Origin of the sequence: Olsenella uli, from assembly GCF_016900775.1 — a bacterium.
Taxonomy (GTDB): Bacteria; Actinomycetota; Coriobacteriia; order Coriobacteriales; family Atopobiaceae; genus Thermophilibacter; species Thermophilibacter uli_A.
In genome coordinates, this window is record NZ_JACJKN010000014.1 from 1 (window position 1) to 55,406 (window position 55,406).

53 protein-coding genes and 6 tRNA genes are annotated in these 55,406 nt (G+C 66.5%); 47 read left to right on the plus strand and 12 right to left on the minus strand.

Annotated features, from left to right (window positions below):
- Positions 1-267: 267 nt before the first annotated feature.
- The gene (locus H6A23_RS08530; RefSeq protein WP_204831770.1) at positions 268-1,425 is read right to left on the minus strand and encodes an SPFH domain-containing protein; all 1,158 of its coding nucleotides are present in this window, start codon (positions 1,423-1,425) and stop codon (positions 268-270) included.
- 9 nt (positions 1,426-1,434) lie between these two features.
- Positions 1,435-2,028, minus strand: a complete 594-nt coding sequence (locus H6A23_RS08535) for a hypothetical protein (protein ID WP_204831771.1) — start codon at positions 2,026-2,028, stop codon at positions 1,435-1,437.
- Positions 2,029-2,531: 503 nt separating this feature from the next.
- On the opposite strand from H6A23_RS08535, the gene H6A23_RS08540 reads away from it, so the two are divergent.
- Complete coding sequence (locus H6A23_RS08540) at positions 2,532-3,611, plus strand: DUF6591 domain-containing protein (protein ID WP_204831772.1); 1,080 nt, start codon at positions 2,532-2,534, stop codon at positions 3,609-3,611.
- Between the two features lie 14 nt (positions 3,612-3,625).
- On the opposite strand, the gene H6A23_RS08545 is transcribed toward H6A23_RS08540, so the two are convergent.
- On the minus strand, positions 3,626-3,829 hold the full coding sequence (locus H6A23_RS08545; RefSeq protein WP_353653040.1) for a helix-turn-helix domain-containing protein: 204 nt from the start codon (positions 3,827-3,829) through the stop codon (positions 3,626-3,628).
- Positions 3,830-3,896: 67 nt separating this feature from the next.
- Between H6A23_RS08545 and H6A23_RS08550 the strand changes: the two genes are divergently transcribed.
- From H6A23_RS08550 to H6A23_RS08585, 8 genes are all read left to right on the plus strand, one after another.
- Entirely contained in the window at positions 3,897-5,186 is a 1,290-nt protein-coding gene (locus H6A23_RS08550) for a DUF4839 domain-containing protein (protein ID WP_204831774.1), read from the plus strand.
- 10 nt (positions 5,187-5,196) lie between these two features.
- Complete coding sequence (locus tag H6A23_RS08555; protein ID WP_204831775.1) at positions 5,197-5,673, plus strand: zinc-ribbon domain-containing protein; 477 nt, start codon at positions 5,197-5,199, stop codon at positions 5,671-5,673.
- 298 nt (positions 5,674-5,971) lie between these two features.
- Positions 5,972-6,970, plus strand: a complete 999-nt coding sequence (locus H6A23_RS08560) for an SPFH domain-containing protein (RefSeq protein WP_286165919.1) — start codon at positions 5,972-5,974, stop codon at positions 6,968-6,970.
- 27 nt (positions 6,971-6,997) lie between these two features.
- The gene (locus tag H6A23_RS11730; protein ID WP_353653043.1) at positions 6,998-7,276 is read left to right on the plus strand and encodes a DUF4339 domain-containing protein; all 279 of its coding nucleotides are present in this window, start codon (positions 6,998-7,000) and stop codon (positions 7,274-7,276) included.
- Positions 7,277-7,287: 11 nt separating this feature from the next.
- On the plus strand, positions 7,288-7,557 hold the full coding sequence (locus H6A23_RS08570) for a hypothetical protein (RefSeq protein WP_204831778.1): 270 nt from the start codon (positions 7,288-7,290) through the stop codon (positions 7,555-7,557).
- Between the two features lie 253 nt (positions 7,558-7,810).
- The gene (locus H6A23_RS08575) at positions 7,811-8,551 is read left to right on the plus strand and encodes an ATP-binding protein (protein ID WP_204831779.1); all 741 of its coding nucleotides are present in this window, start codon (positions 7,811-7,813) and stop codon (positions 8,549-8,551) included.
- Positions 8,548-8,874 carry a winged helix-turn-helix domain-containing protein gene (locus H6A23_RS08580; protein ID WP_204831780.1) on the plus strand — a complete coding sequence of 109 codons (327 nt, stop codon included), beginning with the start codon at positions 8,548-8,550 and terminating at the stop codon, positions 8,872-8,874. The genes H6A23_RS08575 and H6A23_RS08580 overlap by 4 nt, the downstream gene beginning before the upstream one ends.
- Before the next feature lie 167 nt (positions 8,875-9,041).
- A complete protein-coding gene (locus H6A23_RS08585) occupies positions 9,042-9,842 on the plus strand; it encodes an AIM24 family protein (protein ID WP_204831781.1) in 801 nt (266 codons plus the stop codon).
- A 93-nt stretch (positions 9,843-9,935) separates the two neighbouring features.
- On the opposite strand, the gene H6A23_RS08590 is transcribed toward H6A23_RS08585, so the two are convergent.
- A complete protein-coding gene (locus H6A23_RS08590; protein ID WP_204831782.1) occupies positions 9,936-12,515 on the minus strand; it encodes an FAD-dependent oxidoreductase in 2,580 nt (859 codons plus the stop codon).
- A 144-nt stretch (positions 12,516-12,659) separates the two neighbouring features.
- Here H6A23_RS08590 and H6A23_RS08595 point away from each other — a divergent pair, with 144 nt between their 5' ends.
- The 8 genes from H6A23_RS08595 (at position 12,660) to H6A23_RS08630 (ending at position 19,943) form a co-directional block, all read left to right on the plus strand.
- Positions 12,660-13,457: a Cof-type HAD-IIB family hydrolase gene (locus H6A23_RS08595; RefSeq protein WP_204831783.1), complete on the plus strand. Its 798-nt coding sequence runs from the start codon at positions 12,660-12,662 to the stop codon at positions 13,455-13,457.
- A gap of 60 nt (positions 13,458-13,517) precedes the next feature.
- On the plus strand, positions 13,518-13,880 hold the full coding sequence (locus tag H6A23_RS08600) for a NifB/NifX family molybdenum-iron cluster-binding protein (protein ID WP_204831784.1): 363 nt from the start codon (positions 13,518-13,520) through the stop codon (positions 13,878-13,880).
- Positions 13,881-13,901: 21 nt separating this feature from the next.
- Positions 13,902-14,615 (plus strand): sirohydrochlorin cobaltochelatase, encoded by a 714-nt coding sequence (locus H6A23_RS08605; protein WP_204831785.1) that lies wholly within the window; start codon positions 13,902-13,904, stop codon positions 14,613-14,615.
- 55 nt (positions 14,616-14,670) lie between these two features.
- Positions 14,671-15,219 carry a phosphodiesterase gene (yfcE, locus tag H6A23_RS08610; RefSeq protein WP_204831786.1) on the plus strand — a complete coding sequence of 183 codons (549 nt, stop codon included), beginning with the start codon at positions 14,671-14,673 and terminating at the stop codon, positions 15,217-15,219.
- A 406-nt stretch (positions 15,220-15,625) separates the two neighbouring features.
- The gene (dnaK, locus tag H6A23_RS08615; protein ID WP_204831787.1) at positions 15,626-17,533 is read left to right on the plus strand and encodes a molecular chaperone DnaK; all 1,908 of its coding nucleotides are present in this window, start codon (positions 15,626-15,628) and stop codon (positions 17,531-17,533) included.
- A gap of 75 nt (positions 17,534-17,608) precedes the next feature.
- A complete protein-coding gene (grpE, locus tag H6A23_RS08620; protein ID WP_353653041.1) occupies positions 17,609-18,391 on the plus strand; it encodes a nucleotide exchange factor GrpE in 783 nt (260 codons plus the stop codon).
- Between the two features lie 114 nt (positions 18,392-18,505).
- A complete protein-coding gene (locus tag H6A23_RS08625) occupies positions 18,506-19,471 on the plus strand; it encodes a DnaJ C-terminal domain-containing protein (protein ID WP_204831788.1) in 966 nt (321 codons plus the stop codon).
- A gap of 70 nt (positions 19,472-19,541) precedes the next feature.
- Entirely contained in the window at positions 19,542-19,943 is a 402-nt protein-coding gene (locus H6A23_RS08630) for a heat shock protein transcriptional repressor HspR (RefSeq protein WP_286165922.1), read from the plus strand.
- 54 nt (positions 19,944-19,997) lie between these two features.
- On the opposite strand, the gene H6A23_RS08635 is transcribed toward H6A23_RS08630, so the two are convergent.
- A complete protein-coding gene (locus H6A23_RS08635) occupies positions 19,998-20,618 on the minus strand; it encodes a hypothetical protein (protein ID WP_204831791.1) in 621 nt (206 codons plus the stop codon).
- Between the two features lie 176 nt (positions 20,619-20,794).
- Between H6A23_RS08635 and clpB the strand changes: the two genes are divergently transcribed.
- The 3 genes from clpB to H6A23_RS08650 all read left to right on the plus strand — a co-directional run bounded on the left by clpB (position 20,795) and on the right by H6A23_RS08650 (position 25,345).
- Positions 20,795-23,431, plus strand: coding sequence for an ATP-dependent chaperone ClpB (gene clpB, locus H6A23_RS08640; RefSeq protein ID WP_204831793.1), 2,637 nt, complete (start codon positions 20,795-20,797; stop codon positions 23,429-23,431).
- A gap of 170 nt (positions 23,432-23,601) precedes the next feature.
- Positions 23,602-25,200, plus strand: coding sequence for a PASTA domain-containing protein (locus H6A23_RS08645; protein ID WP_204831794.1), 1,599 nt, complete (start codon positions 23,602-23,604; stop codon positions 25,198-25,200).
- Between the two features lie 4 nt (positions 25,201-25,204).
- Positions 25,205-25,345, plus strand: a complete 141-nt coding sequence (locus tag H6A23_RS08650; RefSeq protein WP_204831833.1) for a hypothetical protein — start codon at positions 25,205-25,207, stop codon at positions 25,343-25,345.
- A 70-nt stretch (positions 25,346-25,415) separates the two neighbouring features.
- Here the strand turns inward: H6A23_RS08650 and H6A23_RS08655 are convergent, their stop codons facing one another.
- The gene (locus H6A23_RS08655) at positions 25,416-25,841 is read right to left on the minus strand and encodes a hypothetical protein (RefSeq protein ID WP_204831795.1); all 426 of its coding nucleotides are present in this window, start codon (positions 25,839-25,841) and stop codon (positions 25,416-25,418) included.
- Between the two features lie 268 nt (positions 25,842-26,109).
- Between H6A23_RS08655 and H6A23_RS08660 the strand changes: the two genes are divergently transcribed.
- On the plus strand, positions 26,110-26,538 hold the full coding sequence (locus tag H6A23_RS08660) for an Hsp20/alpha crystallin family protein (protein ID WP_286165920.1): 429 nt from the start codon (positions 26,110-26,112) through the stop codon (positions 26,536-26,538).
- Positions 26,539-26,697: 159 nt separating this feature from the next.
- Here H6A23_RS08660 and H6A23_RS08665 read toward each other — a convergent pair whose 3' ends face one another.
- On the minus strand, positions 26,698-27,771 hold the full coding sequence (locus H6A23_RS08665) for a M24 family metallopeptidase (RefSeq protein ID WP_204831796.1): 1,074 nt from the start codon (positions 27,769-27,771) through the stop codon (positions 26,698-26,700).
- 158 nt (positions 27,772-27,929) lie between these two features.
- Here H6A23_RS08665 and H6A23_RS08670 point away from each other — a divergent pair, with 158 nt between their 5' ends.
- The 3 genes from H6A23_RS08670 (at position 27,930) to H6A23_RS08680 (ending at position 29,210) form a co-directional block, all read left to right on the plus strand.
- Positions 27,930-28,226, plus strand: a complete 297-nt coding sequence (locus H6A23_RS08670) for a Veg family protein (protein ID WP_204831797.1) — start codon at positions 27,930-27,932, stop codon at positions 28,224-28,226.
- 12 nt (positions 28,227-28,238) lie between these two features.
- A complete protein-coding gene (locus tag H6A23_RS08675; RefSeq protein WP_204831798.1) occupies positions 28,239-29,156 on the plus strand; it encodes a 4-(cytidine 5'-diphospho)-2-C-methyl-D-erythritol kinase in 918 nt (305 codons plus the stop codon).
- Positions 29,134-29,210 (plus strand) — tRNA-Pro (locus H6A23_RS08680). The genes H6A23_RS08675 and H6A23_RS08680 overlap by 23 nt, the downstream gene beginning before the upstream one ends.
- A 267-nt stretch (positions 29,211-29,477) precedes the next feature.
- On the opposite strand, the gene H6A23_RS11735 is transcribed toward H6A23_RS08680, so the two are convergent.
- Both H6A23_RS11735 and H6A23_RS08690 read right to left on the minus strand, forming a co-directional pair.
- Positions 29,478-29,588 (minus strand): LPXTG cell wall anchor domain-containing protein, encoded by a 111-nt coding sequence (locus tag H6A23_RS11735; RefSeq protein WP_204831829.1) that lies wholly within the window; start codon positions 29,586-29,588, stop codon positions 29,478-29,480.
- Positions 29,589-29,729: 141 nt separating this feature from the next.
- A complete protein-coding gene (locus H6A23_RS08690; RefSeq protein WP_204831799.1) occupies positions 29,730-31,478 on the minus strand; it encodes an InlB B-repeat-containing protein in 1,749 nt (582 codons plus the stop codon).
- 326 nt (positions 31,479-31,804) lie between these two features.
- On the opposite strand from H6A23_RS08690, the gene H6A23_RS08695 reads away from it, so the two are divergent.
- The 3 genes from H6A23_RS08695 (at position 31,805) to H6A23_RS08705 (ending at position 35,605) form a co-directional block, all read left to right on the plus strand.
- Positions 31,805-33,274, plus strand: a complete 1,470-nt coding sequence (locus H6A23_RS08695; RefSeq protein WP_204831800.1) for an APC family permease — start codon at positions 31,805-31,807, stop codon at positions 33,272-33,274.
- Positions 33,275-33,337: 63 nt separating this feature from the next.
- Positions 33,338-34,585, plus strand: a complete 1,248-nt coding sequence (locus H6A23_RS08700; RefSeq protein WP_204831801.1) for a metal-dependent hydrolase family protein — start codon at positions 33,338-33,340, stop codon at positions 34,583-34,585.
- 114 nt (positions 34,586-34,699) lie between these two features.
- Positions 34,700-35,605: a LysR family transcriptional regulator gene (locus H6A23_RS08705; RefSeq protein WP_204831802.1), complete on the plus strand. Its 906-nt coding sequence runs from the start codon at positions 34,700-34,702 to the stop codon at positions 35,603-35,605.
- Here H6A23_RS08705 and H6A23_RS08710 read toward each other — a convergent pair.
- Both H6A23_RS08710 and H6A23_RS08715 read right to left on the minus strand, forming a co-directional pair.
- Positions 35,536-36,420 (minus strand): HAD family hydrolase, encoded by an 885-nt coding sequence (locus H6A23_RS08710; RefSeq protein ID WP_353653042.1) that lies wholly within the window; start codon positions 36,418-36,420, stop codon positions 35,536-35,538. The genes H6A23_RS08705 and H6A23_RS08710 overlap by 70 nt on opposite strands.
- A 65-nt stretch (positions 36,421-36,485) precedes the next feature.
- Complete coding sequence (locus tag H6A23_RS08715) at positions 36,486-37,334, minus strand: spermidine synthase (RefSeq protein WP_204831803.1); 849 nt, start codon at positions 37,332-37,334, stop codon at positions 36,486-36,488.
- A 117-nt stretch (positions 37,335-37,451) separates the two neighbouring features.
- Between H6A23_RS08715 and tatA the strand changes: the two genes are divergently transcribed.
- The 3 genes from tatA to lysS all read left to right on the plus strand — a co-directional run bounded on the left by tatA (position 37,452) and on the right by lysS (position 40,591).
- A complete protein-coding gene (tatA, locus tag H6A23_RS08720; protein ID WP_204831804.1) occupies positions 37,452-37,775 on the plus strand; it encodes a twin-arginine translocase TatA/TatE family subunit in 324 nt (107 codons plus the stop codon).
- Positions 37,776-37,802: 27 nt separating this feature from the next.
- Positions 37,803-38,282 carry a transcription elongation factor GreA gene (gene greA, locus H6A23_RS08725; protein WP_204831805.1) on the plus strand — a complete coding sequence of 160 codons (480 nt, stop codon included), beginning with the start codon at positions 37,803-37,805 and terminating at the stop codon, positions 38,280-38,282.
- A gap of 89 nt (positions 38,283-38,371) precedes the next feature.
- A complete protein-coding gene (gene lysS, locus H6A23_RS08730; protein WP_204831806.1) occupies positions 38,372-40,591 on the plus strand; it encodes a lysine--tRNA ligase in 2,220 nt (739 codons plus the stop codon).
- Positions 40,592-40,801: 210 nt separating this feature from the next.
- Here lysS and H6A23_RS08735 read toward each other — a convergent pair whose 3' ends face one another.
- Positions 40,802-41,908 (minus strand): hypothetical protein, encoded by a 1,107-nt coding sequence (locus tag H6A23_RS08735; protein ID WP_204831807.1) that lies wholly within the window; start codon positions 41,906-41,908, stop codon positions 40,802-40,804.
- A gap of 494 nt (positions 41,909-42,402) precedes the next feature.
- On the opposite strand from H6A23_RS08735, the gene H6A23_RS08740 reads away from it, so the two are divergent.
- The 17 genes from H6A23_RS08740 (at position 42,403) to nusG (ending at position 55,385) form a co-directional block, all read left to right on the plus strand.
- Positions 42,403-44,982, plus strand: a complete 2,580-nt coding sequence (locus H6A23_RS08740; RefSeq protein ID WP_204831808.1) for an ATP-dependent Clp protease ATP-binding subunit — start codon at positions 42,403-42,405, stop codon at positions 44,980-44,982.
- A 119-nt stretch (positions 44,983-45,101) separates the two neighbouring features.
- Positions 45,102-46,181, plus strand: coding sequence for a DNA integrity scanning diadenylate cyclase DisA (gene disA, locus H6A23_RS08745; protein ID WP_204831809.1), 1,080 nt, complete (start codon positions 45,102-45,104; stop codon positions 46,179-46,181).
- The gene (ispD, locus tag H6A23_RS08750; protein ID WP_286165921.1) at positions 46,181-46,966 is read left to right on the plus strand and encodes a 2-C-methyl-D-erythritol 4-phosphate cytidylyltransferase; all 786 of its coding nucleotides are present in this window, start codon (positions 46,181-46,183) and stop codon (positions 46,964-46,966) included. Before disA ends, ispD begins: the two co-directional genes overlap by 1 nt.
- Before the next feature lie 99 nt (positions 46,967-47,065).
- The gene (gene ispF / locus H6A23_RS08755; protein WP_204831810.1) at positions 47,066-47,548 is read left to right on the plus strand and encodes a 2-C-methyl-D-erythritol 2,4-cyclodiphosphate synthase; all 483 of its coding nucleotides are present in this window, start codon (positions 47,066-47,068) and stop codon (positions 47,546-47,548) included.
- A 63-nt stretch (positions 47,549-47,611) separates the two neighbouring features.
- Positions 47,612-49,090, plus strand: coding sequence for a cysteine--tRNA ligase (gene cysS, locus H6A23_RS08760; protein ID WP_204831811.1), 1,479 nt, complete (start codon positions 47,612-47,614; stop codon positions 49,088-49,090).
- A 120-nt stretch (positions 49,091-49,210) separates the two neighbouring features.
- Entirely contained in the window at positions 49,211-50,467 is a 1,257-nt protein-coding gene (locus H6A23_RS08765) for an ATP-binding protein (protein WP_204831812.1), read from the plus strand.
- Between the two features lie 44 nt (positions 50,468-50,511).
- Entirely contained in the window at positions 50,512-51,441 is a 930-nt protein-coding gene (rlmB, locus tag H6A23_RS08770) for a 23S rRNA (guanosine(2251)-2'-O)-methyltransferase RlmB (RefSeq protein ID WP_204831813.1), read from the plus strand.
- Positions 51,434-51,973: an NYN domain-containing protein gene (locus H6A23_RS08775; RefSeq protein ID WP_204831814.1), complete on the plus strand. Its 540-nt coding sequence runs from the start codon at positions 51,434-51,436 to the stop codon at positions 51,971-51,973. Before rlmB ends, H6A23_RS08775 begins: the two co-directional genes overlap by 8 nt.
- Before the next feature lie 110 nt (positions 51,974-52,083).
- Positions 52,084-52,158 (plus strand) — tRNA-Thr (locus H6A23_RS08780).
- A gap of 207 nt (positions 52,159-52,365) precedes the next feature.
- A tRNA-Tyr gene (locus H6A23_RS08785) sits at positions 52,366-52,449 on the plus strand.
- Between the two features lie 3 nt (positions 52,450-52,452).
- A tRNA-Thr gene (locus tag H6A23_RS08790) sits at positions 52,453-52,528 on the plus strand.
- A gap of 28 nt (positions 52,529-52,556) precedes the next feature.
- A tRNA-Met gene (locus H6A23_RS08795) sits at positions 52,557-52,633 on the plus strand.
- Between the two features lie 92 nt (positions 52,634-52,725).
- A complete protein-coding gene (gene tuf, locus H6A23_RS08800; RefSeq protein ID WP_075279221.1) occupies positions 52,726-53,931 on the plus strand; it encodes an elongation factor Tu in 1,206 nt (401 codons plus the stop codon).
- Between the two features lie 196 nt (positions 53,932-54,127).
- Entirely contained in the window at positions 54,128-54,277 is a 150-nt protein-coding gene (gene rpmG, locus H6A23_RS08805; RefSeq protein WP_075279222.1) for a 50S ribosomal protein L33, read from the plus strand.
- A gap of 20 nt (positions 54,278-54,297) precedes the next feature.
- Positions 54,298-54,373: transfer RNA gene (locus H6A23_RS08810), tRNA-Trp, on the plus strand.
- Positions 54,374-54,444: 71 nt separating this feature from the next.
- Positions 54,445-54,834 (plus strand): preprotein translocase subunit SecE, encoded by a 390-nt coding sequence (gene secE, locus H6A23_RS08815; RefSeq protein WP_204831815.1) that lies wholly within the window; start codon positions 54,445-54,447, stop codon positions 54,832-54,834.
- A gap of 2 nt (positions 54,835-54,836) precedes the next feature.
- Positions 54,837-55,385, plus strand: coding sequence for a transcription termination/antitermination protein NusG (gene nusG, locus H6A23_RS08820; RefSeq protein WP_204831816.1), 549 nt, complete (start codon positions 54,837-54,839; stop codon positions 55,383-55,385).
- Positions 55,386-55,406: the final 21 nt, after the last annotated feature.

Below are 55,406 nucleotides of genomic sequence, written 5' to 3' on the forward strand. Positions count from 1 at the left end.
TCGCTCGAGAATCGCGGCGCTCTCGGGGATTGACGAGGGGGCGACGGCGGCGTAGGTTCGGCTCATCAGAGATTCCGGGCGGAGGCCCCTACACCACTTTTCGCGACACTACCCAGGTGGAGTGCTACCTTGGGATTATTCGGAGCGGCCGAGATCCCTGGGACCAAGTGGCGCGGAAAACGTTGACCGCGCTCAGGCACGGAGCGAGCGCTACCGCGCGGCGGCGCGGCCGGGCATGAGCCTCGATGCGCTCCTCCAGACGCCTCTCTACAGCCCCAGCACCTCACGCTTCTTCACATCAAACTCCTCTTGGGAGAGAATTCCGGCGTCGAGAAGGTCCTTGAGCTTCCTGAGCGTCTCGATCTGCTCGTCGAGCGATCTGCCCGTATCCGCTTCCGGTGCGGGAGCTGCTGCCGCCGCAGCGGAGGCATTCTGCGGGTTGAGCGCGCTCGCGAGGTTCATGCCAAAGAGCATTCCCCCTCCGTCGCCGAGGCCGTTGTCGCGCACGCCCTCGGCGATCATCTGCTGGGCCGCAACATTGGCCGCCTGCTGGGATACGCCCTCATAGGCGCGCACTCCCATCTTCTTCTCAGAGAACTGCCGGACGAGCTCACGAGACTGCTCCGAGAACTCGATGTTCTCAACCGCAACGGCGACAAGTTTGAGGCCGAAGCGCGTCTCCCACGTGCCTGCGTTGTCGTCTTCCGAGATGATTTGTGCGGCGATTGCGCTTGTCCGTGACGGAAGCTGGGAGATTCGGTAGCTCGCGGAGAGCGCGTTCACAGCGGAGATGAACGAGTGGAGGAACTCAGCAAGTAGCTGCGTTCGCGATTTCGGGTCATCCAGCGAGTAGGAGAACACGTTGGCTGGCAGGAAGTTTCTCACTAGAAGCTCGGGATTGCTCACCTGGACCGAGAACGACCCATACGCATAGATCTCAAGGTCGGTTCCATAGAACAGGTCGTTGTAGGCAAGCGGCCCTCGCGTCCCAAACCTGAGGCCCCGAATCTCATGAAGGTTGACAAAGGCTACGCGCTTCTCATCGGCGGACATGCCCGAGAAGCCGACGCGTTCGGCCGCCTCGTCAAGGAGTATCTTGCCTATTCCCTTTCCGCGGCGATCTTGCTCATCAAATACGCTGGCCTGCCCGTCTCGATACTCAAAGCCTCCGGGCGCCGTGATGACCTGCTCGATTCCCGCCTGGCTGAACACAAATGCGGCCGTGCCCTCGGGGACAAAAATGAGCGATCCGTTTGAGAGGATGTCCTCCGCTCCGCGGTTTGCCCCGCGGCCGTTCTGCGAGTTCTTGCGAGTTCCCGGGGCCACAACGGTGTGCTCGTCAAATGCCGGGGCGGTGACGATGTCTTTCCACTGGTCGGCGAGTACGCCTCCGATGGAGTCAAACGCTGCGTCGAAGATTCCCATTGCAGCCTCCTAGAGCGTCTGGCGCGTATCGCAGTACGAGCAGGTTACGGTTGAGCCTGCGCGCCCGGTAATCGGGGCGTGGCATCCAACGCACTTCTTGGTGACGTTGGCGGGTCGCTCCTTCTGAGAGGCGCCTTTGGGTTGCCGTCCGCCTCCAAAGATGGAGCCAACCAAGTCCCTGGCCCCGTCAACGACGTTGGATATTTCAGGAGGAAGGCTGTCCTCTGCCCCTATGCTGGACAGGTCCCCGTCGGCGGCTTGTGCGATGGCACGTGCCCACCGCTCGGCCAGGCGTCGCGGGTTGGCCTGGAAGCACAGCGTGACAGTCTCGTCCCTAAAGGCTGCCTGCAGACAGTAGCTGGATCGATACTTGGTGGCAAAAACCTGAGGAACGTCGTTCTGCCGCTGGATCTTTGCCAGGGGGCATCGTTTGAGCATGCGCGTCTTCTTGAACAGACCCTGAGAGGCGCTTGCGACGAGAATGAGGTTCTGGTTGGTGAGCACGAGCTCGTCAAGGTCCTCGCCGTCTGTGTCATTCCCCAGCTTGACCGACTGCTCCTGCATGACAACGAGCTCGCCCGGAGCGAGATTGTAGTCCTCCACCTGACCCTCCGTTTCTGGATGCCTCCGTTTCATGCTAGAAGGGAAGCCCTGGCGTTTCCTCAGTTGTTAACTGAAATACGGGACATGGCGAGAGGTGAGACGCGGCGACGAGGATGCCGTTATACGGCTTGCGCCACATCCGCGAGAGCGATGACGTTGCCCGCTGAGGTGGCTAATGGCTCGCATCCCGCGTACACCACGGGGTGATGCGCGGCAGACGCTCCCATCAGCTCTCCAAGCTCGCTCAGGCTCTTGAAGAGGCGCGGGATATAGGTTGCCGACGAGTTGACTTCCATGACTTCAGCGGGGGCGGCGCCTCGCTTGCGCCCATCATGAGCTGATCTACCTGCTGATACGGATTATATCGCCGGGTTTTTATCCCTAGAGAACTGAGCTCAAGCGTATGCGTCTTTCTCAGTTGCCAACTGAGGAAACCAGCTATCAGGCAAATCACAATGACCTACAGATTGGATTTCATTCAGGTTCGTTGGATGGAGGGCTGTATGGACTGGGAGCCTGCGGGCAAGAGCGCCGACAAGCCAAGGGGCAAGAAGCGGCGTGGGTGCCTCGCTGTAGTCGTCGTGATCGTGCTGATTGCCATCGTGGGGGGCATTATCTCGAGTTGCGGCAGGGGCGACGACAGCCTCGACTGGCCGTCGAGCGGGTTGGCGACAATGCTCCCGAAGCCGGACTCGAGCACGGGCAACGTTGTCGTTAACAGCGACGATTCCTTCTCCGCGAGCGTTGATGGCTACACGCAGGAAAAGTACGACTCCTATGTGGCCCAGTGCCAGGAGATGGGCTTCTCTGTTGAGGCCGAGAACGGCACGGGGACGTACGCCGCGTATTCGGAAGAGGGATATCACTTGAGCCTCTCGTTCTTTGGCTCTTCGGACGGAAGCATGAACGTGACGCTGGATGCTCCCGTTGAGATGGGCGCGATCTCCTGGCCCACTGAGGGCGCGGGCTCTCTGGTTCCCGCTCCGACCTCAACGACAGGCAAAATCGATTCCGACAGCTCGACCTTCTTCTTCGCCTACGTGGGCGAGACAAACGAGGAGGCATTTGCCGCCTACGTCGACGCGTGCTCGTCTGCGGGCTTCAACGTTGACTATGACCGTGGCGACACGTGGTATGGCGCCGACAACGCGGAGGGTGTCTCGCTGAGGGTTGAGTATCGCGGCTTCAATACCATGGTGGTTCGGGTCGACGCGCCGGATGACGCGGAGGCGGCTCCCGAGCCGGAGTCGACAGCACCAGATGCCGAGGCCCCGACAACGCCGGAGGCCGAGGCTCCGGCAACGCCCGAGAGCTCTGCCGGCGGATCGTCCGATTTCCGCGCCACGATGGACGCCTACGAGGCATTCATGAACGAGTACTGCGACTTCATGGAGACGTACAGCAGCGACTCGAGCAACGTCGTGAGCATGGCTCTCGACTACGCGGACATGATGAGCCGCTACTCCGACATGACGGAGCAGATTGACGCCATCGACGAGAACTCCCTCTCCGCGGATGACCTGGCCTACTACACGGAGGTCATGGGTCGGGTGAACGCTCGTTTGCTGGAGATTGGGCAGTAGCCGAATAGTACGCGCTAGAACTCGATCAGGTCCCGTACGCGTACGTCGAGCGCGCGGGCAATGCGGATAAGCACGTCGATGCCAACATCAGCCGCTCTTGTCTCAATCTTCCAGAGATAGGAGCGGCTCGTGCCCGTCATGAGCGCGAGCTTGCGTTGCGATATGCCACATCGGGTGCGCTCGGCCCGTATTCGGGAGCCGATGGCCCGTTTCTCCACCTCATTGTCCATGCGGGCAAGAATATGCGCGCTATAGTCGAGATATGCTTTCTATAGAGAGCCATAGATGACCAAGAGCTCGGGGGAGGAAATGAGGGTATCGGGGCGGCAGTATGTAAATAGAGCTTTGGCCACGCTTTGTGCACTAGCTCTGACGCTTGGCCTTGGAGGTTGTGGAGGCGATGGGACGTCGGAGGAGCCGACCCAATCAGGAGGCAGCGCCGTCTCCATCACGATTGAGTGTGAGTCCAATCTCATGCTAAGCAGGTATGACTTGGACGTGTACGTTGATGACGCCCAGCAGGGCTCGCTTGACCATGGGACAACCAAGACCTTTGATCTCGTTTTAAATGACGGGACCCATGCGCTGCGAATTACCGAGAAGGGCGACAGCAGTGTTGACGGCAGCGTTGACTTCTCCGTAAGTGGGGAGACATCTCTGAAATATGTTGCCCACTGTACGAATTCACAGGTAGAGGTCGAAGCTGTCAACGCACTTAATCCACCCATTTCATCAAGCGAGGCATCGTCCAAGTATCACGATGAGGCGCGCCGGGCGTTCGAGGAAGCTGGCTTCACAAACATCAGGGAGGAAGAGCTGCGCGATTTGATGCCCGGTCAGCAAAGCAGCAACTGGTACACGGATAACATCACTATTGGGGGAAGGGATGAGTTCAGCGAGGAAGACTCTTTTCCTGCTGACGATGAGGTGGTCATCACCTATCACGTTCTCGCAGACCTCAATGCCCCCGCATCATCTTCAGAGCTTGAGGGAAGAAACTACGAGGATGTTGTGAGTATGTTTGAAGATGCCGGCTTCATCAATGTGACGACAAGAACGACGGGTGCGTCAGGAGCGGCGGGCACAGTATCTGAAGTCTGCATTGGTGGACTCTTTGGCTCATCAGACTTTGCCGCCGAGGACACGTTTGCCTTCGATTCTGGGGTTGAGATTACGTATTTCGAGGGCAGCGGGAGTTCGGATGAGAGCTCGGGGCCAGCGCCTGTGCCTGAGGGTGATTTGAACAGGCTTCTTGAGCAAAGCGAAGCGGATGCGAGCTGGTTTAGCTCTGCGTATAAGGGAAGCACGATTACTTTCGACGGGTGGGTTGCCCATCTCGTGCACCATGACAATTTCGATACAAGATGGGATGTGCTTATTCTTCCAGGTGACAGCGGGGATTCATCAACTGATTTAAGCCTTCGGCTCACAGATGTCAGCATGTCAGACATGAATGTCGTAAACAGCGACACGCTGCGCATGGGTGACAACATAACAATTACTGCGGTTGTGGGCGATTATAACGAGACAGCCGCATGGCTTGAGCTCGATCCCGTGTCTATAACGATTCGATAGGTACGCGAGCATGGCGTATTGCGATAAATGCGGCAAGAAGCTCTCTGAAGGAGCAGCGTTTTGTTCCAAGTGTGGGGCACCAGTTACGCACTTGAAAGACGGCACCAATGACGAGAGGCGGGCAGAGCGCTATGACGGAGTCGTTCACAAATGCCCGAACTGTGGCGAGCAATTGGCTGCGTTCGTTTCCAAGTGCCCTGCCTGTGGGTTTGAGCTGCGTAACGTAAGTGCTCCCAGCACGGTAAATGACTTGGCTATGAAGCTCGAGCGGGTGAAGAGCCTCGATCAGAGAAATGAGCTCATTAAGAATTTCTATATCCCTAACACAAGCGAGGATATATATAAATTCTTTATTCTTGCAACATCTAATATCGAAGCCGGTGGCGAGAGCGTTGACGCTTGGCACGCGAAACTCAGTCAAGCATACAAAAAGGCCGAGCCTGTTTTTGGCGAAGGGGGGGCTCGACCGAATAAAGCGAATGTGTGATAGGTTGAGCAGGAAACGTGTCGTCGGCATCACTATGTCTGCGGTAAGGACAAGCGGGGGCGTGCGATGCTTCTTGCTGTTTCTTTTTGGTCTCATTCTCACATTTTCCGGATATTATCTGGGATCGCAGTCTGGTGACCCGGATTCGACGTTTTATATGCTTGGACTGTTGGGCATGTTTCCGCTTATGGGGGCAGCGTTCCTGTTTATAACGATGATAGGACGCGAGCGCAATGAGAAATAGCGGCGGATTCATGGACGAGATTCGCTGCGACGAACCAAATTATCTCATCTGGAAATGGCATCCCGCCGGTTCCCAGAAGGGCGCCAACCGCCGCGGGAATGCCATCCGCTGGGGGGGTTGTCCCTCTGCGTGCGCGATGGCTCCGTCGCCGCGTTCGTATACCATCAGAAGGACGGCACCTACGAGGACTTCATCGAGGGCCCCTACGACCAGATTCTCAAGACCGCCAACCTTCCCGTTCTCGCAAGTATCGTTGGGCTCGCCTACGACGGCGGCACGCCCTTCCAGGCGGAGGTCTATTTCATCAACCTTGCCCAGGTTGTGCAGGTTCGCTTTGGTGTGCCTTTCTTCGACGTCTACGACCCGCGTTTTCTGGACTTCGGAGTGCGTGTCGCCGTTCGCGGAACCATCACGTTCGCAATCAAGGACTATCACCAGTTCGTGAGGCTGCACCGTCTTGACGAGCTCGATCTGGGCACGATTCAGAGGCAGGCCAGGGACGCCGTCACCCGCTACGTCAAGGCTGCCGTAGCTAATGCGCCCGCCAACCTCGGAATTCCGGTTGTGCAGATTGAGCGCGGCATCGCCAAGATTCGCGACGTCGTTGAGTCCCAGGTCACCGAACGCCTCTCGAGGGATTTCGGCGTCGCCGTCTCCGGGGTGGACATCTCTGTGATCGAGCTCGACAAGACCAGCGACGGCTACCGCCAGCTCATGTCCGTAACGCGCGATGTGGAGCAGGCTACCGTTCGGGCCCAGACCGAGATCAACATCAAGAACCTCCATGACCAGCAGCGAATCAACGCCGTGAACCTCGAGGAGACCCTGCGCGTCCAGCGCGAGGAGGCTCAGAGGGCGCAGCGCATGGCAGCGGAGACCGCCAACATCGGTGCTTTCCAGCTCGAGAAGCAAGCGGAGGCGGGTGTCGCAGGCGCGAGCGCCCTCGGACAGATGGGTGCGAACGGAGCGACCGAGATGGGCAGCGGCTTTGGTGGCGGGTTCGACCCAGCTGCGATGATGGCCGGCATGATCGTCGGCGGTGCCGTGGGCTAGAACGTCACAGGCATGATGAACGGCATGATGGGCGGGCTCGGCGGCCAAGCGGCGCAGTCCGGTGCCCAGACTCCGCCACCGGTCCCGCAGGCTGGGTATCACGTAGCCGTGAACGGAGTTGCGACTGGGCTCTTCTCGCCGGCTACGCTTTCTCAGATGGAGACGACGAGGTCGTTTACGAGTGAAAGCCTCGTCTGGAAGCATGGCATGGTGGAGCGGCGCCGCGCCGGAGACGTAGACGAGCCCGTGTCCGTATTCGGTGGCACAGCTCCGTCCAACATACCACCCATCCCGCCGATCGCGTAAGGAGGGGAATTGTGAACGAGAGCGGCTTCTACTCGGTAGACCGTCTTGTTGAGTTTGGCCTCACGCTCGGGGTTGCCACGCAGATGGCCAATTCCATGAACGCGATCCTTCAGAACATGCAGATTCCCGGGGTGGGAAATCCCATGATGCCCAACGCGCTCGCGGAGGACCAGTCGCTATTCTACGTGGTTCTCGATGGCACGTCCGTGGGTCCGCTCGCCACCTCCGAGCTCTCCCGCCTCATCGCTGAGGGGCGTGTGACCAAGGAGACCTACGATTGACGGGCGGAGGCTCCCTGAGTACCGCTGCCGAGAACGTTCAACCTGTCCACTTGCTTTTCGTCACGCCCTGTTCGCACGTGATGCCCGCGATGCCTTGAGAGCGCTTACCGCCGATTCTATCAAGCTTGTCAACGACTATAAAAGCTATCAACGGGTATAAAAGAAATCAAGCGGCTGTCTGGAGGTGTAGCATGGTCTATGCAAACGTTGAAGACAGCCGTTTACCCCGAGCTTTGGCGAGGTCCCTCTCGTAATGGCGGGGCGTGGGCAGCTCCTTTCAGAGTTTGACCGGGCATTTACCTCTCAGGCACGCCGGCCCAGTCTTACGTCGCTCATCTCAGGGGCCCGCGGCACGGGAAAAACTGCACTTCTCACGCTTGTTGAGGAGCGCGCGCAGCAGCGGGGCTGGATTGCCGTCGACCTCGTCTCGCTTCCCGGAATGTTAGAAGACGCGCTCGAGCAGACTTGCTCGCGCGCCGCCCATCTTCTAAAGGGTGCAGATGACGTGCGGCTCACCAGTCTCGGTGTTGGGCCACTGAGTGTTGGCGTGAGCCACTCCAACCAGGGCCGGGGGAATTGGCGCACACAACTGACGAGCCTGCTCGATGAGCTCGAAAAGCATGACGTGGGCCTTCTGATTACCGTTGATGAGATAATCCCCGGGCTTGACGAACTCATCCAGCTGGTCTCCACCTATCAGCTCTTAGTGCGAGAGGGGAGGAAGGTTGCTCTGCTGATGGCGGGCCTTCCCCACAGCACCTCGATGCTCTTGCGGGACCAGTCCGTGTCGTTTCTTCGCCGCGCCCAGCAGGTCCGTTTGGGGAGAATTCCCGACTTTGAGATTGAGAAGGCACTGAGGGACACCTTTGCCCACTCCTGCAAGTCCGTGAGCGAGGAGATTCTTGCGGAGGCGGTGCAGGTCATAGAGGGCCTTCCCTTTATGATGCAGCTCGTTGGTTTCCGGATGTGGGAGGAGGGCACGGGAGGGGCTTGATTGACGACGATACGGCGAGGGAGGGCATCCGCTTGGCCAAGGAGGAGATGAAGTTCCGCGTTCTTCTCGCCAGCTATCAGGACCTGTCGCCCATGGACCGTCGGTTTCTGTACGCAATGACGGAAGACCCCGTAGACAGCTCGGTGCCTGATGTGGCGCGGCGTATGGGCAAGTCAAACTCCTACGCCACGCAATACAAGAATCGGCTCCTTGAACAGGGAGTTATCGGTCTCTGCGGCAATGGTCGAGTGCGCTTTGAGCTTCCGGTCATGCGAGAGTTTCTTGCCGAGACGGACGAGGGCCAGGGTTGGAGCCAATCATGAAAATGAGCCACCCCGGGGTACTTTGAGAAGAACGAGCTGGGCGGGTGCAGCGGTGCTATAGCCCGCCCCGCGCAGCCCGCCTTGCCCTCGCCACCCGCCGAAAAGACGCCCGCCATCCCGTGCGCCTGCCGCACGCTTGCCTCACCCAACCCGACCAAGGAGGCTCCATGCACATCTACAACTTCCTCGACAACGACGACGCCAAGACCATCGCCGAGAAGGGCCCCTTCAAGGTGATTGAGTGGCAGCGCGACCTCTCGGTGCCGTATCTCGGCGCGCAGGCCGCTTATTTTGCCGCCAAGATGGACGTGCGCCGTCGGCAGCTTGTCTGCCAGATTGATGGTCGTACGGGCGTGACGCTGCAGGCGGGTGCCATGCAGTGGACGGCCGGCAGCATCCAGGCAACCACCGGCGTCAAGGGCGTGGGCGACTTCTTTGGCAAGGCGCTGCGCGGCTCCGTCACCGGCGAGTCCGCCATCAAGCCGGAGTACGTGGGTACGGGAACCATCGTGTGCGAGCCCACGTATCGCCACATCCTGCTCATGAGCCCGCAGGCCGAGATGGGCGGCACCATGGTGGTCAACGACGGCCTTTTCATGGCCTGCACCTCGGACATCAAGCACCGCGCCATCATGGTCAAGCGCCCAAGCGCCATGGTTGCGGGCAACGAGGGCCTGTTCAACCTCGGCCTTGAGGGCGCGGGCGTGGTGGCGCTGGAGTCTCCGGTCCCCGCGAGCGAGCTCGTGGTGGTGGACCTGGACGGCGACGAGCTCAAGGTTGACGGCGACTTCGCCATTGCCTGGTCAGAGGCCCTGAGCTTTACGGTGGAGCGCAGCGGCAAGTCCCTCGTTGGCTCGGCTGTCTCCGGGGAGGGCCTGGTCAACGTCTATCGTGGTCATGGGCGCGTGCTCCTTTCGCCCGTGGCGTCGCTCACGCCCAATCCCAACGCTGGCACCGGCGAGGTGTAGGCCCGCGCAAAAGACCGGCGAGAAGAACGGGCGGGCCCGGACACTCACGTCCGAGTCCGCCCGATGTGCAAAAGTGCCCGTTCCCTTTGCGCGCTAGCAGGTCGCCCCGCCCACGACGGTCTTGCCCAGGATGGCGTCCTTGTCGATGGGCGCGGTCAGCAGCTTCTCCTGCACGTAGTCAAAGCCGAGGCGCGCCACGGTGTCGGCGAAGCGCTCGCCGCTCTCGCCTTCGTCGCGGAAGAAGAGGATCGCGCGCTCCACGAGGTCCATGACCTCGTCCTCGCTGGTGAAGATCTTGTCCAGCGCCTGGCCGTGCGCGGTCTTCTTGCCCCAGCGCCCGCCGATGTAGACCTTGTAGCCGGCGAGCCCCTCGGTCACGGCGCCAAACGGGCATGCGCCCACGCAGCGGCCGCAGTGGTTGCACGCGGCCTCGTTGATCGTGATCTTGCCGTCCGGCCCGATCTGCGCGTCGCCCATGGGGCACGCCTTCACGACCTGGCAGACCTTGCACGCGCGGCACTTCTCAAGGTCGATCTGCGGTACGCGCTGGCCAACGATGCCCAGGTCGTTGAGGTCGGGTTTGACGCACATGTTGGGGCAGCCGCCCACGGCGATCTTGAACTTGTGCGGCAGCTCCACGCCGTGGTAGCCCACGTAGAAGCGCTCGTGCAGCTTCTCGGAGAGGTCGAAGGTGTCGATGAGGCCGTACTGGCAGGTGGTGCCCTTGCAGCTCACCACCGGGCGCACCTTGGAGCCGGTGCCGCCGGCGTCCAGGCCGTGGTCCTGCAGAAACGCGATGCACGCGTCGATGTTCTCGTACCTCACGCCCTGGATCTCCAGCGTGAGGCGCGTGGTCATGGTGACCTCGCCGGAGCCAAAGCGCTCGGCGGCCTCGGCCACGGCGCGCTGCTCGTCAACCGTGATCTTGCCGTTGCGCGTGATCACGCGGATGTTGAAGACGTCATCGAAGCGCTTGTCCTGGAGGCACCCCAGGCCCTTGAGGCGCTTGATCTCCGCCGCGGGGAGCTTGGCGCCGGCCGGGCGCGGCACGTGCACCTCGTTGAACGTGATGCCGCCCTCGAGCACGCGCGTCTGCGTGTAGCCGGCGGCCTTGAGGCGGTTCTGCGTGAAGTAGCCGCGCTTGCCCTTGGCGCACACGAGCAGGAGCTTCTCGTCCTTCTTGTGCCCGGGCAGGCCCTCGGGGCCAATCTTGGTGAGGTCCACCCACTCCGCGCCGGGGATCGTGGGCGCGGGCAGCACATCGATGACGTGGTAGTCCACGGCGGCGCCGGCGGCGTACTCGGCCGGCGTGAAGCTCTCCAGCGCCCCCGCGAGCTTGTTCTCCAGGATGTAGGCCGTCGTGACCAGCGGGTGAATGGCGGTCGAGAAGGGCGGCGCGTAGGAGAGGTCCATGAGGTCGAGGTCCTCCACGGCAAGCCCGCGCGAGAGCGCAGCCACCATCACGTCCGTAACCTTGTCCACGGCGCCGGCGCCGAGCACCTGCACGCCGAGCAGCCGGTGCGAGCCGCGGTCTGCGATAAGCTTCACGAAGAAGCTCGAGGAACCGGGGTAGTAGTGCGCCTTGTCGTCCACCACGGAGACCACGCTCACCGGGTCAAAGCCCGCCTCGCGCGCCGCGGCCTCGGTGAGGCCGGTGCGCCCGCCGTTGAGGGTGGGCAGCAGGCGCACCACGCCGGTGCCGAGCGCGCCGGGGTAGGGGGTGGGCGTGCCCGTGAGCGTGCGGGCGATCGCGCGGCCGCAGATGTTGGCCGTCGAGCCCATGGCGCTCCAGAACGGCTCGCCGGTGATGAGGTTCGTCACCTCGGCGCAGTCGCCTGCGGCGTAGACGTCCGGCAGGTTGGTGGCGCCGAACTCGTCCACGAGGATGCAGCCCTTGAGCGTCTCCACGCCGGAGCCCTCGAGCCACGCGGTGTTGGGACGGATGCCAATGGAGAGGATCACGAGGTCCGCCGGCAGGGTCCCGGACGCGGTCTCCACGGCCTCGACCTTGCCCTCGCCCGCGATGCCCTTGAGCGCGCACGACGTCATCACGCGCACGCCGGCCGCCTTGAGCTGGCGCTGAGCGAAGCCGGCCATCTCGGGGTCAAAGACGTTGGGCAGGATTTGCGGCATCGCGTCGATCACGGTGACGGAGAGGCCGCGCGCGAGCAGGTTCTCGGCGACCTCCAGGCCGATGAAGCCGGCGCCCACCACCACGGCGCGGCGCGCCCCGGCGTCCGCGTAGGCGCGGATGGCCTCGGCGTCGTCCGGCGTGCGCACGGTAAAGACGCCGGGCAGCTCGGCGCCGGGAAGGCCGGCGGGCACAAACGGCGAGGCGCCGGTGGCAATGACCAGCTTGTCGTACTTCTCGGCGTGGCTCGTTCCGTCCTTCTCGCGCACCGTGACCTCGTGGGCGGTCGCGTCAAGCGCCACGGCCTCCACGCCCGTGCGCACCTCCACGCCGGTGAGCCCCGCGTAGGCGGCCGGCGTGCTGACGATGAGGTCGGCGCGGCTCTGGATGCTCCCGCCGATGTAGTACGGCAGGCCGCAGCCGGCGTAGCTGATGTCCTCGCTCTTGGTCACAACGACGACCTCGGCCGAGCGGTCGCAGCGCTTGAGCTTGGCCGCGACCTTGGTTCCGGCGGCCACGCCGCCGACGATCAGGTACCTCATGGCATTCCTCTCCGTCTTGCCGCGTCCCCTCGCGGCGCGTAGCTCCATGGTAGGCTCGCGTATCGAGGTTTTTATCGGCAATCGGCAAGAAGCGCGCCCTTCTCGGCCTATCATGCTGCTCAGGCGAGAAGAACGGGAGGCCCCATGCCCCGCACGGCAATCTTTAGCGACATCGACGGAACGCTGCTCGACTCCGCCCACCAGGTGTCGCCGCGCACGCGCGCCGCGATCCGCGCGGTCCAGGCGGCTGGCATGCCGTTTGCCATCGTGACGGCGCGCGGCGTCTCGGGCACCTACCCGCTGCTGGACCAGCAGGGCATCTCCTGCACCGTGGTCACCTACAGCGGCGGCGTCATCCTGGACGAGGGGCGCAACGTCATCCACCACCACGGCCTCACGCGCGCCCAGGCGCAGGAGGTCGTCGACTTTGCCGAGGCCGAGGGCCTGGACATGACCTGGAGCGCCTACTCCTTCGAGGACTGGGTGGCGCCGGACCGCACCGACGAGCGCCTGCTCCAGGAGGAGCGCATCGTCATGGCCGAGGCGCGCGAGGGCACCATCGCCTCGATCGAGCGCGACGAGGTGCAGAAGATTCTCTGCCTCTGCACGCCCGGCAGCACCAAGGAGGTGGAGCGTCGCCTCAAGGAGCGCTTCCCCGGGCTTGCCATTGCCGTGTCCTCGGAGACGCTCATCGAGGTGATGCCCGCCGGCACGAGCAAAGCTGGCGCGGTGCGTACCCTCTGCGACCTCTGGGGGATCGATCCGGCCGACGCCTTCGCCTTTGGCGACAACTACAACGACCTCCCCATGCTCGAGGCCGTGGGGCACGGCTACCTCATGGGCAACGCGCCGGCGGAGCTCCTGGCCCGCGCGTCGCTCGTCGCGCCCACGAACGACGAGGACGGCGTGGCGCGCGTCCTCGAGCACCTTGGCCTCACATGACAAAGGTGACAGGGCATTTTGTCAGGTTTTGCGAATCACTCCGTCCGAAAGGAGAATCCCATGAAGGTTGCCATCCCCACCCTGGGCAAGGGCGGTCTGGACTGCGAGCGCTCCGGCCACTTTGGCCACTGCGACTGCTTCACTGTGGTTGACGTCGAGGACGGCAAGGTCGGCGACGTGAGCGTCATTGACAACCCGCCCCACGAGGAGGGCGGCTGCATGCGTCCCGTGGCGCTGCTCGCCCAGAACGGCATTGACGCGATCGTGGCCGCGGGCATGGGCATGCGTCCCATGATGGGCTTCGCGCAGGCCGGCATCACCGTCTACTTTGAGAACCAGACCCCCGGCGTGGGCGACGTCGCGCAGATGGCCGCCGCGGGCACCCTTCCCGTCATGGGCGCCGAGCACGCCTGCCACCACTGACGCGGCAGGGGGGCAGTCCCTTTGTCACGCTTTGACGCCCTGGTCATAGCCGGCTGCCTCTCTGGCGAGAAGAACGACGCGGGTGTGGCCATGCTCGTGGATGAGCTTACGGCGGCCGTGCGCGCCGACGCGGTGCTGCGCGCCCGCACGGGCGGCCGGCCCGTTGGGCCAACGCTGCCCGAGGCGCTCTCCGAGCTGCGGTCCGCGGGCGTGCGGCGCGCCCTCGTGGTCACGACGCACGTGGCGGACGGTCGCCTGCAGCGCGCGGCCGCGTCGGCGGTGCGTGGCGCCGCGCTCGGCTTTGAGCGGCTTCGCCTCGCGCCGCCCCTGCTTGCGGGCGAGAGGGACCGCGCGGCCGTGGCCGCTGCGCTCGACGAGGCCCTGCCCGCGCGCCCCGGTCGCGTCGTGGCCCTTGCCGGGCATCGGGGGCCGGAGTGCGAGGCCGCGTTCGCCGGCCTGGAGCGCGCCCTTCGGGCTCGCGGGCGCAGCGACGTGCTCGTGGACGCGCCGGAGCGTCTGGCGGCCCGCCTGGCGAAGGGTGCGGGCGACAAGGTCCTGCTTGGCCCGTTCTTGATGGCGCTCGGCCATCACGCGCGCCACGACGTGCTGGGCGAGCTTGCGCAGAGCCTCTTCGCGGACGTCTGGCCTCGCGCCCTTGCCGAGCTGCCCGCCATCCGCCGCCTCGTGGTCACCCACGCCCTGGCCTCCTGTCAATTGGGGACAGTCCCCAATTGACATAAATTATTTATGCAAATTGGGGACTGTCCCCAATTGACAGAAAGGACCGCCCATGAAGCTCGTCATTGCCTCTGACATCCACGGCGCCGCTGACGCCTGCGCGCGACTCATGTCCGCCATCGAGGCGGAGTCCCCGGACCGCGTGGTCCTGCTCGGCGACCTGCTCTACCACGGCCCGCGCAACGATCTGCCCGCGGACTACGCGCCCAAGCGCGTCATCGAGATGCTCAACTCCATGGCCGACCGCGTGATTGCCGTGCGCGGCAACTGCGAGGCCGAGGTCGACCAGATGGTCCTCAAGTTCCCCTGCATGGCGGACCACAACGTGATGCTCGACCCCACGGCCGACGGCGGCCCCTACACGCTCTTCCTCACGCACGGTCACGTCTGGGGCCCCGGCTATCACAACAGTGTGGACGCCTGGCCCGCGCTGCCGGCGCGCTCCACCCTCGTCTACGGTCACACGCACATCAAGGTGAGCGAGAAGAACGCGCAGCACGACGCGTGGGTCTTCAACCCCGGCTCGGCGGGCATCCCCAAGGACGGCTCTGCCAGCTATGGCATCTATGAGAACGGGCGCTTTGAGCATCGGCTGCTATAGCCTTGTTGTCCGCCAAACAGGACTGGCGCCAGTGGCACGGCTCTCTGGTTTGGCGGCCCTATGCCATTTTTACGGGTAAGTGCACCCCTTTTTTGCCGAAAGACGCCGTGAGGGGATTTGGCGCCCCCGGCTCATCTGCTCTTTTGTGAGGGCGATGGGGCGGCGGACGCCAAGCAGGGCCTCCCGGCGGTGCACTTAGTGCGTTTTTTGGCACCTGACGTCTGAGAATCGCGTCGCGGAGCGTTCGGGGCCGAGCCCTCAATTCTGCGCGTCAAAAAATCTCATGTGTAGAGACTTAGATTATGTATAGAATCAGGGCGCAGAGGGGATAAACTCAACCGTACAGACAGGGAACAAGCGAGCGGGCCGGCGCACAGCGGGCCCCACGCAGGAAAAGGAGAGCATCATGGGCAAGATTCTGGGTATCGACCTTGGTACCACCAACTCCGCGATGGCGGTCCTCGAGGGCGGCGAGCCCACGATCATCGTCAACGCCGAGGGCGACCGCACCACCCCGTCCGTCGTGGGCTTCCGCTCCGACGGCGACCGCATCGTCGGCAAGGCGGCCAAGAACCAGGCCGTCACCAACCCCACCAACACGGTCTTCTCGATCAAGCGCTTCATGGGCCGTCGCTACGACGAGGTCGGATCCGAGCTCAAGACCGTCCCGTACAAGGTCAAGTCCGGCACCGGCAACCGCGCCGTCGTGGAGATCGAGGGCGAGGACTTCACCCCGGAGCAGATCAGCGCCATGATCCTCTCCAAGATGAAGGCCGACGCCGAGAAGTACCTCGGCGAGCCGGTCACGGACGCCGTCATCACCGTCCCGGCTTACTTCAACGACGCCCAGCGTCAGGCCACCAAGGACGCCGGCAAGATCGCCGGCCTCAACGTCCAGCGCATCGTCAACGAGCCCACGGCCGCGGCGCTCGCGTACGGTCTCGACAAGAAGGGCATCGACCAGAAGGTCCTGGTCTTCGACCTCGGCGGCGGCACCTTCGACGTGTCCCTGCTCGACCTCGCCGACGGCGTCGTGGAGGTTCTTGCCACCAACGGCGACAACCACCTCGGCGGCGACGACTGGGATCAGCGCGTCATCGACTGGCTGGCCGACAAGTTCAAGGCTGACAACGGCATCGACCTGCGTCAGGACCCCATGGCCCTGCAGCGCCTGAAGGAGGCCGCGGAGAACGCCAAGAAGGAGCTCTCCTCCGCCCAGCAGGCCCAGATTAACCTGCCCTTTATCACCGCGGACGCCACCGGCCCCAAGCACCTCGACTACACGCTGACCCGCGCCGAGTTCGAGCGCATCACGCGCGACCTGCTCGACCGCTGCAAGGGCCCCGTCACCAAGGCCCTGCACGACGCCAACCTCCAGCTCTCTGAGGTCAACGAGGTCATCCTCGTGGGCGGCTCCAGCCGTATGCCCGCCGTTCAGGAGCTCGTCAAGCAGATGACCGGCAAGCAGCCCAACATGTCCGTGAACCCGGACGAGGTCGTGGCTGACGGCGCGGCCGTCCAGGGCGGCGTCCTCACGGGCGACGTCTCGGGCATCCTGCTTCTGGACGTCACGCCGCTGTCCCTGGGCGTTGAGACCATGGGCGGCGTCATGACCAAGATGATCGACCGTAACACTACGATCCCCACGTCCAAGACCGAGATCTACTCCACGGCGGCCGACAACCAGACCTCCGTCGAGATCAACGTCCTGCAGGGCGAGCGCGAGATGGCCGCGGACAACAAGTCCCTCGGCAAGTTCAACCTCACCGGCATCCCGGCCGCCCGTCGCGGCGTGCCGCAGATCGAGGTCACCTTTGACATCGACGCCAACGGCATCGTGAAGGTCACGGCAAAGGACAAGGCCACCGGCAAGAGCCAGCAGATCACCATCTCCGGCTCCACCGCCCTCTCCGACGACGAGGTCGACCGCATGGTCAAGGACGCCGAGGCCCACGCCGAGGAGGACAAGAAGCACAAGGACGAGATCGAGGTCAGGAACCAGGTCGACTCGCTGGCCTACTCCACCGAGCAGACCCTCAAGGACCTCGGCGACAAGGTCCCGGCCGACCAGAAGAAGGCTGCCGAGGACGCCGTGGCCGAGGCCAAGAAGGCCCTCGACGGCACCGACGTGGACGCCATCCGCGCCGCGGGCGACAAGCTCCAGGAGGTGGGCCACAAGCTCGCCGAGGTCGTCTACTCCGCCACCCAGGAGGACGCGGCCCAGGGCGGCGCGGGCGCCGGCGCGCAGGGCGGCTCCGCCAACGACGTCGTGGACGCCGACTACGAGGTCGTGGACGACGACAAGAACAACTAGTCCACGGGCCGTACGTAACAGATTGGGAACGGGGGCGGCCACGGCTACGCGGTCGCCCCTCGTGCAAAGAGGACCGTGCAAAAGGGACAGGCACTTTTGCACGCCGAACAGTTCGAGGAGGGTGACGTGAAGGTGCCCATCGAGGTAGAGGACGAGAAGAACGAGGCCATGGAGCCGGAGGTCGTGGAGCCGGAGCCGGAGGACGTCGAGCCGGAGGCCTCCGAGGCGGACATGGATTCGGACGAGGAGCGCGCTCGCGTGGAGGCCGCCATCCGCGCCGGCGAGGAGGCTGCCGAGCGCGAGCTTGCCGCCGACGCGAGCAAGATCCGCGAGGAGCGCGACGAGCTGCAGAAGAAGCTCGCCGACGTTGAGGACCAGATCGAGGCCGCCAAGAAGGAGGCCTCCGAGGCCACGGAGCGCATGCTGCGCCTCCAGGCCGACTGGGACAACTATCGCCGTCGCACCGCCGCCGAGCGGCTTGCCGAGAAGGAGCGTGCGGCGGAGAAGCTGGTCACCGACCTGCTGCCGGTGATCGACGACATCGAGCGCGCCATCGAGCACGCCGGCGTCACCGAGGGCGACACGCAGTTCCAGCAGTTCGTTGACGGCGTCTCCGCGGTTCACGCCAAGATGCTCGGCGTGCTCGAGAAGGAGGGCGTCGAGCCCATCGACCCGGCGGGCGAGCCGTTCGAGCCGCTCGCGCACCAGGCCGTCGGCCGCGTCGAGGACAAGGACGCCTATGACGAGACCGTGGCCCAGGTCTATCAGAAGGGCTACAGGATGGGCGACAAGGTCATCCGCACCGCCATGGTGACGGTGACCTACGGCGGCCCTAAGCGCCCCGCCGAGGAGGAGTAACGTCGCCAGCGTGCAAAGGGGGCAGTCACTTTTGCACGCGCGCGGATTGGTTGGACGGCGTGCAAAGGTGACTGTCCCCTTTGCACGCCCTATCAGGAGGGAGGCTCGTGCAGGATGACAACTAAGCGAAGCTACTATGACGTTCTGGGCGTGAAGCGCGACGCCTCTGATGACGAGATCAAGAAGGCGTTCCGCAAGCTGGCGGCCAAGTACCACCCGGACGCCGGCGGCGACGAGCAGAAGTTCAAGGAGGTCAGCGAGGCCTACACCACGCTCTCTGACCCCAAGAAGCGCCGCGAGTACGATCAGATGCTCATGTTCGGCGGCATCCCGGGGGCCGACTTTGGCGGCTCGGGCGGCCGTGGGCGCTACACCTACACCACCAACGTTGGCGGCGACTGGTCCGACATCTTTGACAACATGCGCGGTGGCGACGGCGGCTTTGGCGGCTTCGACTTCTCGTCGATCTTCGGCGGGGCCGCGGGCCGCGCCGCCAATCGCCCCGTCAAGGGCAGCGACCTCACCATGTCCGTGGACGTCACCGCCGAGGAGGCCTTCCGCGGCGCCACGCGCAAGGCCACCTACCGCGTGCCCTCCACGGGCGAGGAGCAGACGCTCACCATCAAGATCCCGGCCGGCGCCGTGGACGGCGGCAAGCTCCGCTACCGCGGGCGCGGCGAGTACGGCGCCAACGGCGGCGACCGCGGCGACCTCGTGATCACCACGCACGTGGCCGAGCACCCGATCTTCAAGCGCGACGGCGCGGACGTGCGGATGGACCTTCCCATCAGCATGTACGAGGCCACGCTCGGAGCCACCGTGGAGGTCCCCACGCCCGACGGCACCGAGGTGCGCCTCAAGGTCCCGGCCGGTACGCAGGACGGCAAGACCTTCCGTTTCCGCGACCTGGGCGCCCCCAACGTCAAGCGCAAGGGGACGCGCGGCGCGCTCTACGTGACGGTGCGCGTGAAGGTCCCGACGCTCGTCACCAAGAAGGAGCGCGACGCGCTCGAGGCGCTGCGCGACGCCGATACGCGCGACTATCGCGAGGAGGTCAAGCGCTATGGCACGCAGCACTAGCGAGGAGCGCGGCCGGGGGGTCGGTCCGGAGCGCGGTCGGGAGGGCCGCGACCGCGACAAGCCCCTCTACATGATTAGCGTTGCCGCCGAGCTCACGGGCATGCACCCGCAGACCCTGCGCGTCTACGAGCAGAAGGGCCTCGTCACGCCCGGGCGCTCGCGCGGCAACACGCGTCTCTACTCGCAGTCCGACATCGACCGGCTGAACCTCATCTCCAAGCTCACCGATGAGGGCATCAACCTCGCTGGCGTCGTGCGCATCCTCGACATGCGCGAACGCATGCTCGCGCGCGAGGACGAGCTTGAGGAGCTGCGCCGGCGTGTTCGCGAGCTCGAGGACGAGGTCCACGAGTTTCGCATGCAGGAGAAGATCACGGCGCTCGCCCGCTACGACAGCGCGGGCAGCCCCGAGCAGGTCATGCGTCGCCTGCTCCTGGGCGGCGCGCCCGATTCTGGCGAGAAGGATGCCTAAAAGGGGACAGGCCCCTTTTAGGCATCAACCGTTCTTCTCGTCCGGCCCCCTGTCCTACGCTCCCTCGGCTGCCAGGGCCTCGGCCGGCAGCGACGCTGCCGCCTCCTCGGTGTAGGCGGAGACCGCGTACGTCGTGTAGCCGAAGCCCTTGTCGATGTTTATCCAGAGCGTCCAGTACGCCGCCGGCCCCTCGCCCTCGATGCGCCCCATGCGGTGGAGCTGCACGCGGTTGGAGCCCTCGTCCTCGGCGCGGTCCGTGTAGAACGGGTCGCCGAGCCCGGCGTGGTCGAGCATGTCGTCGCCAATCGCGTTTGCCTCGTCCTCGCTCGCGATTGGCGCGTACTGGAAGCTGAACGAGGCCCTTGACGGCGCGTTGCCGCCGCTCAGGAGATCTGGCGTCGTGCCGCCGAGCATCAGGCTGTTGAAGCGGCACTCGGGCTGCCCCTCCACGGGCTCGTCCGTCTGCCACGAGCCATATGGCACGCCCTCCGAATACGTGAACCCCAGCTGGCTGAGGGACCCGGGCAGGTCCTTGGGGTCGCACGCCAGCATGCCCGCCACGTCGTACGCGGAGGAGACAGCGCCGTGTGTCCCCGTCCGACACGCCCCCAGCGCCATCAAAATGGCGACGGCTGTGGCGAGAAGAACGACAAGCCGATGTGCGGTCCGTGCCATGACGACCTCCTTGAAATGCCTAAAAGGGGCTTGTCCCCTTTTAGGCATTTTACGGCACGGTTGTTCTCGCCGGCACGCAGAAAATCTATCATGTAGACACTTAGATATGCGTATAAGCCCCTGCTCAGCGGGAACAATATCCCTTGATGAACAGCGAACCCAAGAAGGGGGCAACCATGAGAATCGACAAGTGGGCCGTGACGGCCCAGGAGGCGCTGCAGGCGTCCATCGGCATCGCGACGGATGCCAGTGCCGGGCAGCTCATGCCCATCCACCTGCTCAAGGCCCTGCTCAGCTCCGGCGAGCACAACCTGCGCGCGATCATCGAGCGCGTGGGCGCGGACCCGGCCGGCATCGAGTCCCAGGTGGACCAGGCCATCGCGCGCCAGCCGCGCGTCACCGGCGACGCCAGCCAGATGGGGATGGGCGACGCCCTCGTCCGCGTGACCAACGCGGCGGAGAAGCTCGCCACCAAGATGGGGGACTCCTACGTCACCACCGAGCACCTGCTCTGCGCGCTCGCCGACGCCAAGGACGAGGCCGGCTCCATCCTCAAGGCCGCCGGCGTCACCTCCAAGCGCGTCGAGGAGGCATACAACGACCTGCGCGGGGATGAGCGCGTGACCAGCCAGGACTCCAAGCCGGAGTTCGAGGCGCTCGAGAAGTACGGCCGCAACGTGACGGACCTCGCGCGCCAGGGCAAGCTCGACCCGATCATCGGCCGCGTGGAGGAGATCCGCCGCACCATCCAGGTGCTCAGCCGCCGCACCAAGAACAACCCCGTGCTCATCGGCGAGCCGGGCGTGGGCAAGACCGCCATCGTGGAGGGCCTCGCGCAGCGCATCGTCAACGGCGACGTGCCGTCCACCCTGCGCGACAAGGAGCTCATCGAGCTTGACATGTCCGCGCTCGTGGCGGGCGCCAAGTACCGCGGCGAGTTCGAGGACCGCCTGAAGTCCGTGCTCAAGGAGGTCGAGAAGTCCGACGGCCGGATCATCCTCTTCATCGACGAGCTCCACACCATCGTGGGCGCTGGTGCCACGGAGGGCTCCATGGACGCCGGCAACATCCTGAAGCCCGCCCTCGCGCGCGGCACGCTGCACGCCATCGGCGCCACCACGCTGGACGAGTACCGCAAGTACATCGAGAAGGACGCGGCCCTCGCGCGACGCTTCCAGACCGTCATGGTCTCCGAGCCCACCGTCGAGGACACGATCTCCATCCTGCGCGGCATCAAGGACCGCTACGAGCAGCACCACCGCGTCCGCATCACGGACTCCGCGCTGGTCAGCGCCGCCGACCTCTCCAACCGCTACATCTCTGACCGGTTCCTGCCGGACAAGGCCATCGACCTCGTCGACGAGGCGGCGAGCCGCCTGCGCATGGAGCTCGACTCCATGCCAGCCGACATCGACGCCGTGGACCGCCAGCTCACGCAGATGCAGATCGAAGAGCAGGCCCTCATGAAGGAGGAGGACGCCGCCAGCAAGGAGCGCCTCGAGACCCTGCGCGGCGAGATCGCCACCACGCGCGAGAAGCTCGACGGCATGAAGGCGAAGTGGGAGAACGAGAAGGGCGCCATCGACCGCGTGCAGGACCTCAAGTCCAAGATCGAGGACGCGCGCGTGGAGATGGAGCGCGTGACCCGCGAGGGCAACCTCGCGCGCGCCTCCGAGCTGCGCTACTCCACGATCCCGAGCCTCCAGCACGAGTACGACGAGGCCGAGGCCGCGCTCACCGCGCGCCAGGAGGAGGGGGGACTCCTCAAGGAGGAGGTCACCTCCGAGGAGATCGCCGAGGTCGTGAGCTCGTGGACGGGCGTGCCCGTGTCCAAGATGATGCAGGGCGAGATGGACAAGCTCAAGAACCTGGAGAGCGAGCTGCACAAGCGCGTCGTGGGCCAGGACGAGGCCGTGTCCGCCGTGGCCGCCGCCGTGCGCCGCAGCCGTGCGGGGCTCTCCGACCCCAACCGCCCCATCGGCAGCTTCTTCTTCCTCGGCCCCACCGGCGTGGGCAAGACGGAGCTCGCCAAGGCGCTCGCGGAGAACCTCTTCGACGACGAGCGGGCGCTCGTGCGCATCGACATGTCCGAGTACATGGAGAAGTTCAGCGTCCAGCGCCTCATCGGCGCGCCTCCCGGATACGTGGGCTACGACGAGGGCGGCCAGCTCACCGAGGCCGTGCGTCGGCGTCCGTACTCCGTCATCCTGCTCGACGAGATGGAGAAGGCGCACCCTGACGTCTTCAACATCCTGCTGCAGGTCCTGGATGACGGCCGCCTCACCGACGGCCAGGGGCGCGTGGTGAGCTTCAAGAACACGATCATCATCATGACGTCCAACGTGGGCAGCCAGTTCATCGCCGGCGCCAACGCGGCGAGCGACCCGGACGAGGTCCAGCGCGAGGTCAACAACGCCCTGCGCCAGACTTTCAAGCCGGAGTTCCTGAACCGTATCGACGACGTGGTGGTCTTCCACGCCCTCGGCCTCGAGGACATCGAGAAGATCGTGGACATCCAGCTCCGCGACGTGCGCGACCGCCTCAGCCGCGACCGCATCCAGCTCGTGCTGACGCCCGCGGCCAAGCAGTCGCTCGCCCTCGACGGGCTCGACCCCGTCTACGGCGCGCGTCCGCTCAAGCGCCTCATCCAGCGCCAGGTGGTGGACTCGGTGGCCAACCTCATCATCGACGGACAGCTCACCGAGGGCGACACGGTCCGCGTGGACGTGGGTCCTGACGACCGCCTCTTCGCGGCGCGTGACGACGCGGCCGGCCACGACGGTGAGCCCCTCGAGCCCGACTCCGTGGAGTAGCGTCCGGCGGAACAGGCGAAGGCGACCTGACAAAGGTGACAGGGTCAACTGTCATGAACCATTCATGACAGTTGACCCTGTCACCTTTGTCAGGTCGCCTTCGCCTTTGTCAGGACCCGCCCCCTTTGCTTTACGATAGAGGCATCATTCAACGACCGGTTGGGGGCGACATGGCAGAGGACGAGAAGAGCAGGGCGGACGAGACCGTCGCGGCGCCGCCGGACTCTGACGCCACGAGGATCGCGACCAGCCTGCCGACCATCGTGATTCCCGCCGAGAAGGAGGACCCCGAGGCCCCTGCCGCCGCAGGCGACGGCATCGACGCCCTGGGCGACCCGTACTTCTCGCCCGTCGTGCCCGACAACCTCACCGAGGCGCGCGTCCCCGTGTCCATCCCGTCGCCGGTCCAGAGCCTGCCCGAGCGCAAGCGGCGCCTGCCGCGCTGGGCGGTGGCCCTCATCATCGTGGTCCTTCTCGCCTGCGCGGGCGGCGTGGCGTACTACACCTACGATCAGGAAATCTGGGGCGGCAAGACCATCCCGCGCGTGGTGGGGCTCACGCAGGAGGACGCCACGCGCGCCCTCGAGGACCTCGGCTTTGCCGTGTCCGTGGAGCCCGTCGCGGCCGACTCCGGGTTTGGCGTCGTGCTCGCGTGCAGCCCGTCCGAGGGCCAGCGCGTCGACCCGTCGGCCGGCGCCACCATCTCCGTGGCGAGCCAGCGCACCATTCCTCAGGTCGTGGGCATGGATGTGGACTCCGCGCGCCAGGCGCTCCTCGACGCGGGCGCGGAGAACGTCACGCTGGCCTATCAGAACTCCGATCAGCCCGCCGGCACGGTCCTCGCGGTGAGTCCCGAGCAGGGGAGCGCGTTCGTCTCGACCGACCCCGTCACCGTGACCGTGGCGCGCGCGTTCACCGTTCCCGCGCTCGAGGGGATGCCCCTCGCAGACGCCCAGGCCGAGCTCGAGGCGGGCGGCCTGACCTCGAGCGTCGTCTACGTTGAGTCCGATGCCGAGAAGAACACCGTCGTGAGCCTCGACCCGCCCGCCGGGACCGAGGTCGCCGCGGGCGCGAGCGTCACGCTGGCCGTGGCCACCCCCATGCCCGGCGAGCCCTACGACCTGATGGCGTACTTCGACGCGGCTCCCCAGGCGCTCTCCACCTACCTTGCGGACGCCGGCTTTACGCTCGACTACGGGGAGATCTACGCCTCGGGCGGCAACGCGCACGTGGCCTACACGGGCGCCTCCGGCGATCTTCTCCAGATAACCAACGACCCTGAGACCGCCCACTATGCGGGCGGCTCCCAGGCGGACGTGCTGGCGCGCGGCGCGGGCGTGGGCGGCGTGCGCTACGCGTTCTCCGCCGAGACCCTGCCCTCCGGCGGCGCCGCCGAGAACGAGTCAGGTATCCGTGCGGTCATGGAGGCGTGCGGCCTCGAGGGCCTGCTGGACACCTGCACCGAGGGCGACATCGTGGGCCCGATACCGGAGCCTGATCCCGTGGAGCCAGAAGAGCCGGAGGACCCGGCGGACAAGGAGGGCGCGGACGCCGCCGCGGAGGAGCCCGCCGAGCCCGCGCACCACTTCATCTGCGGCTATGGCCGCCAGGGGGACTACACGTGGGCGGTCATCATCGGCGGCTACGAGGGGTCCACGCGCGTGGTGGCGCTGGCGGCGCCGACGGCGCACTTCTCATCCGTCAACCTCTCGGACTTTGGCGGGAGCGTCTGCGACTACATTGCCTACATCGACCAGTACACGGGGTGATCGCGTGATTGACGACAAGGACCAGAAGGACGCCGAGAAGAACGAGTTCGTGCGTGCGGAGAACGAGGACGACGACGGGTACGACCCCTATTCCGACCGGCTCCCGGACCCCGAGCCCCTCTTCGAGCGCGACCCCTGGTCGTGACGTGACAAAGGTGTCAGGGCAAACTGTCATGAAAGGTTCATGACAGTTTGCCCTGACACCTTTGTCACGTCTAGCTCGTGGCACCCCAGTTGGTCTGCATGTAGCCCCACAGGAAGTAGACGACGACCGCGAGAACCGCGAGGACCGCGATGAGCGCGAGGGCGGTCTTGATGCGCGTCTTGCGCTCGCGTGAGACGAAGATATCGCGGCGCCCCTTGGGAATCTCGAGGTACTGGCCGTAGTGAAGGTCGCGCCTGAGCTGCTGGCTGTCGGCGCGCGAGCGGCGGTACCCTCGCCCGGAGAACGCCCCTCCGCCGATCGTGTACCCGGAGTCGTGGGCAATCTGGGCGGGCTCGTCCTCCTCGTTGGCAAAGTCGTCGATGGGCTCGACGCTGCGATGCGCCGGTCGCTGGCGGACGTAGGGGGTCCGCGCCTCCTGCTCGGACGGCTGCTGCGGCGCGTCGGACAGCTCGTCGAGCTCGTTATCGTTGGTCATATGCGCTCCCGTTAGCAGTCATGAACAGCAATGCACCCATCATACGGCAGCGCGCTCGCACGACGCGTGCGGTCAAGAAGACTTCTAAAACTGTAAGAAATCCCAAGGGCGCCGTGCATATATCTAAGTCATACGCGCTTAGATATGGTGAGTATATGACGCTCAGAAAAGTTTCCGGCAAGCGTATAGAAACCGGGGCGTGGGGAACAACTACCTATGTACAGCAAGGGCGCCGGGGCGGCGCCCACATCACAAGGGAGTGATCATCATGGCACTGGTTCCTTACGATCGTTATTCTCGCGCTCTTCGCAACTGGCCGTTTGACGCGCTGGACAACTTCTTCGACGCGCCCTTCGCGCCGCTCTCCTCGACGGCCTCGAACTTCAAGATGAACGTCGAGGACGCGGGCGACAAGTACGTCGTCACCGCGGAGCTCCCGGGCGTCAAGCGCGAGGAGATCGACGTCGAGCTCAACGAGGGTCGTCTCTCCATCTCCGTCGAGCGCAAGGAGTCCGATGAGGAGAAGGGCAAGAACTACCTCTACAAGGAGACCGGCGAGTGGAGCGCCACGCGTGGCGTCTACCTCAAGGACGCGGCCGTTGCCGGCCTGACCGCCAAGCTCGAGGGCGGCGTCCTCACCGTGAACGTCCCCAAGCAGCAGGAGAAGGCCAACGTCACCAAGGTCTCCATCGACTAGCTTCCGCGGACGAGGTGACGCACCGGGCCGGAGCCTTTGGGCTCCGGCCCTTTTTGCTGGCGGGGGCGACCTGACAAAGGTGCCGGGGTCGTTTGTCAGGTTTTTTCATGACAAACGACCCGGTCACCTTCGTCAGGTCGCCCCCGCCAGCATCCATCCCTAGAGGACGGTGATGCCCTTGGGGTAGCTGTTGAGGACCTCGCATCCGACCTCGGTCACGATGACGAGGTCCTCGATGCGCACACCCATGTCACCGGGCAGGTAGATGCCCGGCTCGATGGAGAAGCACTGGCCGGGGCGCACCGGCTCGTCGTGCGTGGCGGAGACGTCGCCCGGCTCGTGGTCCACGAGCCCGATCTGGTGCCCAAGCCGGTGCGTGAACGCCGGGCCCCAGCCCGCGTCCTCGATGACGCGGCGCGCCGTGAGGTCGATCTCGGCAAAGGTGACCCCGGGCCGTACGACCTTCTCGGCCTCCTCGTTTGCGCGCCGCACGGCGTCGTAGACCGCGCGCTGGTGCTCGGTGGGCTTGGCGGTGAAGAAGGTGCGCGTCATGTCCGAGCAGTACCAGTCGCGCCGGCAGCCCACGTCAAAGAGGACCATGTCGCCCGTCGCGAACGGCGTGTCGTCGGGTTCGTGGTGCGGGTCGGCGGCGTGGTCGCCAAAGCTCACGATGGGGGAGAAGGAGTGTCCCTGCGCCCCGAGGCGGCGATACTCCCCGAGCAGCCCGTCGGCGATCTGGCGCTCGGTCACGCCGGGGCGCACCTGCTCCGCGAGCCAGGCCATGGCCTCGTCGTTCATGCGGGAGGCGGCACGCATGAGCTCCCGCTCGCGGGCGTCCTTGATCGAGCGCGCGTCGTCCACGGCATCAGAGGCGAGGACGAAGCGCGCGGCGGCCCCGACCTCCATGAGGGGCACGAGCCAGCGGGCGGCGAGCTCCTTGTCCACGCCGAGCGGCCGGTCGTGCGCCGTGACGTCGGCCACCAGGGGGATGGGGTCGTCGGTGTCAGAGAACGGCACGACGCGCGTCCCACAGGCGGAGGCGTCGGGGAAGAGGCGGTTCACAAAGAGGGTCGGCGTGCCCTCCGCGGGCACGTAGAGCGCGAGGAAGCGCTCAAAGGGCTCGGTGTAGTAGCCGCAGAGCCACCAGATGGAGAGCGGGTCCACCACGAGCATCTGGTCGACGCCCCTTCTCGCCAGGTTCTTCCGTACGCGCGCGAGGCGGCTCTCGTCCATTGCTCCTCCTTCGACAAAGATGGTCCCTGCTATGGTACGCCGTGCTATGTGGCGGCATCGTGGCGGCCGTCCGGCAGTTTGTTGCTTGCGTGGAGTCAGAGTAAGATAGACGTTCGCTCATTCTGGGCTTTTTGCCCATGAGACGAATGGAGGCATCCATGGAGAACGACATCCCTCCCGTGAACCGGGTTGACGAGATTCGTGAGGAGCTGGGCAGGCTCGAGGGCAAGCGCCTCAAGGTGAAGGCCAACATGGGCCGCTCCCGCATCGTGGAGCGCGCCGGCACGCTCGTGCACGCGCACCCCTCGCTCTTTGTCGTCGAGGTGGAGGAGCGGCGCGGCCGCACCTCTCGCCAGTCCTACCAGTACGTTGACGTGCTCACCGGCACCGTGGAGCTCTATGACATGGAGTCCGGCGAGCGCCTCTTTGACTTCGTCGAGTCCTTCGCGGAGTAGGCGCGGCGCACGATGGCGGGCCCGATCGTCGTCACGACCCCCTGCAAGGTCAACCTCCACCTTGGCGTCCATCGCGAGAAGGACGATCGCGGCTATCACCGCGTCGACTCCGTGATGGTGCCGGTTGACCTGTGCGACGTGGTGACGGTGACCGAGGCGCCTGAGCTGAGCGTGAGCTTTGACCCCGCGCTTGAGGTCGCCCCGGAGAAGACGGGCGTCTGGAGGGCGGCCGCCCTTCTCGCCGAGGCGCTGGGGAGGAGCCCGGGCGTCTGCGTGTCCGTGGGCTGTCACATTCCCGAACGCGCGGGCCTCGGCGGGTCCTCTGCGGACGCGGGGGCCACGCTCCGGGCGCTCTGCGCGCTCTGGGGGGTGGACCCGCTTGATTCCCGCGTGGTAGCGGTGGCGCGGCGCGTGGGTGCCGACGTGGCCTTCTTCCTGCGTCCGGAGCCCGGGCTCTACCTGGGCGCCGGGGACGTTCTCGAGCGGACGCTCCCGGCATTCGAGGCGCCCGTTGCCCTGGTGATGCCCCGCGCGGAGGGCGGCTCCACGGTGGCCGCCTACGCGGAGTTTGACCGCGCGGGCACGGCGCCCCAGGGGTACGGGCCCCTGTGCGCGGCCCTTGCCGCCGGGGATGTGCCCGCCGTCGCGGCGCGGCTCCACAACAACCTTGCGCCCGCCGCGCGAGCCCTCTGCCCGGAGGCGGGCGAGGTCGAGGCGTGGCTGCACGGGCGCGAGGGCGTCCTTGCGGCGCAGATAACAGGCTCGGGCACCTGCTCGTTTGCGCTCTGCGAGAGCGTCTCTGCCGCGGAGGCCGCGTGCGCCGCGGCGCGCCGGCACGGCTGGCGGGCCTGGGCGACAAAAACTGGTTGGCGCGCGCGAGAAAGTCTGCTAGAATACTCCCCTGCTACGGGTTGTGGCTCAGCTTGGTAGAGCGCTCGGTTCGGGACCGAGAGGTCGCTGGTTCGAATCCAGTCAACCCGACCACGTAGATGCGGGGCCGTCGGCAATGCGCCGGCGGCCCTTTCTCGTGCGCCGAGGTGGTGCCCCAGGTGAGAAGAACGTGCAGCGCGCGGCCGGCGCACTCCTGGGTATGGGACACAAAGAGAGTGACAGGTTTCGAACGGATGGGGCCGTTATTTCGGCCTCGTTTGTTCAAAACCTGTCACTCAGGTAGGGCGGCACTCGGGAAGGGTGACGCTCGGGTAGGGCGGCACTCAGGCAGGGCGGACCGGGACCCGCGCTGCGGGCGAGCTAGGAGCGCCGCGTGCGGAAAATCAGAGCAGCTCCCACGGCCACGAGGGGGAGTGCCGCGCCAAGGAGGAAGAGGGGCGCGTTGGTGGTGGCGTCCCCGGTGTCGGGAATGCTGGCCCTCCGCCGGGAGGCGGGCTTCTTCTTGGCGTGCCCGCTGTCCCGCCCGACGTTCTTCTCGCCCTGCTGCGGGGTGCCCGAGCCGTCCGTTCCACCCTGCTGACCACCGGTGCTCGAGTCCTTCTCGACGGGCTTTCACTGGGCGTAGAGCGTGAGGTCGTGGCTGGCGTAGGGGAGCGAGAGGGGCGCGCCGGCGGCATACGGGGTCCCCGAGCCGTCGGCCTTGGTGTTCCAGCCGGCGAACGCGAACCCCTCGCGGGCGGGCTCCTGCGAGGACACCGCGGTCTCGAGGGTCGCGGATGCCGCGCGGGTCTCCTCGGCGGCCGGCGCGCCCGTGCCGCCGTTGGCGTCGTACGCCACGCGATAGGTTCCCGTCACCGTGACGGTGGCCGCGCGGGAGGTCTCGTAGTTTCCGCCGGTCGCGGCGTTGCCGGCGTAGTGATGATAGAACCGGACCGCGTAGACCCCGGGCAGAGACGTGTCCACGTTGTGCTCGACGCGCGCGTGCGCGGCGTCATCAAGGCTCACCGCGGCGCCCGCGTGGTCGACGATGCCCACGAGGCTGTCCGCGGGCTGCCATGCGTCGCCCACGGCAAGTTCCAGGTCGCGCGTCTGGATGGTGGGGCGCAGGCGCACGTGGGCGGTGCCGATCCTGATACCGTCCGCGTTGGGGCCGCCCAGGACGGCATCGCTCCCGTCACGGTTGAGGATGATGGCCTCCTTGCCCGACCTCCGATAGCGGTACTCCTGCATCAGGTCGTCGTCATGGTCTTCGTCCACGTTGAGGACCCAGTCGGGGAGGCCCGGGTACACAGTGTTGGAGTCGCCCGTGCCGACGGACCAGCCGAGGTCGCGCACCGCATCGCGAATCCCGCGCAGGTCAATGCTGTAGACGCTGCCCGTGTAGATGGTGGGGTCGTCAAGCGCGCTGTGGCGGTCCAGATAGGCGAGGTTGTCTATGTGGAAGTCCGCGAGGCTGACCTCGGGCATGGCCTCCTGGACCTCGCGGGGGACGGGCGTGAACTCGCCCTCGAGGACGTCTCCCTTGGGGGCCACGGTCACGCCGAGGTACTTGCCGCCGCCCGCGAAGCGGCCCACGGTGGCGCCGTTGGCGTCCTTCTCGGTCTCCTGGCGGGCAAAGCGCAGGTACGTGTTGGCGTTGTTGCTGGCACCCTCGAACTTGGAGGCGCTCCTGAGGCCCAGCCGGGCGTAGCTGAGGCCGTGGAGCACCTCGCTGCTGTACCCGCCGGCCACCTCGAGCGGCAGCGTGACGGCTACGGTCTCGCCGGGCTGAAGGGTGCCGCCCAGCCCGACCTTCTTGAGGTCGCCCCAGGCGTTTGCGGCCGCGTAGGCGCCCGGCGCCTCGGCGAGCGCCGCGCGTCCCGTGGTGCCGGAGTCTGCCGTCAGCTCAACGGTGACCTGGGACGCGTCTTCCGTGGAGACGATGGCGGCGGCCCCGGAGAGGCGCACCACCGGGCGGTCGGCCTTGCCGCCTCCCGTGTAGTCTCCGTAGGGGGTCGTGAGGGTGGCGTCCAGGGGAACGGCGGAGTCCGAGGCGTTGGTGACGGTCAGCACGCCGCGCAGGTTGCGCATGAGGTCGACGTCCGCGAGCGACTTGTCCATGCGGTGGACGTCGGTGTCCTTCACGTACGCGTAGTTGGACGTCTGGCCGGAGTCGTCCGTGTAGTAGAGCGCAAAGCTGACGCCGCTTTCCGCGGTGACGGGCGCGCTGTTGACGCGGACGCCGCCTCCGGGCTGGGTGCCCGTGTAGAAGCTGTTGGTGCTGAGGGCCTGCGCCGGCAGCGGCGGGGCCGCCAGCGCCAGGGCGACGCCGAGCGCTCCGGCAACTGCCGCGAGCAGCCCGCGCCCGGGGGTGCGTTGCATGTTTCCTCCTATGGTCGTGTCCTGCGGGGACGTTCCGACACACCATCGCAGCATGACGCTGCGTCTCGTCAACCCCGCCCTCGCCCCTCCCTGCGGGGTTTTCGGCGGCGCGCGCCCATCATGCGAGAAGTGCATGACGCCTTGTCGCGCGTTCGATGTATCAGGCGGCTAACAAAGCATCCCGGCGTGCCCGGACCGACCGTTCGCCGTTCTTCTCGCCCCGTCGTGCGGCCGCGACGCGGGGCTGTCTCCCTAGGCTCTCGGGTATCGGAAAGCGCGGGCGCCCCGGGGCCAACCCCCGGGCGCCCCGAGGGACGGGAGGCATCATGGCGGACGGCTCGGCGGCCGGCGGCATGAAGAAGGAGCTCACGCTCTTCAACTTCTTCACCATCGGCTTTGGGGCGATCATCGGCACCGGGTGGGTGCTTCTGGTGGGCGACTGGATGGTGCTGGGCGGCGGCCCCATACCGGCGATGGTGGCGTTTGCCCTGGGGGCGCTCTTCCTGGTGCCCATCGGCATGTGCTTTGGCGAGCTCACGGCGGCCATTCCCATCTCGGGCGGCATCATCGAGTACGTGGAGCGGACCTTTGGACGGAAGATGGGCTTCTTTACGGGGTGGATGCTGCTGCTGGGCAACGCGCCGCTGTGCCCGTGGGAGGCCATCGCCATCTCAACGCTGCTCACGGACCGCTTTGCCGAGTTCCCGGCGCTCGCGTGGCTGAGGTCGGTCAAGCTCTACACCATCATGGGCGCGGACGTCTACCTCTGGCCCACGCTCATCGCGCTGGGGTTTGCCGTGCTCGTCATCTTTCTCAACTTCCGCGGCGCCGGCGCGGCGGCCAAGCTCTCGAGCTTTCTCACCAAGGCGCTGCTCGCCGGAATGGTTCTTGCCATGGGCATAAGCCTCATGACGGGCTCGCCGGAAAACGCCCTGCCCGTGTTCTCCCAGGCGGAAAACGCCGCCGGCGGAAGCTCCACCGAGGCGACGAGCCTCATGGGCGGCATCATGGCCGTCTTGGTGATGACGCCCTTCTTCTATGCGGGCTTCGACACCATCCCCCAGCAGGCCGAGGAGGCCTCCGAGGGGATTGACTGGAAGCGCTTTGGCCTCATCCCCGCCATCGCCCTTCTCGCCTCGGGCGCGTTCTACCTTGTGTGCATCTACTCGTTTGGCACCATCATCGACTGGCACGAGTTCGTGGGGAGCTCCGTGCCGGCGCTCGCGGTGCTCGAGCGCATCAACGTGTTCTTCTACCTGGCGATGCTCGTCATTGCCACGCTCGGGCCGCTGGGGCCGATGAACTCGTTCTTCGGCGCGTCGAGCCGCCTCATGCTCGCCATGGGCCGCAAGGAGATGCTCCCCGCCTCCTTTGGGAAGATCGACCCGGCAACGGGCACGCCGAAAAAGGCGCTCGTGGCCATGGGCGCGCTCACCCTCGTGGGCCCGTTCCTCGGCCGCAACATGCTCGTGCCGCTCACCAACGTGGCCTCGCTCGGCTTCATCTTTGCGTGCACGATGGCGGCCGTGGCCTGCCTCAGGCTGCGCCGCACCGAGCCCGACCTCCCGCGCCCGTACCGGGTCAACGGGGGACGCGCGGGCATCGCGGCGGCCATCGCCGCGGGACTCGTGATCATCGGCCTCATGGTGGTCCCGGCGAGCCCGGCCGCGCTCTCGCCTGTCGAGTGGGCCATCACCGCCGGGTGGATCGTCATTGGGTTTGTCATTCTCGCCGCGTTTGGGCGCGGGGGCGCGCGGCGCTGCGCTCCCCCTGACGCGCAGGGAACGCGCGGCTAGCGGGAATGTGCCGGAAAGCTACGGCAGGAACGCAGGCATTTGGACAGGGAATTGGAGGATCGCATGGGAAACTACGCAATCAGGGGCGGCAGGCTCGTGGACGGCACCGGGGCGGCCCCGGTCGATGACAGCCTCGTCCTCGTGGACGAGAAGCGCATCGTCTACGCCGGACCCGCCGCGGAGATTCCGGAGGGCTATGAGGTCGTGGACGCCACGGGCAAGACCGTGATGCCGGGCATCATTGACACCCACCTGCACTTCTCGGGCAACCTGACCGATGACGACAACGACTGGGTCATCGAGTCGGTCCCGCAGAAGCAGGTCGTCGCCGTCAAGCAGGCCTATGACGCGCTCACGCACGGTCTCACCACGGTCTGCGAGATCGGCCGCAACGGCATCGCCATCCGCGACGTGGTCAACATGGGCGTCATGAAGGGGCCGCGCATCTTTGCCACCGGCCTCGGCTTCTGCCGGACCGCCGGGCACGGCGACTCCCACCGCCTGCCGCAGGACTACAACAAGGCGTCGCACCCCTGGGGCGACCAGGTGGACGGCCCGTGGGACCTGCGCAAGGCCGTGCGCCGGCGCCTGCGCGAGAATCCGGACGCCATCAAGATCTGGGCCACCGGCGGAGGCATCTGGCACTGGGACTCCGGCCGCGACCAGCACTACTGCTACGAGGAGATCAAGGCCGTCTGCGACGAGGCCGCCATGGTGGGGATCCCCGTGTGGTCGCACAGCTACAACTCGGTGAGCGCGGCGTACGACTCCGTGCGCGCCGGCGCCGAGCAGCTCATCCACGGCTTTGAGCTTGACGAGAAGACCATGGACCTCATGGCGGAGCGGGGCACCTTCTTCACGCCCACCATCGGCTTCTTGCCCACGTGGTACGCGACGTACCCGCCGGCCTACACCCCCGAGCTCGACCGCTTCCCCGGCGAGACCGTGGTGGAGAAGGAGCTCCAGCGCACCTACGCCAACCTGCGCGCGGCAAACGAGCGCGGCGTCACGCTCACCATCGGCTCCGACTCGTTCTCGTTTGTGACGCCCTACGGCTGGGTCACGATCGACGAGATGTACGACTTCGTGGACAAGGCGGGCATCTCCGTGCTCGACACCATCAAGGCCGCCACGCTCAACGGCGCCAAGATGGTCCACAGGGAGGACGAGTTTGGCTCGCTCGAGGCGGGCAAGCTCGCCGATCTGCTCGTGGTTCGCGGCGACGTGGCGTCCAACATCCACGACCTCACGCCGGACAACATGGACCTCATCATGAAGGAGGGCGACGTCGTCGTGCGCGACGCCCTGTAGCGCGCCCGCGCCGTCCCCGCGGCCGACGTCTTTCCGGCGCCCCGTCGCCTCGCGCGGCGGGGCGCTATGCTGTGGGGAGGCGATGCGGGAAGCCGGCTGTCTGGAGGCCTGGCGATGGAGGCGAACATCCACAAGATCGGCGCGTTCGTTGCGACGGCGCGCCTGGGAAGCATCACGCGCGCCGCGCGGGAGCTCGGGTGCACGCAGTCGACGGCGAGCCGCATGGTCTCGAGCCTGGAGGAGGAGTGGGGCGTGCGGCTCTTCGAGCGCCGCGGGCCCCAGCTCTCCCTCACGGGGGAGGGCGAGCGGCTCCTGCGCGCGGCGCGCGAGGTCATTGCCGCGTGCGACGGGCTCGATCGCTGCGTCCGCGGCATCGCCGAGCTCGAGGTGGGCTCCGTGGACGTTGCCGCGCCGTCAAGCGTAGTGTCCCAGAGACTCGCCGGGCCGCTCGGCCGGTTTGTGGCGGACCACCCTCGCGTGGAGGTCAACCTCTACGAGACCACCTACGACGAGGCGGAGCGCATGCTGCGCGCCGGCCGCGCCGACCTCTCCTTTGTGTCGACGCGGCTCGAGGGGGACGGGATCGTCTCCACGCCGTTTGTGCGCGACGAGATCGTCGTGGTGACGCCGCGCGGCCACTTTGCCGACGCCGCGCGCCCGATTCCCATCCGCCAGCTGCTCGACGAGCGCTTCATCGCCGACACCGAGACGGCGCCGCTCCTCCAGCGCGAGCTCACGAGCCCCTGCATCCGCTGCCAGACCTCGGACATCACCGCGATTCTCGCGCTCGTCGAGGCGGGGCTGGGCATCTCGCTCCTGCCGAGCCTCGCGCTCGAGCGGGCCGAGCGCCGGGTTGACGTCTGCCACCTGGAGGTGCCCGCGTACCGGACCATCTACCTCGCCCACCGCGCGCACGAGGGGCTTGCCCCCGCGCCCGCGGCGTTTCTCGGCTACCTCGAGGGGCGCGCGGAGCCGCCGGAGGCCGGCCGTCCTTCTCGCCGGCAGGTCGCCAGCATGTGACGGGAGACGGCGTGAAGCGCGCAGCTGCCAATCACGTGGCCCGCCGCGCGCTTGGCGTCCTCGCTTGCGCCCCGCGGCGCATAGGCGTGCGAAAAGCGCTCGAGCATGGCGAGGTCGTTGCCGCCGTCGCCGTAGACCGCGACCTCCTCCTCGCCTATCCCCAAGTGCCCCGCAAGCCAGGCCACGGCCTCGCCCTTGTTGACGCGGGCGTCGGTGAGCTCGAAGAGGTCGCCGTCAAAGGACGCGTTCACGACCCGGGAGGCGTGGTCGCCCACAAAGCCGAGGAGCTCGCGGCGCAGCCCGTCGTCCGCCACGCGGAAGTTGACCTTGCAGATCGGCCGCGCGAGCACGTCGGCGTCCGTCTGGTCGAAGTGGGTGTCCGGGGCGGGCGGCTGCCGGCGGAGCCTTCGCGCCACGAGGCGGCCGAGCGGGCCCGGGGACGGCCGGAAGCCCGCGAGGTGGCTCTCGCGCGTGCCGCGCACGTAGGTCCCGTCCTGCGCGATGCAGTTGAAGCACACCGCGGGAAACGCGGCGAGCAGCTCCTCGAGTGTTGCCGGGTCAAAGCGTGAGAACCGCAGCGTCGCGCCCCGCGCGTCGCAGATGAGCGCGCCGTTGGCGGAGACGGTCTCGAGCGGGAGGTCGCGGAAGCCAAGCGTGGAGGCGTGGCGCACGGCCCGCCCGGTTGCCAGGGCCACGTGGCGCCCCGCGCCGAGCACGCGGCGGAGCTGCAAGATGATGGCGCGGTCCGTCTGGTGGAGCGCGTTGAAGAGCGTCCCGTCAAGGTCGCTGGCAAAGAGTCTGATCAGGGGTCCCACCTCCCGCGGGTCATAGGGGCAGTATAGCGCCGCGGCGGGGAGGGGCGAGAAGGGCCGCGGCGCCCCTAGCGTACCGTCACGGCGCCCTCGGGCAGCGCCACCGCGGCGTCGCTCGCCACCACCACGTTGTTGCCGGGCTTCCCCGGCTCGCCGGGCCACTCCGGCACGTAGCTCACGCGCGCGAGGACGCGCCCGAAGGCCGCCTCGACCTCGCGCAGCGTGCGCGCGCCGCGCCCCTCGCAGGCGCAGCGGACGTTTGCGAGGTAGACGCCGCCCTCGGCGAGGTGCTCGCGCACCACGCGTGCGCCCTCGTCGGTGGCGAGCGGGCCGAGTGGCCGCTTGCCGGAGAACGCGTCGTTGACGATCACGTCGTAGGGCTCGGCGGCGGCGCGAAGGAACCCCCAGGCGTCGTCGTTCACCAGGCGAAGCCGCCCGTCCTTCTCGGCGCCCGTCTCCTGGAGGCACTCGTCCAGGAAGAACCGCTCGCGCGCCAGCGCCGTGATGGCGGGGTCCACCTCGACCACGTCCACGCTCGCGGCCGGCACGTGCGTGGCCAGGTACTTGGGCAGCGAGTAGCCGCCCCCGCCCATGACCATCACGCGCAGGGGCCGCGCCGCCGAGCGCCCGCGCGCGCGGACCAGCCCCTCTATGACGGCGGCCATGGCGCGGTGGTACTCGCACGCGAGCTCAAAGCGCAGCTCGCGCGGGACGTAGCTCACGGACTGGAACGTCCCGTTGACGTTGAGCAGGCGCACCGGCGTCTTGTCCTCGGTCAGGGAGTCAAAGACGAGCGTGAGGCCAAACTTGGTGCGCAGCACGCTGACACCGCGCCGGCGCAGCCCCCAGAGCAGGGCGAGCAGCACGGCGGTGCAGACGACGGTCAGGACGAGAAGGGCGCAGACGAGCTCTCTCACAGGGGCTCCTTTTCGCGTTTTAGAGATTGTGAGTAGCGTGCAACGTCGGCTATACTAGCTGATGCTGTATTGGGCCTGTGGCCCGTCTGAGACAACGCACCGGAAGGACACTTCATCATGATTCTTGGCATGGGGCCGCTTGAGATCGTCATCATCCTCGTCATCGTGCTCGTCATCTTTGGGCCGAAGAACCTCCCCAAGATCGGCAGCGCCCTGGGCAAGACCGTCAAGAACGTGCGCGAGGGCATGGAAGAGGGCAAGGACGAGAAGGACGAGAGCCCGATCGAGTCCCACGATGACTCCGTCGAGGTCATCGAGGACGAGGACGACGCCGATGCCCCCGAGGCCGCTGCCTCCGACGCGGTGTTCTGCTCCAAGTGCGGCGCCAAGAACGCGGCCGACGCCGAGTTCTGCTCCAAGTGCGGCAGCAAGCTCAACTAGTGGCACGCGGCAGATAGGGAGCAGCACATGGATAGCACCAAGAAGATCGAGCTCACCCCCGAGGGCCGTCAGCGCCTCGTCGACGAGCTGGAGTACCGCGAGGGCGAGAAGCACGACGAGATCGTCGAGCGCATCAAGGAGGCCCGCGGCTTTGGCGACCTCTCGGAGAACTCCGAGTATGACGCGGCCAAGGAGGAGGAGGCGCGCAACGCCGCGCGCATCAACGAGATCCGCCAGATCCTCTCCGTGGCGACCGTCGTGGAGGCCGGCCCCGCGCGCGACCTCACGGTCTCTATTGGCACCACTGTCGAGCTGAAGGACGAGAAGGGCAAGACGTCCACCTTCACCATCGTGGGCACCACCGAGACCAACTCCCTCGAGCACAAGATTTCCAACGAGTCCCCCGTGGGCAGCGCCCTGGTGGGCCACCGCAAGGGCGACGAGGTCGAGGTCGTCGCGCCGTCCGGCAAGACGAGGAAGTACGTCATCACGGGGATTTCCCGCTAGGCTAGGCTTCCTCTTCCGACAAGCAGCAAGCGTGGGGCCCCGTGTCTGCGTATCGCAGGTGCGGGGCGCTTCTATCCGAAAGGGACAACATGGCAGAGAACACCGCCGCGACCAGCGCCGCCACTGACGAGCGCGCGATGCGCCGCGCCCGCCGCCAGGCGCTCATTGACGCGGGCGTGAACCCGTACCCCATCTCCTCCGAGGTCACGGCGCACGCCGCCGAGCTCGAGGCCACCTACGCCGAGCTCGAGGACGGCACGGACACCGAGGACGTGGTGAGCGTCGCCGGCCGCATCCGCGCCTTCCGCAAGCAGGGCAAGGCCGCCTTCATCGTGCTCGAGGACGTGACGGGCTCCATCCAGCTCTTCTGCCGCCGCGACGTGCTCGGCGACGAGGGCTGGGACCTGCTCGGCAAGCTCGACCTCGGCGACATCCTGGGCGCCACGGGCGCCGTCATGCGCACGCGCCGCGGCCAGCTTTCCGTCTCGCCCACGAGCCTCACCGTGCTCTCCAAGGCGCTCCGCCCGCTGCCGGAGAAGTTCCACGGCCTCACCGACCGCGAGGTCCGCTACCGCCAGCGCTACGTGGACCTCATCATGAACCCCGAGGTCCGCGACGTCTTCCGCAAGCGCAGCCAGATCGTCTCCCTCATCCGCCGCTACATGGAGGCGGACGGCTACATGGAGGTTGAGACGCCGATGATGCACGCCATCCTCGGCGGCGCCAACGCGCGTCCGTTTGTGACGCACTTCAACGCGCTCGATCGTGACTTCTACCTGCGCATCGCCACCGAGCTGCCGCTCAAGCGCCTCATCGTGGGCGGCCTCGAGCGCGTCTTTGAGATCGGCCGCAACTTCCGCAACGAGGGCATGGACCTCACGCACAACCCCGAGTTCACCTCGATGGAGGCCTACTGCGCCTACGCCGACCTCGAGGGGATGAAGCGCCTCTCCGAGGGCCTCTTCAAGATGATCGCGCGCGAGGTCTGCGGCTGCGCGGAGGGCCACGAGGTCATCACCTTCCAGGGCCAGGAGATCGACATGTCCGGGGAGTGGGCCAGCCGCCCGCTGTCCGAGATCGCCTCCGAGTGCGTGGGCGAGCATGTGGACATGGACACCCCGGTCGAGCACCTGCGCGAGCTCTGCGAGAAGCACGGCATCGAGGTCCAGCCCAACTGGGGCGCCGGCAAGCTCCTCTTTGAGCTCTACGACGAGCTGGGCGAGAAGACCATCGTGAACCCCACCTTCGTGTGCGACTATCCCGAGGAGGTCTCCCCGCTCTCCAAGCGCAAGCCCGAGGACCCGCGCCTCACCGACCGCTTTGAGCTGGTCATCGCCGGCCACGAGTACGCCAACGCCTTCTCCGAGCTCAACGACCCCGTGGACCAGGCGGGCCGCTTCGCCGAGCAGGTGGCCGCCAAGGGCATGGGCGACGACGAGGCCATGGGCTACGACTACGACTACGTGCGCGCCCTCGAGTACGGCATGCCCCCGGCGGGCGGCATCGGCTACGGCATCGATCGCATGGTCATGCTCTTCTGCGACCAGCCGGCCATCCGTGACGTGCTCCTCTTCCCGGCCATGAAGCCGGAGACCATCACCAAGGCGGACATCGAGGCGCAGGTTGCGGGTGCCGTGACGGACAACGCCGCGGCCTCCGTGGACGCCATCGCCGAGGACGCCGAGAAGGTCACGGCCACGCCTGCGGCGGCGCCGGCGGCGCTTGTCGCCGGGCTCTCCCGCGACGAGGCGCTCGCCCTTCTCGCCGAGCACAACAAGGAGGAGTTCCACCTCGAGCACGGTACGACCGTGGGCGGCGTGATGCGCGTCTTTGCCGGTGAGATGGACCCCGACAACGCCGACTTCTGGGAGGTCGTGGGCATCCTGCACGACCTCGACTGGGAGGAGCACGGCGACGACCCGGTGGGCCACACCACCTACGCGGCCGAGCTCATTCGCGCGGCGGGCGGCTCCGAGGCGCTGGTGCGTGCCGTTCAGTCCCACAACTCCGACAACAACCCCGAGCTGCCCGCGCCGGAGCTGCCCATGGAGAAGGTCCTCTTTGCCGTGGACGAGCTCACCGGCCTCATCGGCGCGGCCGTGATCATGCGCCCGAGCAAGTCCGTCATGGACTTCGAGGTGAAGTCGCTCAAGAAGAAGTTCAAGGACAAGCGCTTTGCCGCGGGCTGCGACCGCAACGTCATCCGCAAGGGCGCCGAGCTCTGCGGATGGGAGCTCGACGAGCTCTTCGCGCGCACCATCGACGCGATGAAGGCCATCGCGCCCGATCGCGACACGTTTGGCAAGTAGCAGCGGGGCGCCCCGAGGTTCTTCTCGCCGCGCGCCCCGTGGCCGCACTCGCGGAGGGCACTCGCGAGTGCGGCCACGGGGCGGGTTGCGTGAGGGCACTCCCTCAATACCCTCGGAAATCTGGCCGCATTCGCGTTCTTATCGCCGCGAGTGCGGCCGCACTTTTGGAGGGCACTTGCGAGTGCGCCCGCCCACCGTCCCGCGCCGGGCTTACCACGCGGGCTTCTCGCTTGGGGCGGCGGGCAGCATCTGGCTCAGAAGGACGATGCGCGCCTGCCGGGCGTCTGGGTCGCCGAGCGTCTTCCGAACCCTGCACTCAAACGCGGGCCCCTCCGTGCGAGCAAGGGAGTGGGCAATGAGGGCAAGGTAGGCGTCGAGGGCATGGATGGTCCTCACGTTCTTGTAGCTGGCGGGAAACACGGAGATCCCGCAGGCCTGGTAGTCGCGGATACGCCGCTGGTCCTCCTCAAAGCCCTTCTCGCTCACGTGGTCCTTGCCGTTGTACTCCGAGGCCGTGCGCTGTCCGTTCCAGTGAAAGTCGGGGCGCATCTGCCTGTGCTCGATGAGACCGCGCGCCTCTGCGGGCCACTCGATGGGGGCGTTCTCCAGAAACGGCGGAAACTCGACGCCGCCCATCCGCGCGGGCAGTTTGTAGACAAACGAGAGCAGCGTCTCCTCGGGCGATCCCGCACCGGACTGCACGAGCGCCGCCGCTCTTCTGGCGCGCTTGATGCCCCTGATGCCGCGCGCCTCCTCAAGAAACGCGACGATGTCCTCGGGCGTTGCGATGGGCGGGAGCTCGAAGGCGCAGGGGCCGTGCGCGGGGTCTGCGGGGTCGCGGGCGTATGAGCCGCAGGCCTCCATGGGAAACGTCGGCAGGCGGTAGAACGCTGCCGTGCTGGTGAGCGCCCCAAGCTCCACCTGTCGGCCGAGCTGCTGCTCAACCCGTATGAGGCTGAGGCCGGCGGACTCGACAAAGAGGCGCAGCGGCTCATCCCCCGCACACGGCCATGCCTCGCCCGACGTCCGAAGCACCTCGAGAAACGCGTTCTCGGGAAGGTCGGCGAGCAGTGCGCGCGGCCGGACACCATGCGCCCCGCTGCGATTTGCCCGCGAGAAAAACGTGAGGTTGAGGGGCGTGCCCGGCTGCGCCGGGACCACCTCCTCCGGAAGGGCGAGCCACAGCGCGGGAACGTCAAGGATGCCCGTGGCAAGCTCGCGGTGCGCGTTTCCCGCGGGCTCGAGGGCTAGGTCGGGGCTGGCGCGGGCGAGGCGGGTGAGCTTGAGCGAGTCGGTTCCGGCAAGAAATACGTTCATGGGCACACCTCCGAGTGCGAGGATGGCCCAGCATAGAGAGCATGGGGTTCCGGGATGCCTGCATGCTCCTCTCCGCCTTCGGACGCCTTTCTGACGAGGCGGCCGGGGCACGCGGCAGAGGGGCAGGCAGCGGCCCCGGGAGAAACGATGCGTTGCGGACGCCCGTTTTGGGCGGGACGTCGGCGTGTCGCAAAATCTATAGATGGGCGCGGGGCGGGTGCGGGCGGCTCCCGTGAGTGCCCTCCGCAAGTGCCCTCCGCAGGTGCGGCCGCACTCGCGACATATTTCACGTGGGTGCGGGCATCCTGCGGGGCAATCCCCGCGAGTACCCGCTTAGACACCGCCGTGTGACCGCACTCGCGAGTGCCCTGCGAGAGTGCCCCCATACGCCGGCCAACATCGCGAGAAGAACGCTGCGTCGCTTATGGTGTTTGCGCTGGGCGCGCCATGGGTACAAACTATAACCGTGAAACGACCATGGGAGGGAATCCCCTATGTTTGAGAAGTTTACCGACAAGGCGCGCAAGGTGATGAGCCTCGCGCAGGAGGAGGCGCGCGGCCTCGGGCAGATGTACGTGGGCACCGAGCACCTGCTCCTGGCGCTCATCAAGGAGGGCGACGGCGTGGCGGCCCAGGCGCTCGCCAAGCTCGACGTCACCTATGACGAGACGCTCTCCACCGTGCGCGACCTCACGCCGAGCGAGACCGAGCCCGTCCCCGGCGGGCACATCCCCTTCACGCCGCGCGCCAAGCGCGTGCTCGAGGGGGCGTATCGCGAGACGATGACCCACGGCCAGACGTACATCTCGACCGAGCACCTGCTGCTGGGGATCGTCTCCGAGGGCAACGGCCGCGCGATGGACGCCCTGCGCCAGATGGGCGTCTCGGCCGACGCCGTGCGCAACGCCGTGAACGAGCTCGCCTCGAAGTCCTCCGAGAGCGCGCAGCCCGCCACGGCCGACGTGCGGATGGCCGGCTTTGGCGGCCCCGGCCCGCAGCAGTCCGGCGACGAGGGCTCCGTGCTGGAGCAGTACGGCCGCAACCTCACCAAGCTCGCCGCCGACGACCGGCTTGACCCGGTGATCGGCCGTGACCGCGAGATAGAGCGCGTCATGCAGGTCCTCGCGCGCCGGCAGAAGAACAACCCGCTCATCCTGGGCGACCCGGGCGTGGGCAAGACGGCCATCGTCGAGGGGCTCGCGCAGCTCATCGCCGGGGGCAACGTGCCGGACATCCTGCGCGGCAAGCAGATCTGGACGCTCGACCTCGCGAGCCTCGTCGCCGGCTCCAAGTACCGCGGCGAGTTCGAGGAGCGCATGAAGAAGGTCGTCAAGGAGCTCCAGGACTCCAAGGAGGACATCCTCTTCATCGACGAGATCCACACCGTGATCGGCGCGGGCTCGGCCGAGGGCTCCATCGACGCGGCCTCCATCCTGAAGCCGCCCCTCTCGCGCGGCGAGATCCAGGTCATCGGCGCCACCACCGCCGAGGAGTACCGCAAGCACGTGGAGAAGGACTCCGCCTTCGAGCGGCGCTTCCAGCCGGTGAACATCGGCGAGCCCTCCCCCGAGGACACGATCAAGATCATCGAGGGCCTGAAGGAGCGCTACGAGAAGCACCACCACGTCCGCTACACGGACGCCGCCGTGGAGGCGGCCGTGACGCTCTCGAGCCGCTACGTGCAGGACCGGTTCCTGCCGGACAAGGCCATCGACGTGCTCGACGAGGCGGGCGCCCGCACGCGCGTGCACAAGATGGCGCTGCCGCCCGAGATCGCCCAGACCGACGCTGACCTCGCCCGCGTGCGCGAGGAGAAGTCGGCCGCCGCGGCCGCCCAGGAGTTCGAGGAGGCGGCGCGCCTGCGCGACGAGGAGAAGGCGCTCGTGGCCCGCCGCGACGAGCTCGAGGCCAAGTGGCGCGAGGAGCTGGCCGCCAACGTGGTGACCGTGGACGAGAACGATATCGCGGACGTGGTCTCCACGATGACGGGCGTGCCCGTCTCGAGCCTCACCGAGGCCGAGGCCTCCAAGCTCCTGCGCTGCGAGGACGTGCTCCACGAGCGCGTCGTGGGCCAGGACGAGGCCGTGACCAAGGTCGCCAAGGCCATCCGCCGCAGCCGCAGCCCCCTCAAGGACCCGCGCCGCCCCGGCGGCTCGTTCATCTTCCTCGGCCCCTCGGGCGTGGGCAAGACCGAGCTCGCCAAGGCGCTCGCCGAATTCCTCTTCGGCTCCGAGGAGGCGCTCATCAGCTTTGACATGTCCGAGTTCATGGAGAAGCACACCGTCTCCAAGCTCGTGGGCGCGCCTCCCGGATACGTGGGCTACGACGAGGGCGGCGAGCTCACCAAGGCCGTGCGCCGCCGGCCCTACTCCGTCGTGCTCTTCGACGAGGTGGAGAAGGCGCACCCCGACGTCTTCAACGTCCTTCTCCAGATCCTGGAGGAGGGTCGCCTCACGGACGGCCAGGGCCGCCACGTGGACTTCTCCAACACCGTCATCATCATGACGTCCAACATCGGCGCGCGCGACATCGCGCAGACCACCACGATGGGCTTCTCCGCCCAGGGGGCGGGCGGCCTCTCCGACAAGGAGATCACGAGCCGCGTGATGTCCGAGCTCAAGAAGCACTTCCGCCCGGAGTTCTTGAACCGCGTGGACGAGGTCGTGGTCTTCAAGTCCCTCACGTCCGAGCAGCTGCGCGGGATCGTGGAGCTCATGGTGGCCGACCTGCGCGACCGCCTCATCGCGCAGGGGATGTCCATCGAGCTCACGGACGCCGCGCGCGATCTTGTGGCCAAGGAGGGGGCCGACCCGGTCTACGGCGCGCGGCCGCTGCGCCGCGCCATCCAGACGCTCATCGAGGACCCGCTCTCCGAGGAGCTGCTGCAGAACCTCTGGCACCGCGGGGAGATCATCCGCGTGGACGAGAAGGACGGGCGGCTCGTCTTTGAGCACGCGACCGGCGAGATTCCCGCGCCGCGCCGCCGCGAGCACATGGCCTCGCCCGACCTGGCGTCGCTTCCGGAGCCGTCCGCCCCGCGCGCGAGCGGCGGAAGCCTCCTCGCATCCGACTAGCGTACGTGACGGGGGGGCGGAGCGGTGACAACCCCTCCGTCCCCCTTGTCACGCCGTATACTGAGAGGCGAGAAGTCAGGCCGGCCCGGCGGGGCCGGCGCGCACACGAAGGGGCCGCCATGGACGCATCCCAGCTGAGCACGGGCGTTGCGGAGCGCGAGCAGCGCCTCCAGGACGCCATCAGGAACACAGCCCCCGGCACGCCCCTCAGGGTGGCGCTCGACATGATCCTCGCCGGGCACCTCGGCGCGCTCATCTGCGTGGGCGACACGGAAAACGTGCTCGCGGCCGGTGACGACGGCTTCAAGCTCGACGTCTCGTTCACGGCCAACCGCCTCTTCGAGCTCTGCAAGATGGACGGTGCCGTGGTGATCGACCGCGACATCACCAAGATTCTGCGCGCCAACTACCACTTGAACCCCGACCCGTCCCTGCCCACCTCCGAGACGGGCACGCGCCACCGCACCGCCGCGCGCATGAGCCTGCTCACCAAGGCGACGGTCATCTCGGTGTCCTCGCGCCGATCCGTCGTGAACGTCTACGTGGACGGCAAGGGCTTCCAGATCAAAAGCGTGCGCGACCTCTTTGTGCTCGGCAACCAGCTCACCGTGGCCATGCAGAACACGCGCTCGCAGCTCGACCGGAGCCTTCTGCGCCTCACGAGCCTCGAGCTCGACGACTGCGTCACGCTCGGCGACCTCACGGACATCTTCTACCTCTTCGAGGTGCTCATGTCCGCGGGCTCCGAGCTCGACGCCTGCATCGTCCAGCTCGGCAGCGAGGGCAAGATCGCCCAGATGCAGCGCGAGGAGTACCTCTCGGGCGTGGACGAGGCCTACACCCTCATGATCCGCGACTACGCGGCGGACTCCTCCGAGGAGGCGGCGCGCACCATCCGCAAGCGCCTCCACGACACCGTCAACACCCAGCTGCGCTCCGCCAAGCTCGTGGCCAAGATCCTCGGCTTCAGCGACGACCGCGGCGAGGACTCCATCATGACGCCGCTCGGCCTGCGCACGCTCTCGCGCGTGCCCGTGGTGCGCGAGGGCATGGCCGACAAGATCGTTGACGAGTACGGCTCGCTCCAGGAGATCCTGGAGGCCGTGGACGACGACCCGCAGCGCCTCGGCGAGATCGGCGTGAAGAACCCCGACGTCCTCGCCAACAGCCTGCACCGCATGTGGGGAAAGGGCGAGTGATGGAGGTCGGCGCCCCGATGCGCGACGCGCCCGCGCCCTGCGCGTGCGCGCAGCCGCTTCCCGCGGGCGCGCCCGAGGTCGGACCGGACACCTGCGCCGTTATCGTGGCGGGCGGCACCGGGGAGCGCTTTGGCGACCCGCGCGGCAAGCAGTTCGTGGAGCTCTGCGGGCTGCCGCTCATGTGCTGGTCCATCGCCGCCTTCGACCAGGCGCCCTCCGTCGCGCGCATCGTGATCGTGTGCGCCCCGGAGCGCGGGGCGGAGGTCGAGAAGGACGTGCTCTCGCGGCTCTCCCTGACCAAGCCCGTGTCCCTTGCCCCCTCTGGCGCGACGCGGCAGGCCTCTGTGCTCTCGGGCCTGGGGTCGGTGCCCCGCGAGCTGGAGTTCGTTGCCGTGCATGACGCGGCGCGCCCGCTCATCGAGGTCGAGATGATCGAGCGGGCCGTTGCCGCCGTGCGCGGGGACGCCACGCTCGCCGGCGCCATCCTGGCGTCGCGCTCCGTTGACACGCTCAAGCTCGTTGAGGGGGACACCATCGTCGCCACGCCGGATCGCTCGTTCTACTGGGCGGCGCAGACCCCGCAGGTCTTCCGGCGGCGCGTCCTGCTCGCGGCGCACCGGGCGGCTGCCCGCGACGAGTACCAGGGGACCGACGACTCCTCCCTCGTGGAGCGCCACGGCGGGCGCGTGCGCGTGGTCGAGTGCTCGCGCGACAACATAAAGGTGACCGTCCCCGAGGATCTGGCCCTCGCCGAGGCGGCCCTCGGCCAGCGCCTCCTGACCTGACAAGGGTGCCGGGGCAAACTGTCATGAGCCCTTCATGACAGTTTGCCCCGGCACCCTTGTCAGGTCACCTTTGTCGGGTCGCGCGAGAGAGGACTGCGCATGCTACGCATAGGACATGGCTTTGACGTGCACGCCTTCGCGGAAGGGCGCCGGCTCGTGCTGGGCGGCGTCGACGTGCCCGCGGAGCGCGGCCTCGCGGGCCACTCGGACGCGGATGTGGTGGCGCACGCGCTCATGGACGCCGTGCTCGGCGCCCTGCGCGAGGGGGACATCGGCAAGCTCTTCCCGGACACCGACCCTGCCTACGAGGGCGCCGACTCGCTCGCGCTGATGCGCCGCGTGGCCGAGCTCGCTCGCGCGCGCGGCTGGCGCGTGGCGGACGCGGACTGCACGATCGCCGCGCAGGCGCCCAAGCTCGCCCCCTATCGCGAGCAGATGCGCGCCAACATGGCCGCCGCGCTCGGGGTGCCCACCGAGGCGGTGGGCGTCAAGGCCACCACGACGGAGCGGCTCGGCTTCGTGGGCCGCGAGGAGGGCATCGCGGCCTGGGCCGTGGTCCTGCTGGAGCGCGCGGGCGCGTAGTTCTTGTCGCCTGCCGGCGCTATACTGGTCCAACGCAAGAGAGCCAACCGCCAAGGAGCAACCATGCTCGTCTACAACAGCCAGACGCACAAGAAGGAGGAGCTTGTCCCCATCGAGGAGGGCAAGATCCGGATGTACGTCTGCGGCCCCACGGTCTACGACCAGATTCACATCGGCAACGCGCGCACGTTTCTCGCGTTTGACGTGATTCGCCGCTACCTCATATACAAGGGCTACGCCGTCACCTTTGCCCAGAACCTCACGGACGTGGACGACAAGATCATCAACCGCGCCAACGAGGAGGGCAAGACCGCCGCGGAGGTGGCCGAGGAGTGCTCGGCGGCCTTCATCGAGCAGATGCACCGCTTCGGCGTGCTCGACCCGGACATCCGCCCGCGCGCCACGCGTGAGATCGAGGCCATGCAGCAGATGATCTCCGTGCTCATCGAGCGCGGCCACGCCTACGTCGTGCCGTCCGGTGACGTCTACTTCTCCGTGCGCTCCGACACGAGCTACGGCATCCTCTCCGGGCGCGACCTCGACCAGATGCGCGCCGGCGAGCGCGTGGAGGTCAACGACGAGAAGCGCGACCCCTTTGACTTCGCGCTCTGGAAGGCCGCCAAGCCCGGCGAGCCGAGCTGGCCCAGCCCCTGGGGGGAGGGCCGCCCCGGCTGGCACACCGAGTGCTGCGCCATGATCCACCGCTACCTGGGCACCCCGATCGACATCCACGGCGGCGGCGCCGACCTCGTCTTCCCGCACCACGAGAACGAGACCGCCCAGGCCATGTGCGCCTGGGACGCGGCGCTCGCCAACACCTGGATGCACACGGGGATGCTCCGCGTCGACGGCGAGAAGATGTCCAAGAGCCTCGGCAACTTCTACACGCTCAAGGAGGTGCTCGACAGGTACCCCGCGGACGCCGTGCGCCTGCTCATGCTGCAGACCCACTACCGCGCGCCGCTCGACTTCTCCTTCGACCGGCTCGACGGCGTGTGCGGCACGCTCGAGCGTCTGCAGACCTGCGTGAAGAACCTGCGCTGGGCTGCCGAGCGCGCCCCGCAGGACGGCGAGCTCAACGATGCCGACCGCCGGCTCGGGCGCGCCATCGACGCCGCGCGCGAGGAGTTCTGCCGCCAGATGGACGACGACTTCAACACCGCGGGCGGCCTCGCCGCGATCTTCTCGCTCGTGACGGACGCCAACACCTATCTGGCGGACGCCGCCGACGACACCTCGACGGCCGTGACCCTGCGCGCCGCTGACATGCTCTGCGAGCTTGCGGGCGTCATGGGGATCGAGCTGCCCCGCACCGCCGGGGACGATGACCTGCCCGCCGAGCTTGTCGACCTCGCGCGCGAGCAGGCCGGCTATGGCGGGGCGTCGCCCGCCGAGGCCGCCGAGGCTCTTCTCGCCGCGCGCCAGCAGGCCCGTGCCGAGAAGAACTGGGGCGTGGCCGACGCCATCCGCGACGGCATCACCGCGCTCGGCCTCGTGGTCGAGGACACTGCCGCGGGTGCCCGCCTGCGTCGCAAGGAGTAGGGCGCAAACGCACGAGCAAATGCGGCTTTCTCGTAGTTTTACGCAAAAAAGTGCGCGCAAAATTTTGCGCGCACTTTTTTGCGTACACTCTGTGAGCAAAACGAGAGAAGGGGGGATGAAATGCGAGAGTCAAAAACCGTTGAGTTCAAGGCGTCCGTGAGCAACTCGTTCCTCAAAACCGTTTCTGCGTTTGCGAACTACGGTGGCGGGACGGTCTACTTTGGCATCGCTGATGATGGGAAGCCGGTTGGTCTTCAAGACCCCGCGCGGGCGTGCCTCGACATAGAGAACCGCATCAACGACTCCATCACGCCCATTCCGGAGTTTGAGCTCACGATACGCGCGCTCACCTCGACGGTCGAGCTCAAGGTCATGCCAGGCGCCGCAACGCCCTATCTCTATCGTGCGAAGGCGTACAAGCGTGCAGATGGCGCGACGGTCGAGGTCGATCGCACGGAGCTGACGCGCCTCACCCTTGACGGCAGCAATCTGAGCTTCGAGCAGCTCCCATCAGAGGACCAGGACCTTGTGTTCGCTCGGCTTGGGGCGGCGATGCAAGAGAGGCTAGGTCTTGCGAGTTTTAACTCCGATACGCTCAAGACGCTCAGCCTTCTCTCCCCGTCAGGAACCTACAACAACGCCGCAGCGATCCTCGCCGATCGAAGCGCGTTCCCCGGAATCGACGTCGCACGTTTTGGCGAGGACATCAGCGTGATACTCAAGCACGCGACCTACGAAGGCGCGTCTCTCCTGACGGAGTTCGATGACGTGGCAGGGCTCTTCAGGGACGCATATTGCTACGAACGGGTTGAGGGGGTCCATCGCAGGCTGGTCGAAACGGTGCCCGTCCGGGCGTTCCGTGAGGCGCTCGCAAATGCGGTCGTTCACAGGACGTGGGACGTTGCGGCGCGGGTTCGCGTCTCGATGCACCCCGACCGCGTGGAGGTCTCATCTCCGGGCGGACTTCCAGCGGGCATATCCGAGGAGGAGTACCTCTTCGGCAGGGTCTCCATCATGCGCAACCCCATCCTTGCCAACGTGTTCTACCGGCTGGGCATCATCGAGGCCTTTGGTACGGGGATTATCAGAATCAAGGAGGCATATGAGGGCAGCGTTGCCAAGCCGACGTTTGCTGTCACGGAGAACTCGATAACGGTGACCCTGCCCCTCGTCAAGGAGGATAACGGGCTGGTTGGCGATCAGAGGCTCGTATACGATCTGCTCAGTCCCGTGCGGGCCATGGCGACCGGAGAGCTGGAGAAGAGCGTGAGCTTTAGTCGCTCAAAGCTCAGGGGAATTCTCAAGCGTCTGATTGCTCTTGGGCTCGTGGAGACGATTGGCGCGGGCAGAGGACTGAAGTATCGTCGTGTTAGGTGACGTGGGCCCGGTATACTGGCCGAGCAAAGCAAGGGGAGAGTCGTATGGCAAAGAACCAGTCACGTACGCCCGGGCGCGACGTCCGCGGCGGCAAGGGCAAGGGGCGCGGCCCGCAGCAGGGTCGCCCTTCTCGCCCTGTTGGCGGCAGGGGCAGGGCCCCGCAGCGCGGCCCGCGGGGCGAGAAGGGCGCGGGGCCGCGCGCTTTGCGCCGTGAGGCGCGCGACCGGGGCGACCTCATCGAGGGGCGTCGTGCCGTCGAGGAGGCGCTCTCCTGCGGGATGCCGCTGAGAAGTGCCCTCGTGCAGGAGCGCTCCGGCGAGCGTGACCTCGCCCTTGAGAAGATCGCGGCATGCCTGGAGGACGCCGGCGTGCCCGTGGAGCGGGTGCCGCGCGGCCGGCTCGACGCGCTTTCGAGTCACGGCGCGCACCAGGGCGTCGTGGTGCGGGCGCGCCCCTTTGAGTACGCCGAGCTCTCCGACGTGATTGCCTCGGCGGGGGAGGGGCCCGCGCTCGTGGTGGTGCTCGACCACGTGACCGACCAGGGCAACTTTGGCGCCATCGTGCGCACGGCCGAGGTCGTGGGCGCGGCGGGCGTCGTGGTTGCCAAGGCGCGCGCCGCCTCCGTGGGCGTGGGCGCGTACAAGACCTCCGCCGGCGCCGTCATGCACCTGCCCATCGCGCAGGTGCCCAACCTCGCGCGCGCCATCGAGGAGCTCCAGGCGGCGGGCTTTTGGGCCTGCGCCGCGACCGAGCACGCCGAGCAGGACGTCTGGAATGCGCCCATGGGCGGCCGCCTCGCGCTCGTGATGGGCTCCGAGGGCGAGGGGATCTCCCGCCTGGTAGCCGAGAAGTGCGACTTTGCGTGCCGTCTGCCGCAGCGCGGGCACGTGGAGTCGCTGAACGTCGCCCAGGCCACGACCGTGCTCTGCTACGAGTGGCTGCGGCGGCAGGAGACGGGCGGGACGGATGCCTAGCCCGGGCGCGGACCGCGAGCTTCTGGTGGTCGACGGCTACAACGTGATCTTCAAGTCCCCGCGCTACCTCGCCCGCATGGACGAGACCGTGGAAGGTGACCCCTTCGAGCAGGCGCGCGACCTGCTCGTGGCCGATGTGGCGGCCTATGCCAAGGGCCGCTACGAGCCGGTGATCGTATTCGACGCGGCGGGCAACGTCTCCCCGGATCGGCCCGACCTCTCCAGGGCGGGCGTGCGCATGGTCTTCTCGCGCACCGGGGAGTCCGCGGACGCCGTCATTGAGCGGCTGGTCACCGAGCAGCGCCTGCTGCCGCGGGCGGTAACCGTGGTGACCTCGGACCGCACGATCCGCGCGACGGTGGGCGGCGTGCCCGTGACGCGCATCTCGAGCGATGTGCTCGTGGCCGACGTGAACCAGCTCGCCGTAGAGTACGAGCGCGCCAACGCCGAGCGACAGACGCAGCACATGCGCCTGGAGGACCGCATCGACCCGGCCGCGCGCGAGAAGCTCTGGCGCCTCCTGCGGGGGTAACGGGCTGCTGACAAAGGTGTCGGGGTCGTTTGTCATGAACCTTTCATGACAAACGACCCCGACACCTTTGTCAGCAGCCCCGTACCGGTTCCGCTATCATGTACTGACACGCCGGCATGGCTCAATGGCAGAGCAACGGTTTTGTAAACCGTGGGTTGGGGGTTCGACTCCCTCTGCCGGCTCCAGGAACGATTCGAGGCCGTTGCGTCATGCGCTGCGGCCTCGTTGCGTTTATCGCCCTTCAAGAAGATGCTCTGACCTGCGGATGTGTACGCCTCGTGAGGATGGATACGCCCGGAAGCGGGGTATACGTTGACAAGTTTTTCTCCGCGTCGTAATCTATCTTCCGCTCGCAGGGGAGAAGGCGCCTTGCGGGTGGCTGAAAACGGAATGGGGATGTGGCACAGCGGCAACTGCGGCGGACTGTAAATCCGCTCCCTCTGGGTTCCTTGGTTCGAGTCCAAGCATCCCCACCATTCGCCCGTGTAGCTCAGTCGGTAGAGCACTTCGTTGGTAACGAAGAGGTCACCGGTTCAAATCCGGTCGCGGGCTCCATTCCCTCTTTTCGGTCGCACGGCACCACGCCGGTGTAGCTCAGTTGGTTAGAGCACGCGGCTCATACCCGCGATGTCACTGGTTCGAGTCCAGTCACCGGTACCAGAGTTCTTGGCGGCGCTTCGGCGCCGCTTAGCATAAGAACGCGTTAGCACTACGGGATGGCCGAACAGGTTTGTTCCAAAAGGAGGATGGCAATGGCCAAGGAGAAGTTCGATCGTTCTAAGCCCCACGTAAACATCGGTACCATCGGTCACGTCGACCACGGCAAGACCACCACGACCGCGGCCATCACCAAGGTCCTCTCTGAGACCGAGGGCTGCAAGGCTGACTACACCGCCTTCGAGAACATCGACAAGGCTCCCGAGGAGCGTCAGCGCGGCATTACCATTAACGTTGCCCACATCGAGTACGAGACCTGGGAGCGCCACTACGCTCACGTCGACTGCCCGGGCCACGCGGACTACATCAAGAACATGATTTCCGGTGCGGCTCAGATGGACGGTGCCATCCTGGTCATCGCCGCCACCGACGGCCCCATGGCCCAGACCCGCGAGCACATCCTGCTCGCCCGTCAGGTCGGCGTCCCCTACATCATCGTCTTCCTGAACAAGTGCGACATGGTTGACGACGAGGAGCTCATCGACCTCGTTGAGATGGAGACCCGTGACCTCCTCTCCGAGTACGGCTTCCCCGGAGACGACCTGCCCATCATCCGTGGCTCCGGCCTCGGCGCCCTCAACGGCGAGCAGAAGTGGGTCGACTCCATCATCGAGCTCATGCACGCCGTCGACGAGTACATCCCCACGCCGCCGCGTGACAACGACAAGCCGTTCCTGATGGCCATCGAGGACGTCATGACGATCTCCGGCCGCGGCACCGTCGCCACCGGCCGTGTCGAGCGCGGCCAGCTCAAGCTCAACGACCCCGTTGAGATCGTGGGCATCCGTGAGAAGCAGACCTCCGTTGCCACCGGCATCGAGATGTTCCGCAAGACCATGGACTTCTGCGAGGCTGGCGACAACGTCGGCATCCTTCTCCGCGGCATCAAGCGCGAGGACATCGAGCGTGGCCAGGTCATCTGCAAGCCGGGCTCCGTCCAGCCGCACAAGAAGTTCACCGGTGAGATTTACGTCCTGACCAAGGAGGAGGGCGGCCGTCACACCCCGTTCTTCGCCGGTTATCGTCCGCAGTTCTACTTCCGCACCACGGACATCACGGGCGACATCCAGGAGCTCACCGACTCCAACGGCACCAAGGTCGAGATGGCCATGCCGGGCGACCACGTGACCATCACCGCTGAGCTCATCCACGCCATCGCCATGGAGCAGGGCGACAAGTTCGCCATCCGTGAGGGCGGCCACACCGTCGGCGACGGCCGTATCTCCACCATCATCGAGTAACTTCTTCGTAAGTGACTCTTGGACCCGGCACCGCAGGGTGTCGGGTCCTTTTTTCAGCCAAGCAATTTGATGATTTTGTGATTCAGTATGTGAGAATCGCTTTTAGTTGACAGAATGGCTGCGGGACTGGTAACGTACACCACCGCACCGCGTTCGAGGGAAACTCCCTCCAACGAGAAGCTCTTCAGGAGGATTGATGCGTACTCTAGTTACCCTCGCGTGCACTGAGTGCAAGCGCCGCAACTACACCACGGACAAGAACAAGTCCAACAACCCGGACCGTATGCAGCTCAAGAAGTACTGCCCGTGGTGCAAGAAGCACACGCTTCATCGGGAGACCCGCTAACCAAGGTGGGTTTTCATCACAGGCCAGTAGCTCCAATGGTAGAGCGGCGGTCTCCAAAACCGTTTGTTGAGGGTTCGAGTCCTTCCTGGCCTGCCAGATTTCACCACCGGCTTTCCCTTCGGGGATAGCCGGTTTCCATGTAAGGCCCGTTTTCTAGGAGTCGACGGATGGCGAACAAGGACCGTAACAAGAGGAGCGTCCGCAAGGCCCGTGCCGAGGAGCGTGCCCGCGTCGAGGCCGCCCAGGCCGCCTCTGCGCAGGGTTCCGCCGGCTCTGAGGGCAAGAAGGCCTCCAAGGAGGTCGTCAAGGCCGAGAAGAATCCCGCCAAGAAGGACGAGAAGAAGTCGGACAAGAAGCCCGGCCTCTTCCGCCGCCTGAGGAACTACCTCGGTGACGTCCGCTCCGAGATGCGTCGCGTCGTGTGGCCCTCTCGCGACGAGCTCATGAGCTACTCGGTGGCGATCATCGCCATGCTCATCGTCTTTGGCATCGTCATCTGGCTCGTGGACTCCGGCATCGTCGCCGCTCTTATCGGCTTCACTGGTCTCAGGGGGTAGGCATGGCTAAGCGCTGGTACGTGATTCACACCTACTCTGGGTACGAGAACAAGGTCAAGGCTGACCTTGAGCACCGCATCGAGACCTACGGTCTCGAGGACAAGGTCGTCGACATCCAGATCCCGACCGAGGAGGTCACGGAGATCAAGGACGGCGGCAAGCGCGAGACCAAGGAGTCCAAGGTCTTCCCGAGCTACGTCCTCGTGCGCATGGAGGTCGACGACAACACCTGGGCCGTCGTCCGCAACACGCCGGGCGTGACGGGCTTCGTGGGGCTCGACGGCAAGCCGACGCCGCTTCGTCGCGACGAGTTCGACAAGATCATGCGCCGCGGCGGCGGGCGTGGCACCACGACGTCCGTTCCCAAGCGCGTTGCCACCAACCTCGAGGTTGGCCAGGCGGTCCACGTGCTCTCCGGCCCGCTCGCGGACTTCGACGGCCAGATTTCCGAGGTCATGCCCGAGTCCGGCAAGGTCAAGGTCATGCTCACCATCTTTGGCCGCGAGACTCCCGTCGAGCTCACGCTCGACCAGATCTCCGTCATCGCCTAGCGGAGTTCCCGCCCGTCCGGT

Coding starts and splice junctions, on each gene's coding strand:
- H6A23_RS08530 (WP_204831770.1), bottom strand. CDS start 1,425: ATGGGAATCTTCGACGCAGCGTTTGACTCCATCGGAGGCGTACTCGCC.
- H6A23_RS08540 (WP_204831772.1), top strand. CDS start 2,532: ATGGACTGGGAGCCTGCGGGCAAGAGCGCCGACAAGCCAAGGGGCAAG.
- H6A23_RS08550 (WP_204831774.1), top strand. CDS start 3,897: ATGACCAAGAGCTCGGGGGAGGAAATGAGGGTATCGGGGCGGCAGTAT.
- H6A23_RS08555 (WP_204831775.1), top strand. CDS start 5,197: ATGGCGTATTGCGATAAATGCGGCAAGAAGCTCTCTGAAGGAGCAGCG.
- H6A23_RS08560 (WP_286165919.1), top strand. CDS start 5,972: ATGGCATCCCGCCGGTTCCCAGAAGGGCGCCAACCGCCGCGGGAATGC.
- H6A23_RS11730 (WP_353653043.1), top strand. CDS start 6,998: ATGGGCGGGCTCGGCGGCCAAGCGGCGCAGTCCGGTGCCCAGACTCCG.
- H6A23_RS08575 (WP_204831779.1), top strand. CDS start 7,811: ATGGCGGGGCGTGGGCAGCTCCTTTCAGAGTTTGACCGGGCATTTACC.
- H6A23_RS08585 (WP_204831781.1), top strand. CDS start 9,042: ATGCACATCTACAACTTCCTCGACAACGACGACGCCAAGACCATCGCC.
- H6A23_RS08590 (WP_204831782.1), bottom strand. CDS start 12,515: ATGAGGTACCTGATCGTCGGCGGCGTGGCCGCCGGAACCAAGGTCGCG.
- H6A23_RS08595 (WP_204831783.1), top strand. CDS start 12,660: ATGCCCCGCACGGCAATCTTTAGCGACATCGACGGAACGCTGCTCGAC.
- H6A23_RS08600 (WP_204831784.1), top strand. CDS start 13,518: ATGAAGGTTGCCATCCCCACCCTGGGCAAGGGCGGTCTGGACTGCGAG.
- yfcE (WP_204831786.1), top strand. CDS start 14,671: ATGAAGCTCGTCATTGCCTCTGACATCCACGGCGCCGCTGACGCCTGC.
- dnaK (WP_204831787.1), top strand. CDS start 15,626: ATGGGCAAGATTCTGGGTATCGACCTTGGTACCACCAACTCCGCGATG.
- H6A23_RS08625 (WP_204831788.1), top strand. CDS start 18,506: ATGACAACTAAGCGAAGCTACTATGACGTTCTGGGCGTGAAGCGCGAC.
- H6A23_RS08630 (WP_286165922.1), top strand. CDS start 19,542: ATGATTAGCGTTGCCGCCGAGCTCACGGGCATGCACCCGCAGACCCTG.
- H6A23_RS08635 (WP_204831791.1), bottom strand. CDS start 20,618: ATGGCACGGACCGCACATCGGCTTGTCGTTCTTCTCGCCACAGCCGTC.
- clpB (WP_204831793.1), top strand. CDS start 20,795: ATGAGAATCGACAAGTGGGCCGTGACGGCCCAGGAGGCGCTGCAGGCG.
- H6A23_RS08645 (WP_204831794.1), top strand. CDS start 23,602: ATGGCAGAGGACGAGAAGAGCAGGGCGGACGAGACCGTCGCGGCGCCG.
- H6A23_RS08655 (WP_204831795.1), bottom strand. CDS start 25,841: ATGACCAACGATAACGAGCTCGACGAGCTGTCCGACGCGCCGCAGCAG.
- H6A23_RS08660 (WP_286165920.1), top strand. CDS start 26,110: ATGGCACTGGTTCCTTACGATCGTTATTCTCGCGCTCTTCGCAACTGG.
- H6A23_RS08665 (WP_204831796.1), bottom strand. CDS start 27,771: ATGGACGAGAGCCGCCTCGCGCGCGTACGGAAGAACCTGGCGAGAAGG.
- H6A23_RS08670 (WP_204831797.1), top strand. CDS start 27,930: ATGGAGAACGACATCCCTCCCGTGAACCGGGTTGACGAGATTCGTGAG.
- H6A23_RS08675 (WP_204831798.1), top strand. CDS start 28,239: ATGGCGGGCCCGATCGTCGTCACGACCCCCTGCAAGGTCAACCTCCAC.
- H6A23_RS08690 (WP_204831799.1), bottom strand. CDS start 31,478: ATGCAACGCACCCCCGGGCGCGGGCTGCTCGCGGCAGTTGCCGGAGCG.
- H6A23_RS08695 (WP_204831800.1), top strand. CDS start 31,805: ATGGCGGACGGCTCGGCGGCCGGCGGCATGAAGAAGGAGCTCACGCTC.
- H6A23_RS08700 (WP_204831801.1), top strand. CDS start 33,338: ATGGGAAACTACGCAATCAGGGGCGGCAGGCTCGTGGACGGCACCGGG.
- H6A23_RS08705 (WP_204831802.1), top strand. CDS start 34,700: ATGGAGGCGAACATCCACAAGATCGGCGCGTTCGTTGCGACGGCGCGC.
- tatA (WP_204831804.1), top strand. CDS start 37,452: ATGATTCTTGGCATGGGGCCGCTTGAGATCGTCATCATCCTCGTCATC.
- greA (WP_204831805.1), top strand. CDS start 37,803: ATGGATAGCACCAAGAAGATCGAGCTCACCCCCGAGGGCCGTCAGCGC.
- lysS (WP_204831806.1), top strand. CDS start 38,372: ATGGCAGAGAACACCGCCGCGACCAGCGCCGCCACTGACGAGCGCGCG.
- H6A23_RS08735 (WP_204831807.1), bottom strand. CDS start 41,908: ATGAACGTATTTCTTGCCGGAACCGACTCGCTCAAGCTCACCCGCCTC.
- H6A23_RS08740 (WP_204831808.1), top strand. CDS start 42,403: ATGTTTGAGAAGTTTACCGACAAGGCGCGCAAGGTGATGAGCCTCGCG.
- disA (WP_204831809.1), top strand. CDS start 45,102: ATGGACGCATCCCAGCTGAGCACGGGCGTTGCGGAGCGCGAGCAGCGC.
- ispD (WP_286165921.1), top strand. CDS start 46,181: ATGGAGGTCGGCGCCCCGATGCGCGACGCGCCCGCGCCCTGCGCGTGC.
- ispF (WP_204831810.1), top strand. CDS start 47,066: ATGCTACGCATAGGACATGGCTTTGACGTGCACGCCTTCGCGGAAGGG.
- cysS (WP_204831811.1), top strand. CDS start 47,612: ATGCTCGTCTACAACAGCCAGACGCACAAGAAGGAGGAGCTTGTCCCC.
- H6A23_RS08765 (WP_204831812.1), top strand. CDS start 49,211: ATGCGAGAGTCAAAAACCGTTGAGTTCAAGGCGTCCGTGAGCAACTCG.
- rlmB (WP_204831813.1), top strand. CDS start 50,512: ATGGCAAAGAACCAGTCACGTACGCCCGGGCGCGACGTCCGCGGCGGC.
- H6A23_RS08775 (WP_204831814.1), top strand. CDS start 51,434: ATGCCTAGCCCGGGCGCGGACCGCGAGCTTCTGGTGGTCGACGGCTAC.
- tuf (WP_075279221.1), top strand. CDS start 52,726: ATGGCCAAGGAGAAGTTCGATCGTTCTAAGCCCCACGTAAACATCGGT.
- rpmG (WP_075279222.1), top strand. CDS start 54,128: ATGCGTACTCTAGTTACCCTCGCGTGCACTGAGTGCAAGCGCCGCAAC.
- secE (WP_204831815.1), top strand. CDS start 54,445: ATGGCGAACAAGGACCGTAACAAGAGGAGCGTCCGCAAGGCCCGTGCC.
- nusG (WP_204831816.1), top strand. CDS start 54,837: ATGGCTAAGCGCTGGTACGTGATTCACACCTACTCTGGGTACGAGAAC.